The organism is Pseudomonas sp. HY7a-MNA-CIBAN-0227, assembly GCF_040310325.1.
Classification (GTDB): domain Bacteria; phylum Pseudomonadota; class Gammaproteobacteria; order Pseudomonadales; family Pseudomonadaceae; genus Aquipseudomonas.
In genome coordinates, this window is sequence record NZ_JBEOPT010000008.1 from 225,257 (window position 1) to 273,255 (window position 47,999).

47 protein-coding genes and 2 pseudogenes (1 of these 49 cut by a window edge) are annotated in these 47,999 nt (G+C 60.1%); 28 read left to right on the forward strand and 21 right to left on the reverse strand.

The window, feature by feature from the left end; all coding sequences use genetic code 11:
• Window positions 1–853, forward strand: a pseudogene (locus tag AAEZ06_RS15855) (MFS transporter); it begins 274 nt to the left of the window's first position.
• A gap of 87 nt (window positions 854–940) precedes the next feature.
• Here AAEZ06_RS15855 and AAEZ06_RS15860 read toward each other — a convergent pair.
• On the reverse strand, window positions 941–2,503 hold the full coding sequence (locus tag AAEZ06_RS15860) for a phospholipase D family protein (RefSeq protein ID WP_350615148.1): 1,563 nt from the start codon (window positions 2,501–2,503) through the stop codon (window positions 941–943).
• Window positions 2,504–2,565: 62 nt separating this feature from the next.
• Window positions 2,566–3,999: an aminotransferase-like domain-containing protein gene (locus AAEZ06_RS15865; RefSeq protein WP_149412577.1), complete on the reverse strand. Its 1,434-nt coding sequence runs from the start codon at window positions 3,997–3,999 to the stop codon at window positions 2,566–2,568.
• 166 nt (window positions 4,000–4,165) lie between these two features.
• Here AAEZ06_RS15865 and AAEZ06_RS15870 point away from each other — a divergent pair, with 166 nt between their 5' ends.
• The gene (locus AAEZ06_RS15870; protein ID WP_149412595.1) at window positions 4,166–4,411 is read left to right on the forward strand and encodes a DUF1127 domain-containing protein; all 246 of its coding nucleotides are present in this window, start codon (window positions 4,166–4,168) and stop codon (window positions 4,409–4,411) included.
• A gap of 3 nt (window positions 4,412–4,414) precedes the next feature.
• Here the strand turns inward: AAEZ06_RS15870 and AAEZ06_RS15875 are convergent, their stop codons facing one another.
• Window positions 4,415–5,707, reverse strand: a complete 1,293-nt coding sequence (locus AAEZ06_RS15875; RefSeq protein WP_350615150.1) for an NAD(P)/FAD-dependent oxidoreductase — start codon at window positions 5,705–5,707, stop codon at window positions 4,415–4,417.
• A 115-nt stretch (window positions 5,708–5,822) separates the two neighbouring features.
• On the opposite strand from AAEZ06_RS15875, the gene AAEZ06_RS15880 reads away from it, so the two are divergent.
• Window positions 5,823–6,176, forward strand: coding sequence for a YkgJ family cysteine cluster protein (locus AAEZ06_RS15880; protein WP_149412596.1), 354 nt, complete (start codon window positions 5,823–5,825; stop codon window positions 6,174–6,176).
• An 8-nt stretch (window positions 6,177–6,184) separates the two neighbouring features.
• Here the strand turns inward: AAEZ06_RS15880 and AAEZ06_RS15885 are convergent, their stop codons facing one another.
• Complete coding sequence (locus AAEZ06_RS15885) at window positions 6,185–6,673, reverse strand: Lrp/AsnC ligand binding domain-containing protein (RefSeq protein WP_003206849.1); 489 nt, start codon at window positions 6,671–6,673, stop codon at window positions 6,185–6,187.
• 156 nt (window positions 6,674–6,829) lie between these two features.
• On the opposite strand from AAEZ06_RS15885, the gene dadA reads away from it, so the two are divergent.
• The 6 genes from dadA (at window position 6,830) to AAEZ06_RS15915 (ending at window position 12,928) form a co-directional block, all read left to right on the forward strand.
• Window positions 6,830–8,134, forward strand: coding sequence for a D-amino acid dehydrogenase (gene dadA / locus AAEZ06_RS15890; RefSeq protein WP_149412579.1), 1,305 nt, complete (start codon window positions 6,830–6,832; stop codon window positions 8,132–8,134).
• Window positions 8,106–8,459, forward strand: coding sequence for a RidA family protein (locus AAEZ06_RS15895; protein WP_133100782.1), 354 nt, complete (start codon window positions 8,106–8,108; stop codon window positions 8,457–8,459). Before dadA ends, AAEZ06_RS15895 begins: the two co-directional genes overlap by 29 nt.
• 78 nt (window positions 8,460–8,537) lie before the next feature.
• Window positions 8,538–9,611 carry an alanine racemase gene (gene alr, locus AAEZ06_RS15900; RefSeq protein WP_350615153.1) on the forward strand — a complete coding sequence of 358 codons (1,074 nt, stop codon included), beginning with the start codon at window positions 8,538–8,540 and terminating at the stop codon, window positions 9,609–9,611.
• 115 nt (window positions 9,612–9,726) lie between these two features.
• A complete protein-coding gene (locus AAEZ06_RS15905) occupies window positions 9,727–10,275 on the forward strand; it encodes a cupin domain-containing protein (protein WP_017135864.1) in 549 nt (182 codons plus the stop codon).
• Window positions 10,276–10,456: 181 nt separating this feature from the next.
• The gene (locus tag AAEZ06_RS15910) at window positions 10,457–10,867 is read left to right on the forward strand and encodes a c-type cytochrome (protein ID WP_306108722.1); all 411 of its coding nucleotides are present in this window, start codon (window positions 10,457–10,459) and stop codon (window positions 10,865–10,867) included.
• Window positions 10,868–11,005: 138 nt separating this feature from the next.
• Window positions 11,006–12,928 (forward strand): acetyl-CoA hydrolase/transferase C-terminal domain-containing protein, encoded by a 1,923-nt coding sequence (locus AAEZ06_RS15915; protein ID WP_350615155.1) that lies wholly within the window; start codon window positions 11,006–11,008, stop codon window positions 12,926–12,928.
• 112 nt (window positions 12,929–13,040) lie between these two features.
• Here AAEZ06_RS15915 and AAEZ06_RS15920 read toward each other — a convergent pair whose 3' ends face one another.
• Both AAEZ06_RS15920 and rep read right to left on the reverse strand, forming a co-directional pair.
• Window positions 13,041–13,613: a xanthine phosphoribosyltransferase gene (locus tag AAEZ06_RS15920; protein WP_149412583.1), complete on the reverse strand. Its 573-nt coding sequence runs from the start codon at window positions 13,611–13,613 to the stop codon at window positions 13,041–13,043.
• 57 nt (window positions 13,614–13,670) lie between these two features.
• Window positions 13,671–15,680, reverse strand: a complete 2,010-nt coding sequence (gene rep / locus AAEZ06_RS15925; protein ID WP_350615157.1) for a DNA helicase Rep — start codon at window positions 15,678–15,680, stop codon at window positions 13,671–13,673.
• Between the two features lie 268 nt (window positions 15,681–15,948).
• Between rep and AAEZ06_RS15930 the strand changes: the two genes are divergently transcribed.
• Entirely contained in the window at window positions 15,949–17,622 is a 1,674-nt protein-coding gene (locus AAEZ06_RS15930) for a putative bifunctional diguanylate cyclase/phosphodiesterase (protein WP_350615158.1), read from the forward strand.
• On the opposite strand, the gene AAEZ06_RS15935 is transcribed toward AAEZ06_RS15930, so the two are convergent.
• Window positions 17,619–19,031, reverse strand: a complete 1,413-nt coding sequence (locus tag AAEZ06_RS15935; RefSeq protein WP_149412598.1) for a NorM family multidrug efflux MATE transporter — start codon at window positions 19,029–19,031, stop codon at window positions 17,619–17,621. The genes AAEZ06_RS15930 and AAEZ06_RS15935 overlap by 4 nt on opposite strands.
• Before the next feature lie 151 nt (window positions 19,032–19,182).
• Here AAEZ06_RS15935 and AAEZ06_RS15940 point away from each other — a divergent pair, with 151 nt between their 5' ends.
• Together AAEZ06_RS15940 and AAEZ06_RS15945 are read left to right on the forward strand one after the other, a co-directional pair.
• Window positions 19,183–20,103: a LysR substrate-binding domain-containing protein gene (locus AAEZ06_RS15940; RefSeq protein WP_350615159.1), complete on the forward strand. Its 921-nt coding sequence runs from the start codon at window positions 19,183–19,185 to the stop codon at window positions 20,101–20,103.
• Between the two features lie 190 nt (window positions 20,104–20,293).
• Complete coding sequence (locus AAEZ06_RS15945) at window positions 20,294–22,270, forward strand: methyl-accepting chemotaxis protein (protein WP_149412587.1); 1,977 nt, start codon at window positions 20,294–20,296, stop codon at window positions 22,268–22,270.
• A gap of 22 nt (window positions 22,271–22,292) precedes the next feature.
• Here the strand turns inward: AAEZ06_RS15945 and AAEZ06_RS15950 are convergent, their stop codons facing one another.
• Window positions 22,293–23,789 carry a YifB family Mg chelatase-like AAA ATPase gene (locus tag AAEZ06_RS15950; protein ID WP_149412588.1) on the reverse strand — a complete coding sequence of 499 codons (1,497 nt, stop codon included), beginning with the start codon at window positions 23,787–23,789 and terminating at the stop codon, window positions 22,293–22,295.
• A 211-nt stretch (window positions 23,790–24,000) separates the two neighbouring features.
• Window positions 24,001–24,261, reverse strand: a complete 261-nt coding sequence (locus AAEZ06_RS15955) for an accessory factor UbiK family protein (RefSeq protein ID WP_133100792.1) — start codon at window positions 24,259–24,261, stop codon at window positions 24,001–24,003.
• A 421-nt stretch (window positions 24,262–24,682) separates the two neighbouring features.
• Here AAEZ06_RS15955 and glnK point away from each other — a divergent pair, with 421 nt between their 5' ends.
• The 4 genes from glnK to sutA all read left to right on the forward strand — a co-directional run bounded on the left by glnK (window position 24,683) and on the right by sutA (window position 27,457).
• Window positions 24,683–25,021: a P-II family nitrogen regulator gene (gene glnK / locus AAEZ06_RS15960; protein WP_002555808.1), complete on the forward strand. Its 339-nt coding sequence runs from the start codon at window positions 24,683–24,685 to the stop codon at window positions 25,019–25,021.
• Between the two features lie 34 nt (window positions 25,022–25,055).
• On the forward strand, window positions 25,056–26,393 hold the full coding sequence (locus tag AAEZ06_RS15965) for an ammonium transporter (RefSeq protein ID WP_133100793.1): 1,338 nt from the start codon (window positions 25,056–25,058) through the stop codon (window positions 26,391–26,393).
• Window positions 26,394–26,604: 211 nt separating this feature from the next.
• Window positions 26,605–27,030: a secondary thiamine-phosphate synthase enzyme YjbQ gene (locus AAEZ06_RS15970; RefSeq protein ID WP_149412589.1), complete on the forward strand. Its 426-nt coding sequence runs from the start codon at window positions 26,605–26,607 to the stop codon at window positions 27,028–27,030.
• Between the two features lie 103 nt (window positions 27,031–27,133).
• Window positions 27,134–27,457 (forward strand): dormancy-specific transcriptional regulator SutA, encoded by a 324-nt coding sequence (sutA, locus tag AAEZ06_RS15975; protein WP_133100794.1) that lies wholly within the window; start codon window positions 27,134–27,136, stop codon window positions 27,455–27,457.
• An 83-nt stretch (window positions 27,458–27,540) separates the two neighbouring features.
• Here the strand turns inward: sutA and AAEZ06_RS15980 are convergent, their stop codons facing one another.
• The 6 genes from AAEZ06_RS15980 to lptM are packed head-to-tail and all read right to left on the reverse strand — an operon-like array spanning window position 27,541 to window position 32,130.
• Entirely contained in the window at window positions 27,541–28,239 is a 699-nt protein-coding gene (locus tag AAEZ06_RS15980; protein WP_149412590.1) for an HAD family hydrolase, read from the reverse strand.
• Window positions 28,236–29,135: a tyrosine recombinase XerC gene (gene xerC / locus AAEZ06_RS15985; protein ID WP_149493971.1), complete on the reverse strand. Its 900-nt coding sequence runs from the start codon at window positions 29,133–29,135 to the stop codon at window positions 28,236–28,238. Before xerC ends, AAEZ06_RS15980 begins: the two co-directional genes overlap by 4 nt.
• Window positions 29,136–29,137: 2 nt before the next feature.
• Window positions 29,138–29,863: a DUF484 family protein gene (locus AAEZ06_RS15990; RefSeq protein WP_149412348.1), complete on the reverse strand. Its 726-nt coding sequence runs from the start codon at window positions 29,861–29,863 to the stop codon at window positions 29,138–29,140.
• 13 nt (window positions 29,864–29,876) lie between these two features.
• A complete protein-coding gene (dapF, locus tag AAEZ06_RS15995; RefSeq protein WP_149412347.1) occupies window positions 29,877–30,707 on the reverse strand; it encodes a diaminopimelate epimerase in 831 nt (276 codons plus the stop codon).
• 4 nt (window positions 30,708–30,711) lie between these two features.
• The gene (gene lysA, locus AAEZ06_RS16000; protein ID WP_149412346.1) at window positions 30,712–31,959 is read right to left on the reverse strand and encodes a diaminopimelate decarboxylase; all 1,248 of its coding nucleotides are present in this window, start codon (window positions 31,957–31,959) and stop codon (window positions 30,712–30,714) included.
• A gap of 9 nt (window positions 31,960–31,968) precedes the next feature.
• Window positions 31,969–32,130, reverse strand: coding sequence for an LPS translocon maturation chaperone LptM (lptM, locus tag AAEZ06_RS16005; RefSeq protein WP_003208801.1), 162 nt, complete (start codon window positions 32,128–32,130; stop codon window positions 31,969–31,971).
• A gap of 239 nt (window positions 32,131–32,369) precedes the next feature.
• On the opposite strand from lptM, the gene cyaY reads away from it, so the two are divergent.
• From cyaY to rnk, 3 genes are all read left to right on the forward strand, one after another.
• Complete coding sequence (gene cyaY, locus AAEZ06_RS16010) at window positions 32,370–32,702, forward strand: iron donor protein CyaY (RefSeq protein ID WP_149412345.1); 333 nt, start codon at window positions 32,370–32,372, stop codon at window positions 32,700–32,702.
• Window positions 32,703–32,704: 2 nt separating this feature from the next.
• Entirely contained in the window at window positions 32,705–32,923 is a 219-nt protein-coding gene (locus tag AAEZ06_RS16015; protein ID WP_149412344.1) for a DUF1289 domain-containing protein, read from the forward strand.
• A gap of 142 nt (window positions 32,924–33,065) precedes the next feature.
• Window positions 33,066–33,476: a nucleoside diphosphate kinase regulator gene (gene rnk, locus AAEZ06_RS16020; protein ID WP_178114369.1), complete on the forward strand. Its 411-nt coding sequence runs from the start codon at window positions 33,066–33,068 to the stop codon at window positions 33,474–33,476.
• Here rnk and AAEZ06_RS16025 read toward each other — a convergent pair.
• The 3 genes from AAEZ06_RS16025 to AAEZ06_RS16035 all read right to left on the reverse strand — a co-directional run bounded on the left by AAEZ06_RS16025 (window position 33,473) and on the right by AAEZ06_RS16035 (window position 37,163).
• A complete protein-coding gene (locus AAEZ06_RS16025) occupies window positions 33,473–36,313 on the reverse strand; it encodes a class I adenylate cyclase (RefSeq protein ID WP_350615164.1) in 2,841 nt (946 codons plus the stop codon). The two genes, rnk and AAEZ06_RS16025, sit on opposite strands and share 4 nt — an antisense overlap.
• Before the next feature lie 167 nt (window positions 36,314–36,480).
• Window positions 36,481–36,729: a TIGR02647 family protein gene (locus AAEZ06_RS16030; protein WP_133100804.1), complete on the reverse strand. Its 249-nt coding sequence runs from the start codon at window positions 36,727–36,729 to the stop codon at window positions 36,481–36,483.
• A 149-nt stretch (window positions 36,730–36,878) separates the two neighbouring features.
• Window positions 36,879–37,163 (reverse strand): hypothetical protein, encoded by a 285-nt coding sequence (locus AAEZ06_RS16035; protein WP_003208814.1) that lies wholly within the window; start codon window positions 37,161–37,163, stop codon window positions 36,879–36,881.
• Window positions 37,164–37,288: 125 nt separating this feature from the next.
• Between AAEZ06_RS16035 and AAEZ06_RS16040 the strand changes: the two genes are divergently transcribed.
• Window positions 37,289–37,948, forward strand: a complete 660-nt coding sequence (locus AAEZ06_RS16040) for a glutathione S-transferase family protein (protein ID WP_149412342.1) — start codon at window positions 37,289–37,291, stop codon at window positions 37,946–37,948.
• 95 nt (window positions 37,949–38,043) lie between these two features.
• Here AAEZ06_RS16040 and argH read toward each other — a convergent pair whose 3' ends face one another.
• Window positions 38,044–39,438, reverse strand: coding sequence for an argininosuccinate lyase (argH, locus tag AAEZ06_RS16045; RefSeq protein WP_350615167.1), 1,395 nt, complete (start codon window positions 39,436–39,438; stop codon window positions 38,044–38,046).
• A 609-nt stretch (window positions 39,439–40,047) separates the two neighbouring features.
• Between argH and AAEZ06_RS16050 the strand changes: the two genes are divergently transcribed.
• Together AAEZ06_RS16050 and hemC are read left to right on the forward strand one after the other, a co-directional pair.
• Window positions 40,048–40,794, forward strand: coding sequence for a LytR/AlgR family response regulator transcription factor (locus AAEZ06_RS16050; protein ID WP_149412340.1), 747 nt, complete (start codon window positions 40,048–40,050; stop codon window positions 40,792–40,794).
• A 138-nt stretch (window positions 40,795–40,932) separates the two neighbouring features.
• The gene (hemC, locus tag AAEZ06_RS16055) at window positions 40,933–41,874 is read left to right on the forward strand and encodes a hydroxymethylbilane synthase (RefSeq protein ID WP_350615169.1); all 942 of its coding nucleotides are present in this window, start codon (window positions 40,933–40,935) and stop codon (window positions 41,872–41,874) included.
• On the opposite strand, the pseudogene AAEZ06_RS16060 reads toward hemC, so the two are convergent.
• Window positions 41,822–41,950 (reverse strand): annotated as a pseudogene (locus tag AAEZ06_RS16060) (hypothetical protein); the annotation flags it as partial. The gene hemC and the pseudogene AAEZ06_RS16060 overlap by 53 nt on opposite strands.
• On the opposite strand from AAEZ06_RS16060, the gene AAEZ06_RS16065 reads away from it, so the two are divergent.
• The 5 genes from AAEZ06_RS16065 (at window position 41,889) to rsd (ending at window position 46,440) form a co-directional block, all read left to right on the forward strand.
• Entirely contained in the window at window positions 41,889–42,638 is a 750-nt protein-coding gene (locus tag AAEZ06_RS16065; protein WP_350615184.1) for a uroporphyrinogen-III synthase, read from the forward strand. The pseudogene AAEZ06_RS16060 and the gene AAEZ06_RS16065 sit on opposite strands and share 62 nt — an antisense overlap.
• Before the next feature lie 17 nt (window positions 42,639–42,655).
• Entirely contained in the window at window positions 42,656–43,768 is a 1,113-nt protein-coding gene (locus AAEZ06_RS16070) for a uroporphyrinogen-III C-methyltransferase (RefSeq protein WP_149412337.1), read from the forward strand.
• A 5-nt stretch (window positions 43,769–43,773) separates the two neighbouring features.
• Window positions 43,774–45,015: a heme biosynthesis protein HemY gene (locus AAEZ06_RS16075; RefSeq protein WP_149412336.1), complete on the forward strand. Its 1,242-nt coding sequence runs from the start codon at window positions 43,774–43,776 to the stop codon at window positions 45,013–45,015.
• 236 nt (window positions 45,016–45,251) lie between these two features.
• On the forward strand, window positions 45,252–45,773 hold the full coding sequence (locus AAEZ06_RS16080; protein WP_149412335.1) for a disulfide bond formation protein B: 522 nt from the start codon (window positions 45,252–45,254) through the stop codon (window positions 45,771–45,773).
• A 208-nt stretch (window positions 45,774–45,981) separates the two neighbouring features.
• Window positions 45,982–46,440 carry a sigma D regulator gene (rsd, locus tag AAEZ06_RS16085; protein WP_149412334.1) on the forward strand — a complete coding sequence of 153 codons (459 nt, stop codon included), beginning with the start codon at window positions 45,982–45,984 and terminating at the stop codon, window positions 46,438–46,440.
• 55 nt (window positions 46,441–46,495) lie between these two features.
• On the opposite strand, the gene AAEZ06_RS16090 is transcribed toward rsd, so the two are convergent.
• Window positions 46,496–47,161: an FKBP-type peptidyl-prolyl cis-trans isomerase gene (locus tag AAEZ06_RS16090; protein ID WP_149412333.1), complete on the reverse strand. Its 666-nt coding sequence runs from the start codon at window positions 47,159–47,161 to the stop codon at window positions 46,496–46,498.
• Window positions 47,162–47,353: 192 nt separating this feature from the next.
• Here AAEZ06_RS16090 and AAEZ06_RS16095 point away from each other — a divergent pair.
• A partial coding sequence (locus AAEZ06_RS16095; protein ID WP_350615172.1) for an AlgP family protein occupies window positions 47,354–47,999 on the forward strand: 646 nt, incomplete at its 3' end.

A 47,999-nucleotide genomic window follows, 5' to 3' on the forward strand; every position in this document is an offset into this window, starting at 1 on the left:
ATCCGGTGTGGCTGGTGCTGCGCCTGATGATCGGGGTGATCCTGACCATTGTGTTCATCCTCGGCGAAAGTTGGATCAACCAACTGGTGGTGGAGCAATGGCGAGGGCGGCTGGTGGCGCTGTATGGCTGCAGCTATGCCCTGAGCCAGCTGTCGGGGCCGCTGTTGCTGGGCGCGCTGGGCACGGATAACGACATTGGCTTCTGGGTCGGCGTGGGCTTGCTGACCGTCTCACCGATAGTGCTTTTGGGTCGATCAGGGGCACCGACCGCCGAATCCCTCAGTGTGACCTTTGGCGACTTGCTGCGCTTCTGCCAGGGCTTGCCAGCAATTGCCTGGGCGGTGGCCTTGTTCGCTGCCTTCGAGGCGATGATTCTTACGCTGCTACCGGTGTATTGCCTGCAACAAGGTTTCACGGCCGAGATTGCCCTGGCCATGGTCAGTACGGTGGTAGTGGGCGATGCACTGCTGCAATTGCCGATTACCTGCCCCGGCGCACCCTGTTTATGGGTTGCGCACTGCTGTTGCTGGGGTCGAGCCTGGCGATTCCGCTGCTGCTGGATACATTGCTGATCTGGCCGGTGTGGGTGCTGTTTGGTGCCAGTGCCGGTGGCCTGTTCACCTTATCGTTGATCCTGATCGGCGAGCGCTACCGCGACGATGCGCTGGTGCGCGCCAATGCCCATATCGCGCAGTTGTGGGGGATCGGCTGCTTGATCGGGCCACTGGTGGCCGGCGCAGGCAGCCAGTGGGTTAGCGGGCATGCGCTGCCATTGCTGATGGCGGCGGGGGCGTTTGGGCTGCTGATTTTGCTGCTGCGCCAAGGCGCATTTGGCGCTACACAGTCCGTGTAGGAGCAAGCTTGCTCGCGATGGTCGTCAACGATAACGTTTGCTGCCTGAATGAACGCCGCGCTCTCGGGTTTTTCGCGAGCAAGCTCGCTACAACATGCGCTCCAGGCCAACAGTGGTGGCGAACCAGGCATTGAACCTGCGCCACCAGCTCCCCGGCTCACGGGGCAGCGTATGCAGCTGGCCGTTATCTTCCGTCACCCACACCACTTGCCCATCCTGCAGCTTGGCTTGATAACTCAAAGCCGGCGCCATGCCTTCCAGCGCCAGGTTGCGCACGTGTTCGGCCAGCTCCGGGCTGTCCACTAACACGCCGACTTCGGTGTTCCACAGCACTGAACGCGGGTCGAAGTTGAAGGAGCCGATAAACGATTTTTTCCGGTCAAAGATGATCGCCTTGCTGTGCAGGCTGGAATCCGAGCCCTGGAATGAACCGCTGCGCAACAGATGCGGGCCACTGCCGCCGCCTCCCGGTTGACGGCGCAGCTCGTACAGCTTCACTCCATGCTCCAGCAACGCCTTGCGGTAGGGCGCGTAGCCACCGTGCACCGCTGGCACGTCGGTGGCTTCCAGGGAGTTGGTCAGCAGGCTTACCGATACACCCGCGTCGGCCCGGCCGGTCAGGTACAGCAAGCCAGGTTGGCCGGGCACGAAGTAGGCTGAAATCATCATCAGTTCGTGGCTGACGCCTTCCATTTCCGGTGCCAGTTGCGTGGTCAGCAGCAGCCGTGGATCGGGATCGGCCTTAGCCAGGACTTTGCTCGGCGCATCCCATAAAGCCTGGTTCCACGCCCAGATCAGCTCGCGGCGCCAGATGTCCATGCGCGGCTGGGTTTTGTAGGCCATCAGGCGGCGATAGAGTGCGTGGTTTTGCTGGCGGGACTCGGCCAGGGATTCTTCCAGGCGCAAGCGGGCGGCGGCCAGGTCGCGCGAGGAAGGCGCAGTGGAGATGAATTCGTCAATCGGTTTGCTCAGGGCGCTGTTCCAGTACTGATCGAAGCTGTGGCCCAGTTGCTCGGCCACCGGCCCGACGCTGAGCATGTCGATATCGGTGAAGTTCAGGTTGGGTTCGGCATCGAAATACTCATCCCCCAAGTTGCGTCCACCGACGATGGCCACGCTGTTGTCCGCCAGCCACAGCTTGTTGTGCATGCGCCGGTGTTGCAGCGACAGGTTGAACAGCCGGCCCATGGCCCGAGTCACTCCGGTGCTGCGGCCCAGGTGCAGCGGGTTGAACAGGCGAATCTGGATCTGCGGGTGGGCGGCGAGGGTGGCGATGATCTCGTCCAGGCCATCGCTGGTGGTGTCATCCAGCAGGATACGCACCCGCACGCCACGGTCAGCGGCTTTGAGCAGTTCCTCCACCAGCATCCGCGTGCTGATGCCGTCATGAACGATGTAGTACTGCAGGTCGATGCTGGTCTGGGCGTTGCGGATCAGTTCGGCGCGGGCCATGAACGCTTCGCTGCTGTTGGGCAGCAGGCGAAATCCAGAGCGGCCCTGGTACGGCGCGGCCTGGGCCTGGATCGAGCGGCCGAAGGAGGAGTCCATCGCTGGCATGGCTTGGCTGGGTGTACGCGGCACATTCACGGTGGCGCAACCGGCCACGCCCAGGAATCCCAGCAGGAAAAGCGCTAAAAGCCGTTGGCTCATCAAGGGTGTGGGTTCCGAATCAGGGCGGTTATCGCCATATGACGGTAATTTTCCGCGAAAGGTCAGTCCAGGCCTTGCTCCGTTTCGGCCAGCAACTTGATGGCCGCCGCACCGACCTTGCGCACCGCCTCTTCAATCTGCGGCGTTGGCTTGGCAGCGTAGTTCATCCGCAGGCAGTTACGGTATTTGCCTGAGGCGGAAAAGATACTTCCCACAGCAATCTGCACGCCTTGGTCGATCAGCACCCGATTGAGCTTCAGGGTGTCGAACCCCTCCGGCAACTCCACCCACAACAGGAAGCTGCCTTGGGGGCGGCTGGCGCGGGTGCCGGTCGGGAAGTAGCGGCTGACCCAGTCGAGCATCAGGTCGCGATTACGTTGGTATTGAGTGCGCATCCGCCGCAAATGAGGTTCGAAATGCCCATTTTTGAGAAATTCGGCAATGGCGATCTGTGGTTGGGTGGCGGTGGAGCCGGTGCTGATGTATTTCATGTGCAGCACCCGTTCCAGATAACGGCCCGGCGCTACCCAGCCGATCCGCAGGCCCGGCGCCAAGGTTTTCGAGAAGGAACTGCACAGCAGGACGCGGCCATCGTCGTCGAAGGATTTGATGGTTCTCGGTCGCGGGTAGCTGTAGGCCAGTTCGCCATATACATCGTCCTCAATGATCGCCACGTCAAAGCGCTGGGCCAGTGTCAGCAGCGCCCGTTTGCGTGACTCCGGCATGATGTAGCCCAGCGGGTTGTTGCAGTTAGGCGTCAACTGTATGGCCTTGATCGGCCACTGCTCCAGCGCCAGCTCCAGGGCTTCGAGGCTGATGCCGGTCAACGGGTCGGTAGGGATTTCCAGGGCTTTCATGCCCGCGCCCTTGAGGGTCTGCATGGCACCGTGGAAGCTCGGCGAGTCAACTGCAACGATATCGCCCGGCTCGCAAGTGGCGCGGATGCTGGTGGACAGCGCCTCATGGCAGCCAGTGGTGATCACCAGGTCCTGGGCGCTCAGTTGGCAGCCAGAGTCCAGCAGCAAGCGGGCAATCTGCTCGCGCAGCTCCAGGTAGCCGTAGATGTTGTCGTAATACAGGCCGGGCATATCCTGTCGGCGGCTGACCTGCGCCAGGCTGCGCAGCAGAGGTTTCATGGTGGGTGACAGAACATCCGGCATGCCCCGGCCCATCTGTATGACGTCTTTGCGCGGGACGGCGCGGATCAGTTCCAGTACTTGGTCCCACTGAGATATTTCCACCGGGCGCTGGGCCGGGCGGCCCACCGCTGGCAATGCCGGTAGCTCTCGGCCCACGGGCACGAAGTAACCGGATTTAGGCTTTGGCATCGCCAGGCCGTTGTCTTCCAGCAGCCGATAGGCCTGCTGCACAGTGCTCAGGCTGACCCCGTGTTCGACACTCAAGGCCCGTACCGAGGGCAGCCGGTCGCCGGGGCGGTAGAAGCCCTGTTCGATGCGAGTGCCCAGCAGTTCGGCGAGGTTTACATAGAGGGTCATGGCGTTTGCTCCCGGTTAACCAGTACAGATGAAGCGAAAATACACGATTCAGTCAAAGATAGGCAGTATCTGTATGGATTTAATGCTGGCTGTTTGGATCTGTATTGGTTTCGACGCTCGACTCATCATGGTCACTCATGGCAACAGGTAGATGAGGGGCAGCAAAATGAACGGCTTGAGCGATGTACGGCTGGCGCTACACAGTCAGGAGCTGGCAGCAGGGCAGGAGCGGGCGACGGGCGTGTGCATCCGCCGCAATGCACCTTCCTTCCTCAGCCGCTGGGCCCTTTTCTGGCACCGTCGGCACACGCGCAAGGCACTGTTGGAGCTGACCGCGGAGCAGTTGCGCGATATCGGCTTGAGCCCCGGGCAGGCGCGACGGGAAGGATTGAAGCCGTTCTGGCGCGGGTAAGGGTTACACCAACTCTTTGAGCCGGTGCCAGAGCATTCCCAGCGCCAACAGCGGCGAGCGCAAATGCTTGCCGCCGGGGAAGGTCATGTGCGGCACCTTGGCAAACAGATCAAAGCCACCACTTTGCTGGCCGCTGATGGCTTCGGCCAACAGCTTGCCCGCCAGGTGGGTGGCGTTGAGCCCATGGCCGGCGTAGGCCTGGGCGTAATACACGTTAGGCTGATCAGCCAGCCGACTGATCTGCGGCAAACGGTTGGCGCCGATGCCGATCATGCCGCCCCATTGGTAATCGATTTTTACGCCAGCCAGTTGCGGGAACACTTGCAGCATCTTCGGCCGCATATAGGCACCGATGTCCTGGGGATCGCGGCCGGAATAGTGACAGGCACCGCCGAACAGTAGGCGCCGGTCCGCCGACAGCCGGAAGTAATCCACGGTTACCCGCTGGTCACACACCGCCATGTTCTGCGGCAGCAGGTCAGCGGCTTGCGCTTCGCTCAAGGGTTCGGTGGCGATGATGTAACTGCCGGCGGGCAGCACCTTGCCGCTCAGTTGCGCATTGAGGTCGTTCAGATAGGCATTGCAGCCCAGCACCAGGGTCTTGGCCCGCACGCAGCCTTGGGCGGTGTGGACTTTGACTTCCGGGCCATAGTCGATACGCACCACTTGCGATTGTTCGAACAGCTTCACCCCCAGTCGCTGGGCGACAGCAGCTTCGCCGAGGGCCAGGTTAAGCGGATGCAGATGCCCGGAGCCCATGTCGATCATCCCGCCGACATACCGGTCGGAACCCACCACGCTGCGCATCTCCCCGGCTTGCAGCAGACGCAGTTCATGGCGATAGCCCAGGCTGCGCAGTTCGTCGGCATCGGCGCTCAGGCCTTCCAGGTCGCGGGGTTTGTTGGCCAGGTCGCAGTAGCCCCAGGTCAGGTCGCAGTCGATCTGGAAACGCTCGACCCGCTGGCGCACGATCTCCACGGCTTCCAGGCCCATCAGCTTCATCTGCCGCACGCCGTCGGTGCCGATGACATTGGAAAACTGATCCAGGCCGTGACCAACGCCGCGAATCAACTGCCCGCCATTTCGACCGCTGGCGCCCCAGCCGATCTTGTGCGCTTCCAGCAGCACCACGCTCAAGCCTCGTTCGGCCAACTCCAGGGCGGTGTTGAGCCCGGAAAAACCGCCACCAACCACGCACACATCGGCCACCACTTCTCCTACAAGCACCGGATGATCGGGTTGCGGCAAGCTGCTGGCTGCATAGTAGGAAGCGGTGTGCCGGGCACTGGCTGTCATGGGAGGCATCCGTGTTTGGAAAATGTGACGCAGGATACAGCGGTCGGACGAAGCTGTCTCACCGAGGGTTTTTAAGGCAGAATCCATGCCTATTCGCCGTTCGGTACCTGTTTCGATGAGTTGCAACAGTCAGAAAATTCGCACGCTGCGTCAGCAAATCCCCTCGTTTGAGTGCGTCCCGGGTTGCCACGACTGCTGTGGGCCGGTGACCACCTCAACCGAGGAAATGTCCCGTCTGCCCCGTAAGACGGCTGCCGAACAGGATGCCGCGATGGACGAACTGAACTGCGTGCACCTGGGCCCCAATGGCTGCACCGTCTACGGCGAGCGGCCGCTGATCTGCCGACTGTTCGGTACTACGCCGACCCTGCCATGCCCCAATGGCCGCGGCCCGGTGGAGATGATCCATCCACGGGTGGAGAAGCAGATTCATGAGTACATGGCGACGACGCGGCAAGTGCTGGTTTAGTCCGCTCTTCAATCCGGGATGGGTAAATTCAAACTCTCCTTCACCTCTTCCATCACGATATAGCTCTTGGACTCCCGCACATGGGGCAGTTTGAGCAGGATGTCGCCCAGCAGTTTGCGGTACGAGGCCATCTCGGAAATCCGCGCCTTTACCAGGTAGTCGAAATCCCCCGACACCAGGTGGCACTCCAACACATGAGGCAGTTTCAGCACGGCTCGTCGGAATTCTTCGAAGGTATCGCCTGATTTGTAGTCGAGGCTGATCTCGACAAACACCAGCAGGCTACCCTTCAAGTGCTGGGGATTAAGCCGGGCGTTGTAGCCCATGATGATCCCTTCACGCTCCAGGCGCCGAACCCGCTCGGTGCAGGGCGTGGTCGACAGTCCGACCTTTTCTCCCAACTCGGTGAAGGAAATTCGCCCGTCAGCTTGCAGGATGCGCAGGATGTTGCGATCGATCTTGTCCAGCTCCCGTTTGGTCTGGGTGTTGGTACGCATAGGGGATGCGCCTCCGTGAAAAGGGTTTTTGCCGAGAATTCTCGCCAAATATAGGCAGTTATATAGTGAAATGCACTGGCGAATGCTTTTTATACTGCAAACATCTTTGTGCTGAACAATAAACGTCAGCGGTCAAGCCGCGATGAGGATATAAAAATGCGTGTTCTGGTCTTGGGTAGCGGTGTCATTGGTGTGGCCAGTGCCTACTATTTGGCGCGGGCCGGTTTCGAGGTGGTTGTGGTCGACCGTCAGCCGGCTGTTGCCATGGAGACCAGTTTCGCCAACGCCGGGCAGGTCTCACCTGGCTACGCCTCGCCGTGGGCCGCGCCGGGTGTGCCGCTCAAGGCCATCAAGTGGCTGCTGCAACGCCACGCGCCGCTGGCGATCAAGGCCACCGCCGATATCGATCAATACCTGTGGATGGCGCAGATGCTGCGTAACTGTACCGCCAACCGTTATGCGGTGAACAAGGAGCGCATGGTCCGCCTGTCTGAGTACAGCCGCGATTGCCTCGACGAATTGCGCACCGAAACCGGCATTGCCTACGAAGGTCGCCGCCTGGGTACCACGCAATTGTTCCGCACCCAGGCCCAGCTCGATGGCGCCGCCAAGGATATCGCCGTCTTGAAGGAGTCTGGCGTGCCTTTCGAGCTGCTGGACCGTGCCGGTATCGCTCGCGTCGAGCCCGCCCTGGCCGGCGTCACCGATATCCTGGCCGGCGCCCTGCGCTTGCCCAATGACCAGACCGGTGACTGCCAGATGTTCACCACCCGCCTGGCGGAAATGGCCATCCAGCTGGGCGTCGAGTTCCGCTTTGAACAAGATATTCAGCGCCTGGACCAGGCTGGTGATCGCATCAACGGCGTCTGGATCGACGGCAAGCTGGAAACCGCCGACCGCTACGTCCTGGCCCTGGGCAGTTACTCGCCGCAGTTGCTCAAGCCGCTGGGGATCAAGGCGCCGGTGTATCCGCTCAAGGGTTACTCCCTGACCGTGCCGATCACCAACCCGGCAATGTCCCCGACCTCGACCATTCTCGACGAAACCTACAAGGTGGCGATCACCCGTTTCGACAACCGCATCCGCGTCGGCGGCATGGCTGAAATCGCCGGTTTTGACCTGTCGCTGAACCCGCGTCGGCGTGAAACCCTGGAGATGATCGTCAACGACCTTTATCCTCAGGGCGGTGATTTGACCGAAGCCACATTCTGGACCGGCCTTCGTCCGACCACCCCGGACGGCACGCCGATTGTTGGCGGCACGCCGTTCAAAAACCTGTTCCTGAATACTGGCCACGGCACCCTCGGCTGGACCATGGCCTGTGGCTCTGGTCGTCTGCTGGCCGATTTGATGGCGAAGAAAACACCGCAAATCAGTGCCGAAGGCCTCGATATTTCCCGTTACGGCAACCACCACCAGGAGTCCGCAAAACATGTCAATCCAGCGCCAGCTCACCAATGAGCGCATGAGCCAGATCGTTGTCCACAGCGGTACGGTGTACCTGGCAGGGCAAGTCGGCGACAACATGAGTGCCGGGATTGAACAGCAGACCCGTGAAACCCTCGCCAACATCGAGCGTTTGCTGGATCTGGCCGGTACCGACAAAAGCAAGCTGCTGTCGGTGACGATCTACCTGAAAGACATTGACGCCGATTTCGCCGGCATGAACGCGGTGTGGGACAAGTGGCTGCCAAAAGGTGTTGCCCCGGCCCGTGCGACGGTTGAGTCGAAGCTCTGCGAACCGGAAATTCTGGTTGAGCTGTCGGTCGTGGCCGCTTTGCCTTAAACCTTGATCCCTTTCCCGGTGCCGACGCTGTCAGTTGGTGCCGATTTTCTTCCCCAAGCCGCCTAGAAGCCTGCCGCCATGCGTCCTGCCCGTGCCCTGATCGACCTTCAAGCCCTGCGCCACAACTACCAACTGGCTCGCGAAATCAGTGGGGCCAAGGCCCTCGCCGTGATCAAGGCTGATGCCTACGGGCATGGCGCCGTGCGCTGTGCCCAGGCGTTGGAGGGGCAAGCCGATGGCTTTGCCGTCGCCTGCATCGAGGAAGCGCTGGAGCTGCGGGCCGCCGGCATTCGTGCGCCGGTGTTGCTGCTGGAAGGTTTTTTCGAAGCCGATGAACTGCCGCTGATCATCGAGCATGATTTCTGGTGCGTAGTGCATTCGTTGTGGCAGTTGGAGGCGATTGAGCAAGCGACCTTGAGCAAACCGCTCACGGTCTGGCTGAAGCTGGACTCGGGCATGCACCGGGTTGGCCTGCATCCCAAGGACTATCACGACGCTTACCAGCGTCTGTTGGCCAGCGGCAAAGTGGCGAAGATCGTGTTGATGAGCCATTTCGCCCGTGCAGACGAGCTGGACAGCACGAGCAGCGAAGAGCAGGTCGCTGTATTCACGGCGGCTAGCCAAGGCTTGTCGGCCCAGGTCAGCCTGCGCAACTCGCCATCGCTGATGGGCTGGCCGAACGTTTCCAGCGATTGGGTTCGCCCAGGCCTCATGCTGTATGGCGCCACGCCATTTGGTGAAGACCAGGCGATCGATGCGCGTTTGCAGCCAGTCATGACTCTGGAATCGAAAGTCATTTGTGTACGCGAACTGCCGGCCGGAGAACCGGTGGGCTATGGTGCCAGGTTCGTGACTCAGAAGCCGATGCGCATCGGCGTGGTTGCCATGGGCTATGCAGACGGTTATCCACGCCACGCTCCGACCGGCACACCCGTGCTGGTCGCTGGCCAGCGCAGCCAATTGCTCGGTCGCGTGTCGATGGACATGCTGTGTGTCGACCTGACCGATGTCGCTGAAGCCGGTCTGGGTTCCACCGTCGAGTTATGGGGCAAAAACATTCTCGCCAGTGAGGTTGCTGCTGCTGCTGACACCATCCCGTATCAGATTTTTTGCAACCTGCGTCGAGTGCCACGGCTCTATTGCGGCGTTTAGCCGTCGGCGACGAACTGAGGGCGCCAGGATTTAGGCCCAAGTGTTGTAAATACTGAACGCTGTCGCCATGATAACGCTCAATTACAATAACGCCTGAATCTAGGAGGCTCCAGCATTGGACGTCGGCGAACGACTGCAATCCATCCGTAAGCTGAAAGGTCTTTCCCAGCGAGAGCTTGCCAAGCGCGCGGGCGTCACCAACAGCACTATTTCGATGATCGAGAAAAACAGTGTCAGCCCTTCCATCAGCTCCTTGCGAAAGGTGCTGGGCGGCATTCCCATGTCCATGGTCGAGTTCTTTTCCGAGGAGATCCTCCAGGAAAAACCGACCCAGATCGTCTATAAAGCCAATGAGCTGATCGACATCTCCGATGGCGCGGTGACAATGAAACTGGTGGGCCGAGCGCATCCAAGCCGGGCCATTGCGTTTCTCAACGAGATTTACCCGCCAGGCGCCGACACCGGCGAGGAAATGCTCACCCACGAGGGCGAGGAAACCGGAATCCTGGTAGAAGGACGCCTGGAACTGGTGGTCGGTCTTGAAACTTTTGTGCTCGAAGCCGGCGACAGCTACTACTTTGAAAGCACCAAGCCACACCGTTTTCGTAATCCGTTCGATGTGCCGGCGCGACTAATCAGCGCAGCCACACCCGCGAACTTTTAAGAAAAGAGGCATCCTGCCTGTATTGCAGCGATACCCGAAGCAGTATTCCGTCGTGATGAATCTCCCCTTCGACAATAGGGTTGTTTCAGTGAGGCGGGCTAACCGTTATACTTTCGCCGCCTGCGAAACCGTGGCCGCAGGCGTGAATAGCCACCATGAGGGTGAACGCGTGAACCTAATTATGAAAATGCTGGCCGCACCAGCAGCCGTACTGGCTCTTTGGGCTGTCAGCGCTCAAGCTGCGACCAATGATGATATTGCCAAGCGTCTTGAACCCGTCGGGAAGGTCTGTGTTCAGGGCGAAGAATGCAAGGGGATGGAAGTTGCTGTGGCTGCGGGCGGCGGCGGAGCAAAAACGCCGGCGGATATCGTTGCCAAGCATTGTAATGCTTGCCACGGCACCGGCCTGTTGGGCGCGCCGAAAGTCGGTGATAAAGCTGCCTGGAAAGAGCGCGCCGACCATCAGGGCGGCCTTGATGGCATCCTGGCCAAAGCCATCACCGGCATCAACGCAATGCCACCTAAAGGGACATGCTCCGATTGCTCGGATGACGACCTCAAGGGTGCAATCAAGGAGATGTCCGGTTTGTAAAAAACCGATCTTCGTCAAAAAAGCCGCTTGCGAGCGGCTTTTTTGTGAGCGCGATTTGCCTTTCGAGGCTGTTCTTTACGGCAAAGACCCGGCAAGCTCGGCCCAACCCCAATTCATGGAATGTTCGGGAGAAGTCCGATGGTGCAGTTGTGTTCAATCGAGCAAGCGGTGGATGACGTACTGGCGCGGTTGCCGGCGCATATTCACATGGGTATGCCCTTGGGCCTGGGCAAACCCAATCTGTTTGCCAATGCGCTGTACCGTCGCATCGCCAAGCTGCCCGATCGCGCACTGACGATCTACACCGCCCTGAGCCTGGGCCGCCCGACCTTGGGTGACGGTTTGCAAAAGCGCTTCCTCGAACCCTTTATCGAGCGAGTCTTCGGTGATTATCCCGAGCTGGACTTCCTCGCCGACCTGCACAAGGACAGCCTGCCGGCCAACATCCATGTGCAACAGTTCTTCCTGCAGCCCGGCAGCCTGCTCCACAGCGCTTCGGCCCAGCAGGACTATGTCAGCAGCAACTACAGCCATGCCGCCCGCGACATCAACGCCGCTGGCTTGAACCTGGTGGCGCAACTGGTGGCCAGCAGCAGCGAACACCCGGACCGCTTGAGCCTGAGCTGCAACCCCGACATCACCCTCGACCTGCTGCCGATGATCGCCAAGCGGCGCGCGGCCGGGGAAACCATCCTGGTGGTCGGCCAGGTCCACAACGACTTGCCCTACATGCCCGGCGATGCAGAGCTGGGCATGGATCAGTTCGATCTCCTGATCGACGAGAAGGACAGCACCACGCTGTTTTCCACCCCGAACATGCCGGTGGGGTTCCAGGATCACTTTATCGGCCTGCACGCCAGCACCCTGGTGCGTGACGGCGGCACCTTGCAGATCGGCATCGGCTCCATGGGCGATGCGCTGACCGCCGCACTGTTGGCGCGCCAGGCGGATAACGAGTCCTATCGGCTGTTGCTCACCGACCTGGACGTATACCAATGGGCGCCGCTGATCAGTCGCGAAGGTGGGGTCGAGCCGTTTGCTCGGGGCCTCTACGGTTGCAGCGAAATGTTTGTCAATGGCTTGCTGGTACTGGCCGATGCGGGCATCGTCCGGCGCAAGGTCTATCCGGACGTTGCGACTCAGGAGCAGGCCAATGCCGGCACCCTGGATGAGGCGGCGCAGCCAGATGGTATTTCGGTGCACGGCGGCTTCTTCTTGGGGCCGCGCAGTTTTTATGAGCGGTTGCGGGACTTGCCCCAGAGCAAGCGCCTGGAATTCAACATGACCCGCATTAGCTACATCAACGAGCTGTACGGGCAGGAACAACTCAAGCGTTTGCAGCGCCTGGATGCGCGGTTTATCAACAGCGCATTTACCGTGACCCTGATGGGCGCGGGTGTGGCAGACCAATTGGAAGATGGCCGTGTGCTCAGCGGTGTGGGCGGGCAATACAACTTTGTCGCTCAAGGCCATGCGCTGGAGGGCGCGCGCTCGATCCTGATCCTGCGTAGCTGGCGTGAATCGGCAGGTGAGGTCAGCTCCAACATCGTCTGGGAATATGGCCATTGCACTATTCCCCGGCACTTGCGGGACATTGTCATCACCGAATATGGCATCGCCGACTTGCGCGGGCAGACTGACGCCAAGGTGATTGAGGCGCTGCTGAATATCACCGACTCGCGGTTCCAGGTCGACCTGATCGAACGGGCGCAAAAAGCGGGCAAGTTGTCCAAGGATTTCCAACTGGCCCCGCGCTTTGCCGACAATACGCCAGAGCGTTTGCAGGCAGTCCAGGCCCGGCATGCGCGGTTATTTCCGGAATATCCGCTGGGCAGTGATTTCACTGATGAGGAGCGGGATTTGCTGCGGGCGTTGAACTGGCTCAAGAGCAAATTCAAACTGACGGAGATTCTGGAGCTGGGCAAGGCGGCGCTGGATGCACCGGAGCCGAAGGCGTTCCCCCTGCATCTGGAGCGGATGGGGTTGGCCAAGCCGGAGGGGTTGAAAGAGGACTTGTATCAGCGACTGCTGTTGGCAGGGCTTCAGGCGACGTCACTGTAGGAGCGAGCTTGCTCGCGAAGAACGTTAACGATAACGCTGGCATTCTGGATGAGCGCGTTGTCTGGACGTTTTTCGCGAGCAAGCTCGCTCCTACAGTATGTGGGGGCGTCGATTATTCGATGAAGGTTACGACGCCACCCGCCAACGACTGCACCCGAGCCAGCGATTCAACCCGGTAACCCTGCGCATCCAGTTCCGCACGGCCACCCTGGAACGACTTCTCGATCACGATCCCCAAGCCGGCCACGGTCGCGCCGGCCTGTTTGATGATTGAGATCAGCGCTTGGGACGCCTTACCGTTGGCCAGGAAGTCATCGATGATCAGCACGCGGTCGCTGCTGGTCAGGTGGCGCGGCGAGATCGCCACGGTGCTTTCCACCTTCTTGGTGAAGGAGTACACCGTCGCCGACAGCAGGTTTTCGGTGAGCGTCAGGGACTGCTGCTTGCGGGCGAAGATCACCGGCACGCCCAGGTTCAGGCCTGTCATGATCGCTGGGGCAATGCCCGACGCTTCGATGGTGACGATCTTGGTGATGCCCGAATCCTTGAACCGTGCGGCGAATTCGTCGCCGATCAGCTTCATCAGGGCCGGGTCGATCTGGTGGTTCAAAAAGGCGTCGACCTTGAGTACGTGATCGGAAAGCACGATGCCTTCTTCGCGAATTTTCTTGTGCAGTGCTTCCACGAAAGCTTCCTCAACTGGCGTCTTGTACGCCGAAAGTAGATTAAAAAGTAGTCAATTCTAGCGCTTTAACATTGCGCGTATATCCGCCAGAGCGGTGTTGCCGCGAACGGCTTTGACTTCGGTCGGTGTGTCGTCGTTGCCTTCCCAGGCCAGATCGTCCGGAGGCAGCTCATCAAGGAAGCGGCTAGGGGCGCAATCGATAATTTCGCCGTACTGCTTGCGCTTGGCGGCAAAGGTAAAGGCTAGGGTCTGACGGGCGCGGGTAATACCCACGTAGGCCAGGCGCCGTTCTTCTTCGATAGTGTCGGCTTCGATGCTGGAGCGGTGGGGGAGGATCTCCTCTTCCATGCCCATGATGAACACGTAGGGGAATTCCAGTCCCTTGGACGCATGCAAGGTCATCATCTGCACGCCTTCGGCGCCGTCTTCCTCTTCCTGCTGACGTTCGAGCATGTCTCGCAGGACCAGCTTGCCGATGGCGTCCTCGACGGTCATTTCGCCGTCTTCGTCTTTTTCCAGGGTGTTTTTCAGCGCTTCAATCAAAAACCAGACGTTGCCCATACGGTAGTCCGCGGCCTTGTCGCTGGAGCTGTTGGTGCGCAGCCAGTTCTCATAGTCGATGTCCATGACCATGCTGCGCAGGGCGCTGATCGGGTCTTCGCCGGAACACTGCTCACGGACCTTGTCCATAAAGCGCTTGAAGCGCGACAGGCGATCGGTGAAACGGGTGTCCAGATGCTCGCCCAGACCGATTTCGTCGGTGGCGGCGTACATCGATATCTTGCGTTCGGTGGCGTAGTTGCCGAGCTTTTCCAGGGTGGTCGCGCCGATTTCCCGGCGTGGGACGTTGATCACCCGCAGGAAGGCGTTGTCGTCATCCGGGTTTACGATCAGCCGGAAGTAGGCCATCAGGTCTTTGACTTCCTGGCGTCCGAAAAAGCTGTTGCCGCCGGACAGGCGATAAGGGATCTGGTGGTGCTGCAGCTTCAGCTCGATCAGCTTGGCCTGGTAGTTGCCGCGATACAGGATGGCAAAGTCGCTGTACGGCCGGTCGGTGCGCAGGTGCAAGGTCAGCAATTCAACGGCCACGCGCTCGGCTTCGGCGTCTTCGTTGCGGCAGCGGATCACGCGGATTTCGTCGCCGTGGCCCATCTCGCTCCACAGTTGTTTTTCAAACTCGTGGGGGTTGTTGGAGATCAGCACGTTGGCGCAGCGCAGGATGCGGCTGGTGGAACGGTAGTTCTGCTCCAGCATCACCACTTTAAGGGACGGATAGTCGTCCTTGAGCAGCATCAGGTTTTCCGGGCGTGCGCCGCGCCAGGCGTAGATCGACTGGTCATCGTCGCCCACCACGGTGAATTGGTTGCGGATGCCGATCAGCAGCTTCACCAGCAGGTACTGGCTGGCGTTGGTGTCCTGATATTCATCCACCAGCAGGTAACGGACTTTGTTCTGCCATTTTTCGAGAATGTCAGCGTGTTCCTGGAACAGTTTCACCGGCATCAGGATCAGGTCGTCGAAGTCCACTGCGTTGAACGCCTTGAGCGTGCGCTGGTAGTGGGTGTAGACGATGGCAGCGGTCTGTTCCTTGGGGTTGCGTGCGTTTTCAAGGGCTTCGGGCGGCAGGATCAGGTCGTTTTTCCACGAGCCGATCATGTTCTTGATCTCGTCGACGCCGTCGTCGCCCGCGTATTCCTTCTGCATGATGTCGGTCATCAGGGCTTTGACGTCGGTCTCGTCGAAGATCGAGAAGCCCGGCTTGTAGCCCAGCCGCAGATGCTCCTTGCGGATGATGTTCAGCCCCAGGTTGTGGAAGGTACACACAGTGAGGCCGCGGCCTTCGCCACCCTTGAGCAGGGTGCCGACACGCTCTTTCATTTCTCGCGCCGCCTTGTTGGTAAAGGTCATGGCGACGATGTACTGGGCGCGGATGCCGCAGTTCTGGATCAGGTGCGCGATCTTGCGGGTGATCACGCTGGTCTTGCCGGAGCCCGCGCCGGCGAGCACCAATAGAGGGCCGCCGACGTAGTTCACGGCTTCTTGCTGCCGGGGATTGAGTCGGGACATACAGAGTTCAGGGAGTCATTGATCAAAAGGGCAGGTATTTTAACAGGCTGGCGAGATTCTGCTGCCTCTGAACGACAGTGTGACGTACCACTCGATCTAAATTTGCCGGTTTTGTTACTTTGCCGCAGGATGTGCGGGGTATTAGAGTCTATTGTTTGATCTAGAGCCGCACTGCACTGTATTTGATAACCAATATCATTGGTCATTATCAGGCGGCACGTCATAATGCCCGCCGCCAACGAAATTTTGCAGAGTCTAGGGAGCTAGCTTGTCTACGCCTGTCGAACCCTTGCGTTTGCTGCTACTGGCCGATGAGCCAGCGTGGGCAGCGTTGTTGCGCGAGTGCCTGGCGCCGATGGGCGATGGGGCTGTGCTGATCAGCGCGCCAAATTGGGAGTCTGTGAGCAGTCTGTTCGATGACGACCGCACGGCGGTGTTGTTGACCACTCCCAGCCTTCAACCCGGGCCCGGCCGTTGCAGCCTGCCCTGCGTGTTGTTGTTGGAACAGGAGCCGCTGGTAGCGCCGTTGGGCGTCAGCGACTGGTTGGTCCGCACGGCATTGGATATCGATACATTGCGCCGGTGCCTGCGCCATGTCCGCGAGCGCGGCTTGCTGGAAAACACCTTGCAGCGCCTGGCCGAACAGGACCCGCTGACCGGCATCGCCAATCGCCAGGGCTTCCAGACCCTGCTGACCGCACGCCTGGCTGAAAACGAAGGACGTGGCCTGGCCCTCGGGCACCTGGACCTGGACAACTTTCGTCACGCCAACGACGCCCTCGGCCACCAGGCCGGCGACCGCCTGATTCTGCAAGTGGTCTCGCGGCTCAAGAGCCAGCTGGAGGCCGGGGATCAACTGGCGCGCCTGGGCAGTGACGAATTCGCCCTGCTGATCGACACTCGCCGGGCGCCCCAACGCGCCGAGTGGATGGCCGAGCGCATCACCGAAGCCATGGCCGAACCCTATTGGGTGGATGGCGAAAGCCTGCTGATCGGTTGCAGCCTGGGGGTAGCCCACGCTCGCGCTAAGGCTGGCGCCGACCCGCTGATGTGGCATGCCCATATCGCCATGCAACAAGCCAAAAGCACCCAGGGCTGCACCTTCCATATTTTCAACGAGCGCATCAACCGCAACGCCCGCAGCCTCGCCGACCTGGAAAGCGAACTGCGCCGGGCGCTGCGCCGTGATGAGCTGGAGTTGCATTACCAGCCACGGTTGGACCTGGACGACGGGCATATCGTCGGCCTGGAGGCCTTGGTGCGCTGGCGCCATGGCGAGCGCGGCCTGTTGCCGCCCAGTGAGTTCGTGCCCCTGGCCGAGCAGAGTGGCTTGATTGTGCCGCTGGGTTACTGGGTGATTTCCCGGGCCTTGCGTGACATGCAGGATCTGCGCGAACGCGGGATTGCGCCGCTGCACATGGCGGTCAACCTGTCGTTCCGTCAGTTCCAGGACAGCCAATTGTTGTCGACCCTTAGCCGGCTGATTGCCGAGCGGGGGGTGGACGCGCAGTGGCTGGAATTCGAACTGACGGAAACCGCCGTGATGCGTCGCAGCGATCTGGTCAAGCAGACCATGGACGCTCTCGGCCGCCTGGGGGTGCGTTTTTCCCTGGATGACTTTGGCACCGGGTTCTCATCGTTCGTGCACCTCAACAGCCTGCCGATTACCTTGCTGAAAATCGACAAGAGCTTTGTAGGCGGCATGGAAGAGCGCGAAGAAAACCGCAAGCTGGTCCACGCCATGATCAACCTGGCCCACAACCTCAACCTGGAAGTGGTCGCTGAAGGTGTGGAAACGCCCGAGCAGTTGGCGTTGTTGAGGTTGTTTGGCTGTGATCAAGCCCAGGGCTATCTGATCAGCAAGCCGTTGCCGCTGGCGCAGTTGGTGGAATATCTGACGTTTGGCAGCAGTCAGCAGGCATTGTTGGGAGACGTGATCTAGTCCGGCTGCGCTGCCTGAAATTCATTGTGAGCTTCATGCACCGCTCCTTCCCGGCGAATCATCCGCTTCATCTTCGCTTCAAACGCCCACGTCAGGCTTACCGCTGCGCACGCCAGGCCGAGAGCCAAGCCCCACCAGACGCCGGTCGGCCCCCAGCCGAGCGTGAAGGCCATCAACCAGGCGGCTGGTGCGCCGATAAGCCAGTAGCAACCCAGCCCCACCAGGAACGTGGTCTTGGCGTCCTTGAGCCCGCGAATACAGCCCATGGCGATGGTCTGTACGCCATCGAACAGCTCAAACCAGGCAGCGACAGCCAACAGGCTGACCGCCAGGCTGATGACATCGCGAAACGCCGGGTCATTGTGGTCGAGGAACAGGCCGATCAACTGGTTCGACAGCAGCCAGAACATCACCGCAAACCCGAGCATCGCCACCGCTCCGAAGACAATCCCGACCCTCCCGGCCAGACGTGCATCCAGCAATTGCCCGGCGCCATAGTGCTGGCCGATGCGCATGGTGATCGCGTAGGACAACCCCGCCGGGACCATGAACGCCACCGAGACGATTTGCAGGGCGATCTGGTGCGCCGCCAATTGCGTGCTGCCCATGGTGCCCATGCACAGCGCTGCGAATGCAAACAAGCCGACTTCCACCGCATAGGTGCCACCAATTGGCAGGCCCAGGCGCCACAGTTCTCGCAGGTACTGAAGGTTGGGACGCAACAGGCCCTCCCACAGCGGATAAGCATCGTAGGCTCGGTTGATTTTGATGTACCAAATCAGTGCCAGGGCCATGCAGTTGGCGACTACGGCGGTCACCAGGCCAATGCCCACCAGGCCCAGCTTAGGCAGGCCGAACATGCCTTCGATCAAGGCATGGTTGAGCAGATAGTTGATCACCGTACCGCCCAGGCTGATCACCATGACTGGCGTCGCCTTGCCGATGGCACTGGTAAAGCCGCGCAGGGCCATGAAGGTCAGGTAGCCGGGCAGGGCGAACGGCAGAATCATCAGGAACTGCCCGGCCGAGTGCACGTTGGTTTGCGTCTGGCCGAACATCAGCAGCACCGGCTTGAGGTTCCACAGCAGCAAGCCGGCCACCAGCGCCATCAGCCACGCCAGCCAGAGCCCGGCCTGGGTCAGCCGGGTGGCGCCTTCAATGTCGCCCGCGCCCTGGCGGATGGCGACCAGCGTGCCGACGGCGGCGATCACGCCGATGCAGAAGATCGATACAAACGAATAGCTCGCCGCGCCCAAGCCACCGCCAGCCAGGGCTTCGGGGCTCAGTCGAGCCATCATCAGGGTGTCAGTCAGCACCATCAGCATGTGCGCCAACTGTGAGGCAATCAACGGCCCTGCCAGCCGCAGAATGGCCCAGAGTTCGGTACGTGCCGGATGCTGCATGATCATCACGCTCAAAAAGTCGGAGTAGGGGGGAGGGTTGATTCTCGGCGCTCTCAGCACTTTGCACAAAGGGATAAATGCGATGGTTTGCATGATTAAAACTCATGCCTGAGCGATTCTGGTAGGGTTTCGAGATTGCGCTGTCGGAGCTGTCCCTATGTCTCGTCGTCTTCCTCCGCTTTATGCCTTGCGGGCATTTGAAGCCGCGTCGCGATACAACTCCTTCACCCGTGCGGCAGAGGAGTTGTCCATTACCCAAAGTGCGGTTAGCAGGCACATTCGCACCCTGGAAGAGCATTTCGCCTGCCGCCTGTTCCAGCGTAGCGGTCGCACCTTGCAGCTCACCGAAGCGGCGCGATTGCTGCTGCCCGGTGTGCGCGAGGGCTTTGCCGCCCTGGAGCGCGCCTGTCATACCCTGAACGCCGAAGATGACATCCTGCGCATGAAGGCACCGTCCACCCTGACCATGCGCTGGTTGCTGGCGCGGCTCAGTCGTTTCCGGCATTTGCAGCCAGGCAATGAAGTGCAATTGACCAGCGCCTGGATGAGCATCGATGAAGTGGACTTCAATCAGGAGCCCTTCGACTGCGCTGTACTGCTGAGCAATGGCCACTTTCCACCAGACTGGGAGGCCTGTTACCTGTTTCCCGAACTGCTGATCCCGGTGGGTGCGCCCAACCTGCTCAGCGACGGGCCCTGGGACGCTGCGCGCCTGGCCACTGCCGAACTGCTGCACCCGACGCCAGACCGTCGGGATTGGCGCAACTGGTTGGCGCGTATGGGGCTGTCGTCCCAGGTATCGCTCAAGGGTGGGCAAGTGTTCGATACCCTGGAACTGGGCATGATCGCCGCGGCCCGAGGTTATGGGGTGTCGATGGGCGATTTGCTGATGGTGGCCGAAGACGTGGCCCAAGGCCGGTTGAGCCTGCCGTGGCCGACCGCTGTGGCCAGTGGGGAAAATTACTACCTGGTTTGGCCGAAAACCCGTCCCGGTGGTGAGCGCTTGCGCAGGCTCTCGGACTTCCTTCAGGGCGAGGTCAGGGCGATGGAGTTGCCTCAGGTCGAACGGCTCGACTGACTCGGTGTAGTGTCCCAAAGCAATGCGTTTGAGTGGCGCCTCTGTGAATCACTCAAGTATTGATCAGCCCCGCCGAAGTAGGTGTGACGGAGCCGTCATTTTTTAGCGGCTCAGCGTGCCCCCCCTATTAGAAAATTTGCCGAGCTGCGCTATGAGATCAGGATGATCCGGGCCTCGGCCAGGAGCTGTCATGTCTCAACCACGCGCCCGGATTGCCTCCCAGCTGGGGTTTGCCTTAGCGGTGATATTGGCTGTCGTCATCAGCGGCAGTACTGTCTTTGCCCTGCGTTCCCTGGACTCCGCCAACCTCGATACCCGGGAAGAACACCTGGCCAGCGAGGCGCGGTTGCTCGCTGACCAGCTCAATACCTTCCACGGCACCTTGCGCGAGAGCACCCAGCGTTTGAGCGGGCTGTTCGAAAAACGCTTCGGCGCCGGCTTGAGTGTGCGTGCAGACCAGCTGGTGACAGTGGCCGGCGTGCAGACGCCGAGCCTGTACCTCGGTACTGAGATGCTCAACAACAACTTCGACGAAGTCGACGAGTTCAAGCAGATGTCCGGCGGCGTGGCCACGGTGTTTGTGCGCAGCGGCGATGACTTCATCCGGGTCAGTACTTCCCTGACCAAGCAGGATGGCAATCGCGCCATCGGTACGGTGCTGGATCGCCAGGGCCCGGCCTATTCGCGCCTGCTGGCCGGGCAGAGTTACATCGGCCGAGCGGTGTTGTTCGAACGCTCCTACATGACTCAATACAGTCCAGTGCGTGATACGGCCGGTAAGGTCATCGCCGTATTGTTTATCGGTTTCGACTACACCGATGCGCAGAACACCCAATTCGACAACCTCAAGCGTTTCCGTATTGGCCAGACCGGCTCCCTGGCGTTGCTGGACGAACAGCAGCGTTGGTTGGTGCCGCCGGCCGGCGTGCAAGCATTGGATCAAGCGGTTCCGGTGATGCTCGATCTGGCCAAGAAACCGGGTAAGGGCCATTTCTGGAGCGACAAGAACGAAGACTTCTACAGCGTTTCGGTGCCGTTCGACGGTGGCCCGTGGTCGGTGGTGGCGAGCATGCCGAAAGCCGAAATTCGCGCAGTGACCTGGTCGGTGGGCATTCGCCTGGTGATCGGCAGCGTGCTGGCGATGTTGCTGGCGGTGGGCGCGACGGTCTGGCTGCTGCGCAGCAAATTGGCGCCGCTTGGGGACCTGGTGCGCCAGGCCGAAGCCTTGGGTGCCGGGGATTTGAGTGCGCGCTTGAATGTCTCCAGCCACGACGAAATCGGTCAGTTGGCCCGCAGCTTCAATCAGATGGGCGAAGCGCTGTCGAACATGGTGTCCCATATCCGCAAGGCTGCCGAAGAGGTCAACAGCCGCGCTCAGGCGCTGTCCGGTCTGTCCGGTGGTGCCTATGAAGGCATGGAGCAGCAGTCCGGCGAGATCACCAGCATGGCCGGCGCAGTGGAAGAATTCAGCGCCACGTCGCTGAACATCGCCGACAATATGGGCAGTACCGAACGCCTGGCCCAGGAAAACGCCCAGCAAACACGGATCGGCCGTACCTCGATGCAAGAGGCGTCGTCGTCCCTGGAACATATCGCCACCGCACTGAACAGCACGGCGACGGTGATCAACACCTTGGGGCAGCGCTCCCAGGAAATCGGCGGAATTGTTGGGGTGATCACCTCGATTGCCGAACAGACCAACCTGCTGGCCCTCAACGCCGCCATCGAAGCAGCCCGGGCCGGCGAGCAGGGTCGTGGCTTTGCGGTGGTGGCCGATGAAGTGCGCAACCTGGCGTCGCGCACCCGTCAGGCCACCGACGAGATTTCCGGGATGATCCAGAGTATCCAGCAGGAAACCGGCAACGCCATCAGCACCATGGAGCAAGGCAACGTGTTGATGCAGGAAGGCCTGTCACGCAATGCCGATGTGGCTTTGGCTCTGGCGCGGATCGACGAACAAAGCCGCTCGGCCGGCCAGCAATTTGCCGCGATCACTACCGCAACCCAGGAACAGAGCAGCACTGCCACATTGCTCAGCAGTAACTTGCAAAGCATCGCCCTGGCCAACAGTGAGCAGCGGGAAGTGGTGTCGAACCTGGCGATTACCGCCAAGGAACTGGAGACGTTGGCGGCGGGTTTGCGCCATGAGGTTGACCGATTCAGGTGAGCATCAAAACTGTGGCGAGGGATTAGCTGATCGCTGCTGGCCGATACTGCAACGCTTCTGCCAAATGGTGGCGGCCGATCGCTTCCATCTGCTCCAGATCCGCCAAGGTGCGGGCGACCTTCAACAATCGATGCGCCGCCCGCAGCGACAAAGTCAGCCGCTCGCAGGCGGTCTCCAGCCAGCCTTCATCGACTTTCGCCAGCGCGCAATGCTCTCGTAGCCCCGGCAAGTCGAGAAAGGCGTTGGCACAACCCTGGCGCTGCTGCTGGCGGTCGCGGGCCTCGGCGACACGTACCGAAGCGCTGGCCGTGTCGTCTCCGGCTTGTGTGGCCGGGTTCAGCGCGGTGCTTTCCCGCGCAACGGTCACGTGCAGGTCAATGCGGTCCAGCAACGGCCCGGAGAGTTTGTTGCGATAGCGCTGGATTTTTTCCGGCGAACAACGACAGCGCCCGCTTGGCTCACCCAGATAGCCACATGGGCATGGGTTCATCGCGGCCACTAGCTGAAAGCGCGCCGGGAAACTCACCCGGTCGCGGGCGCGGGAGATGACGATATGGCCCGACTCCAGTGGCTCGCGCAGTACCTCCAGCACCTTGCGATCAAACTCCGGCAACTCGTCGAGAAACAGCACGCCGTGATGGGCGAGAGTGATTTCTCCAGGCTGCGGTTTTGAGCCGCCGCCTACCAGTGCTGGCCCTGAAGCCGAATGGTGGGGCTGGCGAAATGGTCGGTGCGGCCAATGGCTCAGCGGTGCCAGGCTGACCACTGACTGAATCGCCGCCACCTCCAGCGCTTCCTGCTCGCTCAAGGGAGGCAGCAATCCTGGCAGGCGACTGGCGAGCAAGGTTTTGCCGGTGCCTGGCGGCCCGCTGAACAGCAGATTATGGGCGCCTGCCGCGGCAATCAATAACGCTCGTTTGGCCGCCAACTGGCCCTGGACTTCACTCAGGTCGGGGTAGGGCTTGTTCAGGTACATCAGGCCACTGGAAGCGAAGGGATCAATCGGCACATGCCCATTCAGGTGCGCCACCACTTGCAGCAGGTGATCTACCGCAATCACCTTCAAGCCGGAGGCAAGGCACGCCTCTTCGGCATTGGCCCGAGGCACTATCAAGGTGCGCCCGGCCTTGCGTGCTGCGAGCGCCGCTGGCAACACACCCTTTACCGCGCGTACTTCGCCGGACAGCGCCAGTTCGCCGAGGCACTCCACGTCATCGAGCATCAGCGCTGGCACCTGCACGCTGGCGGCGAGAATCCCCAGGGCAATCGCCAAATCAAAACGTCCGCCGTCCTTGGGCAGGTCGGCGGGCGCGAGGTTGAGGGTGATACGGCGGGCGGGATATTGCAGGGCAGAGTTGAGAATGGCGCTGCGCACTCGGTCCTTGCTTTCCTTGACCGCCGTTTCCGGCAAACCCACTAGCGTAAGCGACGGCAAACCATTGGCCATATGCACCTCGACGGTGACGGCGGGGGCTTCGACGCCAATCTGGGCGCGGCTGTGGACGATGGCGAGGGACATGCTCGTTCCTTGAAATGGGATGGCCGCTTCCTGCGGGTTTTCCAAGAGTAGACGAGGTGGGGAAGAGTGAGGCGGGGAGGTTTTACAGAGCGTGACCAAACTGTAGGAGCGAGCTTGCTCGCGAAAATAGTCAACGATAACGCGGGCATTCTGAATGAACGCGGCGCTCTCGGGCTCTTCGCGAGCAAGCTCGCTCCTACAAGGGCAGGCGTTATTCGGTGGGTGGATTCAACCGCGCTTCCAGCTCTGCAACCTTGGCTTCAAGGCTTTCCAGCCGTGCCCGAGTGCGGGCCAATACGACCATCTGGCTATCAAACTCTTCCCGGCTGACCAGGTCCAGCTTGCTGAAGCCACTCTGCAACAAAGCCTTGAATTGGCTTTCGATTTCGTTGCGAGGCAGCGGGGTTTCGCCGCTGAACAGGCGGGAGGCGTGGCCGCTCAGGGCGTCGAGGAGGTCTTTGGGAGCGAGCATGGGAAACATTCCGGAAAACTGTTGGCAGGCAGTGTATCACGCAGCGTCTACAGTCTTTTCCTCGCGGCGCGGCGCACGCTTTTCGTGCGTGGGGTCGGGCAGCTGCGCACTGTTTTCGTGCGTATCCACGCCGCCGTAGGCCCCCGCAAGTGGGCACGAGTGAGCAAAGGATTGATTTCAGTGATTTTTACGGAGCTGGCAAGGTTTCTGCTTAGACCATCATGACCCATGCACTGATGCAGTCGCTGTGACGAATGCAGTGCGCCGACGGAGCGGGGTACAGGTTTCGTCACCAGTGGTTAGCTCGCGTCGCAATGGCACTTGTCAGGGCGACGAAGCGTTACAAAGCCAGGCACTGCGCTTAGACTTGAGACGGGTTTGTTTTCCTGGGGCAAGTCCACCAATTCGGGAGAGAGTTTTCATGAAGCTAGTCACTGCCATCATCAAGCCGTTCAAGTTGGACGATGTACGCGAGTCGTTGTCCGAGATCGGCGTGCAGGGCATTACCGTTACTGAGGTCAAAGGCTTCGGTCGGCAGAAGGGTCACACGGAGCTGTATCGCGGCGCGGAATACGTGGTCGATTTCCTACCGAAGGTGAAGATTGATGTCGCCATTGACGACAAGGATCTTGATCGGGTTATCGAGGCGATAACCAAGGCCGCCAACACCGGCAAGATCGGTGACGGCAAAATCTTCGTGGTCAATCTGGAACAGGCTATTCGCATCCGTACCGGCGAAACCGATACCGACGCAATCTAAGCCGCCAAACCCCAACGCCCCAGGAGAAAACAATATGACTCTGCGTAAATTCGCAGGGCTAGGAGCCCTGTTGTCCATCGTAATGCCCAGCCTGGCTATGGCGGCAGACGAAGTGGCGGCTCCAGTCCTCAACTCCGGCGACACCGCCTGGATGCTGACCGCTACCGCATTGGTGCTGTTCATGACCATCCCCGGTCTGGCGCTGTTCTACGGCGGTATGGTCCGCTCCAAAAACATTCTTTCCGTGATGATGCAGTGCTTCGCCATTACCGGCATGATCAGCATTCTGTGGGTCGTCTACGGCTACAGCATTGCGTTCGACACTACCGGGATGGAGCAGGGCGTCGTCAACTTCAACTCGTTCTTCGGCGGCATGGGCAAGGCGTTCCTGGCGGGTGTCACTCCGGCCAGCATCACCGGGCCTGCGGCGCTGTTCCCTGAGGCGGTGTTCATCACCTTCCAGATGACCTTCGCCATCATCACTCCGGCACTGATCGTCGGTGCGTTCGCTGAGCGCATGAAGTTCTCCGCGATGCTGATCTTCATGGCCATCTGGTTCACCCTGGTCTATGCGCCGATTGCGCACATGGTCTGGAGCGGCAACGGTGGCCTGTTGTGGGATTGGGGCGTACTGGACTTCGCTGGCGGCACCGTGGTGCACATCAACGCCGGTGTTGCTGGCCTGGTGGCGTGCATCGTGCTCGGCAAGCGTAAAGGCTACCCGACCACGCCGATGGCTCCGCACAATCTGGGTTACACCCTGATCGGCGCGGCGATGCTGTGGATTGGCTGGTTCGGCTTCAACGCAGGTTCCGCTGCTGCTGCCAACGGCACTGCCGGCATGGCGATGCTGGTGACCCAGATCGCTACCGCTGCTGCGGCGCTGGGCTGGATGTTCGCCGAGTGGATCACCCACGGCAAGCCAAGTGCCCTGGGTATTGCTTCGGGTGTGGTTGCCGGTTTGGTCGCCATTACGCCAGCCGCTGGCACCGTGGGCCCGATGGGCGCCCTGGTGATTGGTCTGGTTGCCGGTGTGATCTGCTTCCTCTGCGCTACCAGCCTCAAGCGCAAGCTGGGCTACGACGACTCCCTGGACGCCTTCGGTGTTCACGGGATCGGCGGTATCGTCGGTGCGATCCTCACCGGTGTGTTCGCAGCCCCGGCCCTGGGCGGCTTCGGCACTGTGACTGATGTTGCGGCACAGGTCTGGATTCAGGCCAAGGGTGTCGGTTTCACGGTGATCTACACCGGTATCGTGACCTTCGTCATCCTCAAGGTGCTGGACAAGGTCATGGGCCTGCGGGTTACCGAAGAGGAAGAGGCGGTCGGCCTCGATCTGGCGGAACACAACGAACGTGGCTACAACTTGTAAGTACGCTTAAAAAAGATGCCCGGCTTGCCGGGCATTTTTTTGTCTGGGGTTTGTCTGCGGTAAAGGGTTGTGAGCATTTTTGTGCTGACTTTGTGATTGGATCCACAGGGTGCTTTTCACTGTGCGAATGTCTTACATGCATGTAGGCGTATTCGGCACTTTGTTTTTTCCCTGAGCGCGCTAGAATGCGCGCCGATGTGCGCAGAACTGTATGTGGCTACAGACCCTGATTATCCTGCGGGCCAAGCCCCGGGGCTTTCATTTGGTGACGGACGAGTTGCTCGTTGGTTTGCCTGAATTGAAGGCCAGCCGGGTGGGCTTGTTACATTTGTGGCTGCAGCACACCTCGGCCTCGTTGACCGTCAACGAGAATGCCGACCCGGCGGTTCGCCGTGACTTCGAACGTTTTTTCAACACGCTGGTACCACAAGGTAGAGCGGTGTATGAACATGACGACGAAGGCCCGGATGATCTGCCGACGTACTTCAAGGGCAGACCGCTGGGCTGTCAGTTGAGTTTGCCGGTCAAGGCCGGCCACTTGGCGATGGGGACCTGGCAAGGTGTTTATCTGGGCGAGCACCGCGATCATGGTGGTGCTCGTAAAGTCCTCGCCACCTTGCACGGTGATGGGGCATAAGCCGCTGGTTATCCGGCGGATGTTGATTTTTTTCCAGCCACCGTCGACAGACGGCGAAGCTGGGCTATAACTAATCTGCTTTTCGCAAGTCATGAGGTAGAACATGAGCGACGATGATCTGGAAAACGACGACCTCGAAGTAGGTGACGACGAAGCCGAAGAAGGTCTGGAAGCGGCTGCGTCAGACGTTGCTGACGACGACGGCGGCGAAGACGCACCGGCCCCGGCTGCCAAGGGCAAGGCCAAGGCTGCTGTTTCGGTTGACGAACTGCCAAGCGTTGAAGCCAAGAACAAAGAGCGCGATGCGCTGGCCCGAGCGATGGATGAATTCCTCGCCAAAGGCGGCAAAGTGCAGGAAGTCGAGGCCAACGTGGTGGCTGATCCACCGAAGAAGCCTGATAACAAGTACGGCAGCCGGCCTATCTAAGGTCAGTTACTTGCTTGCTGAAAAAGCCCGCCGTCGCTGCGGGCTTTTTCATGGCTGACACAAAGAGCCTTTCATCACGCAAGTTATGCGTTCCAGCGGGCGAGCAAATCGGGCAGTTCAGTCAGGCTGCGAATCTCTGCATCTGGCAATTGCTCGGCTTCCCAGGCTTTACCCGCTGGGTTGAACCAGATAGCGCGAAGCCCCGCCTGCTGGGCGCCGGCAATGTCATCGCCGGGGTGGTCACCAATATGTACGGCGGCGCTCGCATCTACACCACCGCGCTGTAACGCCTCCTGAAACAGCCGTGCGTCCGGCTTGGCGATGCCGATATCCTCGGCACGCAGGGCAAACTTAAAGTAATCCGCCAGACCGACGCGTTGCACATCGGCGTTGCCGTTGGTGATCACTCCCAGCATGTACTGGCGGCCCAGGGCCTGCAGCATGGGCTCTGCTTCGGGGAATATCGTGAGTTGGTGCCGGGCGTGGATGAACGCTTCGAAACACGCATCCGCCAATTCCGTCGCCTCAGGCTGTGGATAACCTGCCTCTTCAAAGGCATGCAGCAGGACACGGTGACGCAACACACTGATACGGTATTTCAGCTCGGGATAGCGCTGCAGCACCTGTTGGCGCAGGCCGGCGAACTTTTCCAGGGGCAATTCGCCCACCAATGACGCATGAGTGGCGAGCCACTCGCGCATCGATGCCTCGGCGCTGATGATGACGGGCACGTTATCCCAGAGCGTGTCGTCCAGGTCGAAGGTGATCAGCTTGATGCTCATGAGTCGCCGCCTTTAATGCGTTTGGCCCGTGGATGGGCGCTGTCGTACACCGTCGCCAGGTGCTGGAAGTCCAGGTGGGTGTAGATCTGGGTGGTCTTGATGTCGGAGTGGCCGAGCAGTTCCTGCACCGCGCGCAAGTCTTGTGAAGACTCCAGCATATGGCTGGCAAACGAGTGCCGGAGCATGTGCGGGTGCAGGTTTTGCCCCAGCTCGCGCTCGCCGGCGGCCTTGACCCGCAACTGGATCGCCCGTGGCCCGAGGCGCCGCCCTTGCTGACTGACAAACACCGCGTCATCCGCCGGATTACTCAGGGCTCGCAGCCCCAGCCACAGCTGCAAGGCTTCCCGGGCTTTCTTGCCGACCGGCAGCACGCGGGTCTTGCTGCCCTTGCCGAGCACTTGTACCAAGCCATCCGCGAGGTCCAACTGATCGAGGTTGAGGCCGGTCAACTCCGACAGGCGCAGGCCCGAGGAGTAGAACAGCTCAAGGATCGCCTGGTCGCGACGGGCGAGGAAGTCATCCTCTACCGCGCCATCGAGCAGTTGCAAGGTACGGTCGGCATCGAGGGTCTTGGGCAGGCGCCGTTCGCCCTTAGGCGGCGCGAGACCGTTGGCCGGGTCGTGGTCGCAGAGGCCTTCGCGGTTCAGGTAGTGATAAAGGCCACGCACCGCCGACAGCAAGCGCGCTAGGCTACGAGAGGATTGGCCTTGCTGGTGGAGGCGGGCGATCAGGCTACGCAAGCTCTGGATGTCCAGGACCTTCCAACTGCTGATCTGTTGTTTCTCGCAGAATGCCAGGACCTTGTTCAGGTCCCGTCGGTAGGCTTCAAGCGTATGGGGAGACACCTGGCGCTCGCTGCGCAGATGAGCGCAGTAGGCGTCCAGTTGTCGTTCCATGGCTAGCGCACCGCGCGCAGGGCGGTGGTGAAGCGCGGCAGGACGCGGCCCAACACTTCGGCGATGTAGCTCAAGAACAGCGTACCCACCGAACTCTTGTAGTGCTGTGGGTCACGGCTGGCGATGGCCAGTACACCGTGCAGGCCTTGATGGCTGAGGGCGACCACGGCCGTGGAACCGATCTGCTTGCGCTGTTCTTCACCAAACAGGAAGTCCAGCTCATGCTCGCGCAGAGTGCCACTGATGGTTTTACCTTCCGACAGCAGGCCACCAATGGCGGTTTGCGCATCGCTGCCGCTGACCCAGCGGCCCACCGGCATCGGGTTGTCGCTGAACAGGATCAGGCTGACAAAAGGTACCTGGAAGTCCTGGCGCAGGCTGTCTTCGACGGCAATGACCGCGTCTTCCAGGCTGGCGGCGTCCATCAGGGTCAGGACCAGCCGACGGGTCTTGTCGAACAGGCGGTCGTTGTCGCGGGCCACGTCCATCAGTTGCGAGAGCCGATGGCGCATTTCGATATTGCGCTCGCGCAGGATCTTCATCTGCCGCTCCACCAGCGACACGGTATCGCCGCGTTGGTGGGGAATGCGCAGGGCCGGCAGCAGCTCTTCATGCTCGACGAAGAAGTCCGGGTTAGCCTCCAGGTAAGCGGCGACGGCCGCTGCCTCCAGACTTTCATCAGGGGTTGGTTCGGACTCTTGAACGGGTACCTGGGGCTTATCGGTCATTGGATTGGCTCACTCATAGACGGACTTGTCCTTCGTATACACGCATGGCCGGACCGGTCATCTTCACCGGCTGGCCTGGGCCTGCCCATTCGATGGACAGGCGTCCGCCGGGCAGGTCGATCAATAGTGGCGAATCCATCCACCCCTGGCTGATCGCGGCCACGGCAGCGGCGCAAGCACCGGTGCCGCAGGCCTGGGTTTCCCCGGCACCGCGCTCCCAGACGCGTAATTGCGCGCGGGAGCGGTCGATGACCTGCAGGAAACCGACGTTTACCCGTGCCGGAAAGCGCGGGTGATGTTCTATCTTCGGCCCCAGCTCATGGACAGGCGCGCTGTTGATGTCGTTGACCCGCAGTACCGCATGGGGGTTGCCCATGGACACGGCGGCCAGTTCTACGCTCTCGCCGTCGACATCGACGCAATAGCTCAGGGCCTGTTCGGCAGCCTGGAACGGAATATCCGCCGGAACCAGCCGAGGCGCGCCCATGTCGACGCTGATCTGGCCGTCGCTGCGAATATCCAGCTCGATAATGCCGCTTTTAGTCTCGACGCGAATCTGCCGCTTGGCGGTCAGGCGCTTGTCCAGGACAAAACGGGCGAAACAACGTGCGCCGTTGCCACACTGTTCTACTTCGCAACCGTCGGAGTTGAAGATCCGGTAACGGAAATCCACGTCCGGATTACTCGGCGCCTCGACGAGCAGCAACTGGTCGAAACCGACACCGGTGTGCCGGTCGCCCCATTGCTTGGCATGCTTGGGCAGGATGTGCGCGTGCTGGCTGACCAGGTCGAGGACCATGAAGTCATTGCCCAGGCCGTGCATCTTGGTAAAACGCAGCAGCATGGCCTTACTCCGGCAGCAGGCTTTCGCCAGCAAACAACTCGGCTACTGTCTCGCGGCGGCGCACTTCAAACGCGTGATCACCGTCCACCAACACTTCGGCTGTACGCCCGCGGGTGTTGTAGTTGGAGCTCATGACAAATCCGTAGGCACCGGCCGAATGCACGGCCAGCAAATCGCCTTCTTCCAGGGCCAACTGACGTCCCTTGGCCAGGAAGTCGCCGGTTTCGCAGATCGGGCCGACGATGTCATAGGTGCGGCCTGCACCATCGCGTGGGCGAACCGCAGTGACATTCATCCAGGCCTGGTACAGCGCGGGGCGGATCAGGTCGTTCATCGCCGCATCGACGATGGCGAAGTCCTTGTGTTCGGTGTGCTTGAGGTACTCGATCTGGGTCAGCAGTACGCCGGCATTGGCGACGATATAACGGCCCGGCTCGAACATCAGTGTCAGGTCGCGGCCTTCGGTGCGCTCACGCACGGCCCTGATGTAGTCGGCCACCAGCGGCGGCTCTTCATCGCGATAACGCACGCCGACACCGCCACCGAGGTCGATGTGGTGCAGGTAAATGCCGCACTCGCCGAGGCGGTCGATCAGCGCCAGCAGGCGGTCGAGGGCATCGAGGAAGGGAGGCAGGCTGGTCAGTTGCGAGCCAATGTGGCAGTCGACACCGAGTATTTCCAAGTTCGGCAGTTGGGCGGCGCGGATGTACACATCCTCGGCGTCAGCAATGGCGATGCCGAACTTGTTTTCTTTAAGGCCGGTAGAAATGTACGGGTGAGTACCTGCATCAACATCCGGGTTGACCCGCAGTGAGATAGGCGCGCGAACGTTCATCTCGGCGGCAACTACTTGCAGGCGCTCCAGCTCGTCGGTGGATTCGACGTTGAAGCAATGCACGCCCACTTCCAGGGCGCGGCGCATGTCTTCACGTGACTTGCCGACGCCAGAGAACACGATCTTGTCAGCCTTGCCGCCAGCCGCCAGCACGCGCTCCAGCTCGCCTCGGGACACGATGTCAAAACCGGCGCCCAGGCGCGCCAGGACATTGAGCACGGCCAGGTTGGAGTTGGCCTTGACCGCGTAGCACACCAGGTGTGGTGTACCGTCCAGCGCATCGGCGAAGGTACGGTATTGTGCTTCGATGTGGGCACGAGAATAAACGTAGGTCGGAGTGCCAAAGCGCTCGGCAATTGCAGACAGCGCCACGCCTTCCGCGAACAGCTCGCCGTCCCGGTAGTTAAAAGCGTCCATGGTGTTCCCTTAGTAGGTGTCGTGCTTGTGCGCTTTGGTTTGCGACGATTGCGCCTGTTCATTCGGGTCTTTGCTGTCATCGGGCAGATACAGCGGGCCTTTTTGACCACAGGCACTAACGAGGCAAGCGACCGCGACGAGCGCAGCAAGGGAAGAGATCAGGCGCTTCATGGCGAAATCCTTGAATATGCATTAATTGCGCCCGAGTATACCGACCACCCGCCAGCTTGCCTATGCGCCGGGACACCCGTCCGGCGGGGCTTTGCCGAGTTTGTCGGGAAGTGGCCTACCTCAAGCGAGGATATTTCATGCAGCTCTCGGTAATGAAATTGGTATCCTTTGCAATCGTCGGGGCTCGCCCGTATCGTGCGGCGCTTGAGCGTGAGTAGACACTTTTCGAGGTTCCCACAATGAGTTTGACCGAAGCCCGCTTTCACGATCTGGTGGATGCCACCCAGCAAGCGCTGGAAGATATTTTCGACGAGAGTGGCCTGGACGTGGATCTGGAGAACTCGGCGGGGGTACTGACCGCCAAGTTCGAGAACGGTAGCCAGTTGATCTTCAGTCGCCAGGAGCCTCTGCGTCAGCTATGGCTGGCTGCGCGCTCCGGTGGTTTTCACTTTGACTACGATGAAGAGGAAAAGCGCTGGGCACATGACACCAGCGATGAGCTGCTCAGCGAAATGCTCGCGCGCATCACCCTGGAACAAGCCGGCGTCGAGCTGGACTTCGACGAGATCTGATCGTGACACAGCCTGTTTCGGTTCGCCCGCCCAAGCCGCTGTTCAGCAATGCCAGCCCGGCGGTGCCGTCACCTTGTATCAGTTTATGTCGGCTAGATGAGCAGAAAGTCTGCCTCGGCTGCTTCCGGCATGTGGAAGACATCCGTGAGTGGCGCTCTGCTGACGATCAGCGCCGACGGGTAATCGTTGCCCAGGCCGAGCAGCGCAAGGCTGGCGCCTGACCCTCAGGTCAGCCTGTCTTGTTTATTTATTGTGCTGTGGTAGTGTCCGGATACACCTCAACTCATCGAGGTCCGTGAGAACCCCGCCTTTTCCTGGCGGGGTTTTGCTTTTTTGTGCAGAAAAAAGGAGTCTGCCTGAATCATGACCGCACCTTCCATCATCCTCACCCGTCTTGACGTGCAGCGTCTTGAGCAACTGATCGACCGTGTAGGCGAAGCTTCGCCGGGCGTCGAGGCCCTGCAACATGAACTCGACCGCGCCGAAGAAGTGGTTGGCCACGATGAAGTGCCTGCCGGTGTTGTCACCATGAACTCCAGCGTGCATTGCCGTGAGCAAGGCAGTGGCAAGGACTATCACCTGACCCTGGTGTACCCCAAGGACGCGAATGCCGACGAAGGCAAAATCTCGATCCTGGCTCCGGTCGGCAGCGCCTTGCTGGGCTTGCAAGTCGGTCAGCACATCGATTGGCCCGCACCGGGAGGCAAGACCCTCAAGCTTGAATTGCTCAGTGTCGAAGTTCAGCCCAAAGACGGCGGCGCCTTTTCTCTCTAAATCTGGCCCAGTGCCTCGTTGAGCGCCTGTTCCAACTCGGCCTTGTAGCGCAGGTACAGATTGCTCGGGCTTTGAACATCACCGAGCAGGCCGGACAGGTCCAGATCGGTGATGTAGCAGCGGTAACGCTCGGTCTCCCGGCGTTGCCCGATGATTTCCTGGGCGACCACGGCAAACAGTTGGTCGCCAAATTCCAGCTCGGAAAACTCCCGTTGATTGCAGTACAAGGTGATGCCGACCTGGCCGGGTGCGGCCTTGCCGATAATCGCCTGCACGTCGTAGAACGGCTTGTTGGCCGGGGTTTGCGGCGCCGGGCGAGGCTCGGCCCTGCGTGCGCGGCCGCTGCCCGAAGGTGATAGCTGGTAATACAGCGTCTGCACCGCGCCCAGCGGTTGCTGGGGGTCCAGCGGTGACAGCGCGTCACGGCGATAGATGACCGATTGCAGGAATCGCTGCAAGGGCACCAACAGGCTTTGCTCGTCGTGAAACGGCAGGCGTTGCTGCCAGAGCGCGTTGAATTCGTCGAGCACGTACAGCTCAGCGAAGGTGTCGTTGATCCGGTAGAACACCTGGACACAGTCCGGCAGGCCCATGGGCAGCAGCAGCGCCAGGTCGTGGTCTTCCAAGGCCATAGCGTCCAGGTGCAGCGGGCTGTAGCTGGCCAATTCCTCGCTAAGGTAGTCGACCAGCGCCTGCTGGCTAGCCAGTGACACATGGTTGGCCTGGCCTGGCGCCAACTCCATCACGTGATAGTGCTGTTGCACCTGAATCAGGTAGCGATGGTTGAGCTGGCCGAGCAGCAGGTTTTGCGCGGTGTCGAAAATCTCTTCCACCCGCTGGGCAATGAATTGCGCGCGGTTGTGACAGAAGCAGCGCACCCGCAGCCGCGGCAGATGATTGCTCGGCAGTTGGTTGAGGTAGTCGCGCAGGCAATCGAGTAGGGCGTGGGGGCCGTCGTAGCGGCTGACCATCACCTCGCTCCAGCTGTTGAGCGTGACCTGGTCCAGGGTCAGCACCAGGTTTTCCCGCACTCCTGCGTAGCTCAGGGAGTCGGTGCGCTCGGTGGTCATCAGGATATTCAGGTCGCGGTGATGCTTGAGCGGATCGACGCCGACATTGACCAGCAACAGCACTTCATCGGGTATCGCCGTACGTAGCAGTTGATCCTCATCAACGCTGACCAGAGGCAGAGTTATGGTCTGCTGCAGGCTGCCCAGTAGGTTGAATAGTTCGAACTCGGTCAGGTCGCTGGTGCCTGGATGTAGCGCCAGGCGGGTGCGGCTGTCGATCACTCCGTTGCGGTGGCACCAGGTGAGCATTTCCAGCAGGTCACGGCTGCGCTTGATTGGCGCAAAGTGTTCCCACTCCAGAGCCGTCAGGTTGCCGTTGTACAGGCCCCAATGGTGCTGGCCCGGTTCTTTGCGGTTGGGCGACTGCACCAGCGTCAGGGTGTCTTCGGCCAAGTCGGGGGCAATGCCAGGGTTGATGAACTCGACCTTGCCGGCCTTGCGCTCGAAGGCGGCATACAGGCGCCGGCCGAGCACATTGAGGTCGCGTTTGTTGATCAGGCTGACGGTCTGTTCGGTGCGGGCGAACTGGGTCAGGAAGCGATAGCTGTAATTGAGCTCGTTGACCAGGGCCCGGCGTTCGGACGCAACCTGGCGGACTTTCCACTGGCTGCGGCTATCGAGCAAGGCCAGTTGCCGTTGATCCCAGCCCCATTCGTTGGCCAGCCGCTCCAGCAGCAATCGTTGCCAGCCAGAGGTACGCTGCCTGCTGCTGAGTTTGCGGTTGACCTTCAGGTACAGGCTGCGTCGCACCAGTTCCAGGCGCTCCGGTTCGTTGCGGTCCTGGAGGTATTCCTCGATGCGGCGATAGACCACGATGTACGGATCCAACTCATCCAGATCGACCTGGTTGGCGAACACCGCACGTTTGAAGCGAAGGCTCAGGCATTGCACCTTGGGGTGTTCGCTGGCGTAGACCTCGGTCAACAGCAGCTTGAGCACCGATTTGTAGGGTGACTCAATGCCCTTGAACAGTTGCCACAGGCCTGCGCCGATAAACTCACCAGGCGGGATGTGCGCCAGGTGGCCGAGGTCGAGGGTTTCATCGGCGCGTATAAAGCGTTTTGAGATCAGCGCGTGAGTGAATTGGGCATAGCGGGTTTCTTCGTAGACCGGCACCAGCCACCAGATGGGCGTACGTCCGGCCAGCCAGATGGCGGTGCGGTAGAACTCGTCCAGCAACAGATAGTGCTGGGTCGTACCGCAATCGTCGGAACTGAGCTGGGTGTCGCGCTCACCCTGGACAAAGCGGTTCGGTTCGATCAGGAAGAAGTGAGCTTCGGCGCCCATGGTCAAGGCCCAGGCTTCCAGCAACTGGCATTTCTTGCGCAGCTCGGTCAGCTCGCTCTCGCTTAAATCAGCGGCGTGGCAGACCCAAACGTCCATATCACTCTGATCTGCCTGAGCCAGGGTGCCGAGGCTGCCCATCAGAAACAGACCATGAATAGGGAGCGGAGGGTTGCCGTGACGGGGCTTGTAGGAAAAAGAGCGGGTCAGGCGCAGGGCTTCGGCCAATGCCTGGTCGTCAGGTTCGAAGTTCGACAGCCCGGCCGGCGTGCTGCCCGAGACATAGCCGGGCAACAGTGGGTGATTGACGTGAAAAAACAGCGGCAGCAGGGTCAGTACGCTTTGCTGGCGCGGCGTCAAACCTTCCATGGCCCTGGTCATGCGCCCATCATTGAGGGTCAGAAATCGTGTGCGCAACTGGGCCAGCACCTTGCGGTCGATGCCTTCGTCCAGGTTGGGGCGGATTTCGTGGGTGCGGGTCATGTCGAACTCGGTGGCTCGCAGGGCCCGGCGTGGGCAGCCGTGTAGGAGTTTACAGACAGAAGCGTAGGAGGTTTAAGGGGAATTTGTTTTTGGCGTCAGAATTTTATCCCGGGCACAGAAGTGCCCGCGGAATCCGTCAGAAGGGATTCCGTGGGCGATACGATGTGTCAGGCTGCTTCTGTGGCGGTGGTCAGTATGGTCAGAAGGCTTTGGGCATGTTGAGCCGCGTCCCGGCCGAGGCTAGTCAGATAGCCGCCGTCTGGCTGGTCGATCAGGTCTTTTTCAAACAGTCGCCGGGCAGCAGCGATAGCAGCAGGTGCTGCAGTTTGATGAACTTTCAGACCTTCTTGGGAGCTGTCCAGGTTGAAGAGTGCAAGGATTTCCAGTTCGGCAACCAACTCAGGGGTATACGACATAAGGACTCCAGACTTTCTAGGAATTTTTAGGCGTTAGCAGTCCATAAGGTGAACGTACTTTGCCGAGCTGTCCAGTCAGAAGTCGTGAGGTATTGATATGGGACAAGATTGTGGCCAGCAAGAGTTTGCTGGCCAGGAAGATGTTCTGCTTACTGCTTCTCTGGCGGCAACTCTGGCAGCGCGCGCAAGGCAGTTTCATACCATTCGGTATTGAAGGCGCGGTCTTCTTCGAGCAAGGCGTCGATTTCGATGGCGAGTACATGGGCCATCATTTGCAAGATGTCTTCGCGCTCGTAGCCCACCAGGGTCAGCTTGTTGAATGTGGCTTTGGCTGCAGGCGGGTTGTCGCTTTCGATCTGGTTTTCGATCGCTTCAATTAAGGTGGTCTCGGCGAACTCTTCTTCGTCGTTGTCGATATCGGTTGGCTCGCTCATGGCAGGCTCCTGAAGGAAAGGGCGCCAGTCTACCCCCATTCAGGGAGGTGATGCTGCTGGTCAGATCAGGCATGACGTTCTATAACCAACGCAGCCAACCCCCTGCATGGCCTGGAGGCTTTGTGATGCTCAAGCTTTACGGATTTTCGGTCAGCAACTACTACAATATGGTCAAACTGGCGCTCCTGGAAAAAGGATTGCCCTTTGAAGAAGTGCCTTTCTACGCCGGGCAAACCGCGCAAGCCATAAGGGTAAGCCCTAGGGGCAAGGTGCCGGTGCTGGGTGTCGAGCAAGGGTTTATTAACGAAACCAGCGTCATCCTCGAATACATCGAACAGACCCAGGGTGGGCCTTCGCTGCTGCCCAGCGACCCGTTCCAGCGTGCTCAGGTGCTGGCGTTGTGCCGGGAAATCGAGTTGTACATCGAGCTGCCGGCTCGTGCCTGCTTTGCCGAAGCCTTCTTTGGCATGCCGGTAGCGGAGGCGATCAAGGAAAAATCCAAGGCAGAGTTGTTGCTGGGGATCGCAGCGTTGGGGCGGCACGCAAAGTTCGCGCCCTATGTGGCGGGCGATAGTTTCAGCATTGCGGACTTGTACTTCATGTACAGCGTGAACCTCGCCTGCGCGGTGGGCGAGAAGCTGTTTGGCCTGGACTTGTTGGCTGAGTTGCCCACGGCCAAGGCGTTGCTGGAGCGTTTGCACGCATTGCCCAATGCCCAGCGGGTGGCGGCGGACAGGGAAGCGGCAATGCCGGCTTTCATGGCGATGATTGCTGCCAAGAAGTAGCGGATCAGTCTGTTGAGTAACTTTGTGGTGAGCGGGCTGTTGTGGCGAGGGGACAAGCCCCCTCGCCACAACTAGCTTATTGCCACAGTTTCGGGTTAGCGGCTGGCGAGCAATGCTTGACCGCGTACCACCGCTGCCTTCACCTGCGCCGGTGCAGTGCCGCCGATATGGTTACGGGCATTCACCGAACCTTCCAGGGTCAATACTGCAAACACGTCCTGCTCGATCTGGTCACTGAACCGGCGCAGCTCTTCCAGGCTCATTTCCGCCAGGTCCTTGCTGTTTTCCACGCCGTATTTCACGGCATGGCCAACGATTTCGTGGCAATCGCGAAACGGCAGGCCACGGCGTACCAGGTAGTCCGCCAGGTCAGTGGCGGTGGAGAAACCGCGCAGCGCCGCTTCACGCATGATGGCGTGCTTGGGCTTGATCGCCGGGATCATGTCGGCAAAGGCCCGCAGTGAGTCGCGCAAGGTGTCGGCGGCGTCGAACAGCGGTTCCTTGTCTTCCTGGTTGTCCTTGTTGTAGGCCAACGGCTGGCCTTTCATCAGGGTCAACAGGCCCATCAGCGCGCCGAATACACGGCCGCTCTTGCCACGCACCAGTTCCGGAACGTCAGGGTTTTTCTTTTGCGGCATGATCGAACTGCCGGTGCAGAAGCGATCTGGCAGGTCGATGAACTGAAATTGCGCGCTGGTCCACAGCACCAGTTCTTCGGAGAAACGCGACAGGTGCATCATCGCGATGCTGGCCGCGGCGCAGAATTCGATGGCGAAGTCACGGTCTGACACGCCGTCCAGGGAGTTGCCGCCGACAGCGTCGAAACCCAGCAGTTGTGCAGTGTATTCGCGGTCGATCGGGTAGGTGGTGCCGGCCAGCGCGGCACTGCCCAGGGGCATGCGGTTGGCGCGCTTGCGGCAGTCCACCAGGCGCTCGTAATCGCGGCTGAGCATTTCGAACCAGGCCAGCAAGTGGTGACCGAATGTCACAGGCTGCGCGGTCTGCAAGTGGGTGAAACCGGGCATGATGGTGTCGGACTCACGCACGGCCTGCTCCAGCAGGCCTTTTTGCAGGCGGGTGATTTCAGCGAGAATCAGGTCGATCTCGTCCCGCAGCCACAGGCGAATATCGGTGGCCACCTGGTCGTTACGGCTGCGACCGGTGTGCAGTTTCTTGCCGGTCACACCGATGCGGTCGGTGAGGCGGGCCTCGATATTCATGTGCACGTCTTCCAGGTCGACGCGCCAGTCAAAGGTGCCGGCTTCGATTTCACCACGGATGATGTTCAGGCCATCGATGATGCTGTCGCGCTCGGCGTCGGTCAGCACGCCGACCTTGGCCAGCATGGTGGCGTGGGCGATGGAGCCCATGATGTCGTGGCGGTAGAGGCGCTGGTCGAACGTGACGGAGGCGGTGAAGCGCGCGACGAAGGCGTCGACGGGTTCACTGAAGCGGCCGCCCCAGGACTGGTTGGTCTTGTCGGTGCTCATGGATTCGCTCGTGATCTGCTGAAAGAGGGCATGAAGTGTTCCGCCGATAATAACAGGGTTGCCCTAGAGGCGTTGATGCAGCGCGGCGGCATTTTTATTTGCGAGGAGGATGGCTAAGTGCCTTGCCCCCGGCCTCGTCCGGGAAGAGACTGGAGACAGGATTGAATCAAGGGTTTAAAGCCGCCCGCGCCTTGAGGTAAACAAAGGGTGTTTATTGAGACGATATTTGACGATTGAGTAATATCGTCTCTGCGAACGTCTACAGTTGGACTGTGAAGAAGTAAGTATTCGTATCCGTGGCGCTCAGGGCCCGGGGCGTCGCTTATGCGTTGATTTGATCCATCTTGCACCAATGACGGTCGGCGGGGTCGAAGTTCAGGCTATCCATAATGAGAGGGGGGTGTTCGTATTGTGTATCAGCAAACCCTACGACGATGCCCAAAGGCAGCAGGCTTTGGGCGCGATTGAACAGGACCGGGTAAATATTGGTGCCGCTCTTGGGGCACTTTTTGCCGCTCCCGCTAGTCTTAGCGTGGATCGCCGTGACGGAAGTCACCGCACCTGTCTACGCTATCCTTGTGCGAGACTCACGCAGGAATCCAGCGCAATATGAATGTCCTGATCGTTGATGACGAACCCCAAGCCCGCGAGCGACTGAGCCGTATGGTCAGTGAGATCGAGGGATACAGTGTCCTTGAGCCGAGCGCCTCCAACGGCGACGAGGCATTGGTCTTGATCGACAGCCTGAAACCGGATGTCGTCTTGCTTGATATCCGCATGCCGGGCCTTGATGGCCTGCAGGTTGCGGCCCGCTTGAGCGAGCGCGAGTCAGCGCCCAATGTGGTGTTTTGTGCGGCCGAGGATGAGTTTCCCCTTGAGGCCCTACAAACCAGCGAGGTGAGCTTCCTGGCCAAGCCGGTGCGCGCCGAAGACCTGCTCAAGGCCTTGAAAAAAGCCGAGCGCCCCAATCGCGTCCAACTCGCCGCCCTGACCCAGCCCGCAGCGCAAAGCGGCAACGGGCCACGCAGCCATATCAGTGCACGGACCCGCAAGGGCATAGAGCTGATCCCCCTTGACCAGGTGGTCTACTTCATCGCCGATCATAAGTACGTGACTTTGCGTCACGAGGCCGGGGAAGTGCTGCTCGATGAGCCGCTCAAGGCCCTGGAAGACGAGTTTGGTGAGCGCTTCGTGCGTATCCATCGCAATGCGCTGGTGGCCCGCGAACGCATCGAACGCCTGCAACGCACGCCGCTGGGACACTTTCAGTTATTTCTGAAGGGGCTTAACGGCGACGCCTTGATCGTCAGCCGGCGCCACGTCGCAGGTGTGCGCAAGATGATGCAGCAGCTTTAACCCGAGGGTTGCGGCGACCTTCACATCCTCTATCCCGGTGCGTTGAGGTCAGGGTGGCCCCGCACCTGCTGATTCAAATCAAGGCGAATCTGCCTGAGCTGTTATTATCTGCCGTATCTATTCAGTACGGATTGATCCATGTCCTCTCGCGAAATCCGCATCGCCACCCGTAAAAGCGCCCTGGCCTTGTGGCAGGCCGAATACGTCAAAGCACGCCTTGAGCAGGCCTATCCCGACCTGAAGGTATCCCTGGTGCCCATGGTCAGTCGCGGCGATAAGCTGCTTGACTCGCCGCTGTCGAAAATCGGCGGCAAGGGGCTGTTCGTCAAGGAGTTGGAAACCGCTCTGCTGGAGAACGAGGCCGACATCGCCGTGCACTCGATGAAAGACGTGCCGATGGACTTCCCCGAAGGCCTGGGCCTGTTCTGCATCTGCGAGCGCGAAGATCCTCGCGACGCTTTTGTTTCCAATACCTACGCCTCCCTTGATGAATTGCCACTGGGCAGCATCGTCGGCACCTCTAGCCTGCGCCGCCAGGCCCAGTTGCTGACCCGCCGGCCAGACCTGCAAATCCGCTTCCTGCGTGGCAACGTCAACACCCGCCTGGCCAAGCTGGATGCTGGTGAATATGACGCAATCATCCTGGCCGCCGCCGGCCTGATTCGCTTGGGCTTCGAAGACCGCATCACCTCGGCCATCAGCGTTGAGGACAGCTTGCCAGCCGGTGGGCAGGGCGCCGTGGGCATTGAATGCCGCACGGCTGACAGCGAAATTCACGCGCTGCTCAAGCCCCTGGATCACCGCGATACCGAGATCCGGGTGACTGCAGAGCGTGCCCTGAACAAGCACCTTAACGGTGGCTGCCAAGTGCCGATTGCCTGCTACGCCGTTCTGGAAGGTGAAAACCTCTGGCTGCGAGGCCTGGTGGGTGATCCGAGTGGCGGCTTGCTGCTGACCGCCGAGATTCGCGGGCCGCAAAGTGAGGCTGCCAGCCTGGGGGTAAAAGTGGCCGAGGAACTGCTGGAAAAAGGTGCCGGCGCCATTCTGCAAGCAGTCTATGGCGAGGTCGGTCCGCAGTGACAGCTTGGCGTGTGCTGCTGACCCGGCCGGCAGATGAGTCTGTCGCCCTCGCTGCAACACTGTCCGAGCAGGGGATCTTCAGCAGCAGCTTGCCCTTGCTGGAAATCGAAGGCCTACCCGCCACGGCCGAACAGCAAACAGCTTTTCGCAACCTTGACCGCTATTGTGCGGTGATCGTTGTCAGCAAGCCGGCTGCTCGGTTCGCACTGGGATTGCTGGCCCAATACGGGCCACGGATACCGGCTCAACCCTGGTTCAGCGTCGGTGCCGCGACGGCGCAAGTATTGGCCGGCCATGGCCTGGACGTCAGCTACCCCGAGAGCGGCGATGACAGCGAGGCCTTGCTTGAATTGCCCAGGTTGCGCGAGGCTATTGCAGGGCCCGATCCGCGCGTGTTGATCCTGCGGGGCGAGGGTGGGCGCGAGCTACTGGCTGAGCGTTTGCGTGACCAAGGTGCTAGTGTCGATTATCTGGAGTTGTATCGCCGTTTCCTTGCGGCTTACGACACTGGCGTGCTGACGCAACGCATCGACGCGGAACGCTTGAACGGCCTGGTGGTCAGCAGTGGGCAGGGTTTTTTACATCTGCAAGCTCTGGCGGGCGCCGACTGGCCGCGCGTTGCACAGATGCCGTTGTTCGTGCCCAGCCCGCGCGTCGCCGAAATGGCCCGTGCCGCTGGTGCAGAAAAAGTTGTGGATTGTCGCGGTGCGAGTGCCGCGGCTTTGCTAGTGGCGCTACGGAGCCAACCCGTTCCCACTCTCTAAACGCAAAGGATGGATACGTGAGCGAAACAGCCTTGCCTAAAGATGAAGCCCAGCCCGCGCTTGATGCGCCTGTTGAGACCCCAGTCACTGCGCCCCGCCGTGGTAACGGCCTGGCGATCCTGGCCTTGTTGCTTGGTGCCGCAGGCGTTGCGGCCGGTGGCTGGGGGATCTGGCAGGTCCGGGCCCTGCAAGCGAGCAGCCAGCAACAGCTGGGCCAGGTGCAAACCCTGGATGAACAATCCCAAGGCCTTAAGCAGAGCCAGCAGCAGTTGGCCGCACGCTTGGCGCAGTTGCCGGGAGCTGATGAGCTGGAAGAGCGTCGCCGTCTGGTAGCGCAACTGCAAGGTGATCAGCAGCGCTTGAGCCAGCGACTGGAAACCGTGCTGGGCGCGAGCCGCAAGGACTGGCGCCTGGCCGAGGCCGAGCATCTGTTGCGTCTGGCCAGCCTGCGGCTGTCCGCCTTGCAAGATATCAACAGTGCCCAGGCGCTGGTCCAGGGCGCTGATGAAATCCTTCGTGAGCAGAGCGATCCGGGTTCCTATGCTGCCCGTGAGCAGTTGGCCAAGAGCCTGGCGGCCCTGCGCAGCGTCGAGCAGCCGGATCGCACCGGGCTCTATCTGCAACTGGCGGCCCTGCGTGACCAAGTAGTGCAACTGGCCGCCACTTCTCCGGAATATCAGCTTCAGGACGCCCCCCCAGGACGCCCAACCACCGATGATGAAAGCCGTTGGAGTCAATGGTGGGAGCAGATATCCCGCTATTTTCGTATCGACTTCAACCCGGATGACAACATTCGTCCACTGCTTGCCGGCCAAGGCCTGAACCAGGTTCGCCTGGCCCTTAGCCTGGCGCTGGAGCAGGCGCAATGGGCTGCCTTGAATGGCGAGCCGGCGGTCTACACCCGTTCGTTGGGCGAGGCCCGAAGCGTCTTGCAGGACAACTTCAATCAGAACAACCCGCAAAGCCAGGCAATGCTGGCACGCCTTGCCGAGCTTGAGCCCAAAGCTGTTTCGGTGGTGACGCCGGACTTGGCCGCGAGCCTGTCTGCGGTGCAGGCTTACCTTGAACGTCGTCATCTGTCTGCCGATGAAGCCAAGGCTTCCGCTGGCACGCCGGCGACCCAGGAGTAAAGCCGATGAAGCGTTTCTACGTGATCCTGGTGCTTGCGATTGCAGTTGCCCTGGCGCTGGCTGTGGGCATTTCGAAACACACCGGTTATGTGCTGATTACTTATCCCCACGTGCTGCATTACGAGTCTGGGCTGTGGTCGACGTTAGTGGCGGTGTTCGTCATCGGTTTGGCGATCTATTTGATCAGGGTGCTCCTGAGCCTGATGACCACCTCCGGTGGGGTGGTCAACCCGTGGTCGCGGCGTAACCGCAGTCGTCGGGTTCAGATCGCTATCGAGCAGGGGCAGATGGACTTGGCAGAAGGGCGCTGGGCCAGCGCCGAACGTCATTTGCACCGTGCCGCTGAGGCCGAACGCCAACCTCTGCTTTACTACCTCGGCGCCGCGCGGGCGGCCAATGAGCAGGGTCGCTACGAAGAGTCGGATGGCTTGCTGGAGCGTGCGCTTGAGCGTCAGCCCCAGGCCGAGCTGGCGGTGGCCTTGAGTCACGCGCAATTGCAGGTGGACCGTGGCGATACCGAAGCTGCCCTGGTGACTCTGCAGGCCATGCATGAACGCCATCCCCATAATGCTCAGGTGTTGCGTCAGTTGCAGCGGCTTTACCAGCAGCGTGGTGAATGGTCGTCGGTGATTCGGTTGTTGCCGCAGTTGCGCAAGGACAAGGTGTTGCCGTCGGCTGAACTGGCAGACCTGGAGCGTCGGGCATGGGGCGAGAACCTGACCCTGGCAGCCCAGCGCGAAGAACAAGGCGAGGCAGGTCTGCAATCCCTCGAACGTGCCTGGCAGCAGCTGACCTCGGCGCAGCGCCAGGAACCGCAACTGGTGCTGGCCTATGCCGAGCAACTGCGCCAGCTGGGCGCGGATGCGAAGGCCGAAGAGGTGCTGCGTGGGACGCTCAAACGCGCCTATGACAGCCATCTGATCAGGCTTTATGGTTTGTTGCGCGGCGGTGATCCGGCGCGGCAATTGAAGTTTGCTGAAGGCTGGCTCAAGGACCATCCAGGAGATGCCAGCTTGTTACTGACCCTGGGTCGCCTGTGCTTGCAAAACAGCCTGTGGGGCAAGGCTCGGGACTATCTGGAAAGCTGTTTGCAGGTTCAGCGCAATCCCGAGGCCTGCGCCGAATTGGCACGGCTGTTAGCGCAGTTGGGCGACACCGAGCGCAGCAACCAATTATTTCAGGAAGGCCTGGGCCTGTTGGACAATCGCCTGCTGGCGTCACCGCTACCGGTGCCCGCGCGGGTTTGAAGTAGGAAGTAGCGCAGGGTTGGCTCAGAATTGTCTGGTGGCCAACCCTCAATACCGCCTGATAGGTGCGAATAAAACGGCTTGCAGGTAAATACCTACGCAGGCTTACGTTTAATCACCCTGATGCTGATGGGATATCCCTACGTTCTCGCGGAATCGTCTGCTCCAGCGCGTATTGAAAGGGGTAAGGCCTTTCCTCTACCGTAACTACCTATCTCTTGCGTTGCGGATAAACAATGTCTTTGGCCCCCTCACGCTCCTTGTTCTTCCTGGCGTTTTTGGCTGGTGCGCTGACCTTGGGCGCGTCCTTTTACCTGGAATACGAGGCTCTTTTGCGCCCTTGTTTCTTGTGCATGGTCCAACGAATTTCGCTGGCAGCTTTCACGCTGATCAACCTTGTGGCCGCGACTCATGGCCCCAAGCGCTCCGGCATCTATCTGTATTGGTTGGCGAGCATGGGGTGTGCATTGCTGGGCGCCATCACGGCGGTGCGTCAGGTGCTGTTGCAAAACACCCCTCCAGAGCAATTGCCCAACTGCTGGCCCAGCCTGCAATACATGATTGAAAACCTGTCGCTCTGGCAGGCGCTGAGGCTGACATTCAAGGGCACCGTCGATTGCGTGGAAATCAACTGGACGCTGTTCGACTTGAGCATTGCGGAGTGGAGCCTGTTGTTCTTCGTCGCGATGCTGATCCTGGGTAGTACGCAGTTTTTCCGGTTGGTATTCAGTCTGCGTCTAAGGATGGCGCAGCACTGATTGAGCACCACAGGTCTGTAGGCGGGATTAAACACTTGTATGAACTTTCTCTCCTGCGTACCTTGAAGCCATAGTCCTGCGGGCATAATCTGGCCCGCACGCGTTATTGAAACAGTTTGTTCGATGCGGCTTTGTCCGGTTGCCGCTTTAATCTTGAAGTGTTGCGCGGGCAAAGGACGGCACCGCCCATAAGGGAAGAGAGATCATCATGCTGGAAAGTTGTCAGAATGCTCAGGAACGTTGGGGTGGTGTGCACAAACTGATCGATGGTTGGTTGAAGGCGCGTCACGAACTGGTTCGAGCCTATGATGCTCTCGGTGCCAAGCCCGAAGCGCTAGCTGAGAATCGCAAGCTTTTGCAGGAGTTTTGTGGTGTCTTGGTGGATTACGTGTCAGCTGGCCACTTCGGTGTTTATGAGCAGTTGACCAAGGAAGCAGAAGCTTTCGACGATCAGCGAGGTCTTGACTTGGCTGAGACGATTTACCCACGCATCGACGTCATCACCGAAAAGCTCCTGGCCTTCAACGATCTTTGCGACAAGGGCGAGTGCGTTGCGGCGAAATTCAAAGAGTTGGGCGGTCTGCTCCATGAGCGCTTTGAGCTGGAAGATTGCCTGATCGAGGTGCTGCACAACGCCCACAAGGAAGAGCCGGTAACACAGGCTTGATAGGTCGCTGCAGGATCAAAAAGCGGTGCGCATTGCGCACCGTTTTTCGTTGAGTTCAGGCACTTGTGCCGAGCAGCTCAATTTCGAATACCAGCGGCGTGTAGGGTGCGATCAACTCGCCTGCACCGTCAGTGCCATAGGCTTGCGCCGATGGGATCACCAGGCGCCATTTCGCCCCGACCGGCATCTGTTGCAACGCGTTGCGCCAGCCAGTGATCACACTGTCCAGGCGAAACCATTGGGGCTGTGCGCTCTGATCGAAGATCGTCCCATCGGGCAGCCGCCCCACATACTTCACTTGAACTCGATCGTTGGGCCCCGGTTTTTTTCCGGCGCCGGGGGTCAGTTCGGTTAGCAAGATCCCGTCTGCCAATTCGCGCACACCGGTTTTGGTTTTTTCCGTGGTTAAAAAACGCTGTTCGGCGGCGAGTGCTTTTTCGCTTTGCGGAACTTGCGCCTCTGCTGTGCTCTGGGTTTCATGCTGAGCCAGGATCTGTTCAATGCGCGCGTCATCCAGAGCCAGAGGCTTGCCTTGATAGGCCTGCTTGAGCCCGTCGATCAAGGCCTGGATTTGCAGGTTGGGGACTTCCTGACGCAAGCGTTCACCCAGGCTGGCTCCTAGGCTGTAGGCGAGATCATGGCTGTCGTTAGACGGGGCTTGGTCATTTGCCTGGGCTGCGTAAATCGACAAACTCAACACTAAAAAAAGGTAACGCGACATGGGTGTTCTCCAGCCGAAAGTGCGTTGGATTATGCCAGTGTGAGTGCCCAAAAAGTGGAGCGGCTTTTTGTTATATCGATAAGAATTTTGAAGCTGTGCAACGCAAGGCATTCGATACTGTCAACATGCCCTAGCGGCGGCAAGAGCAGAGAGCTAGTATGAGCCGCACCCACGTCAGCCAGGAGGTAAACCATGTCGGCCAAACAGAAGCCTGTAAATACCCCATTGCACTTGCTCCAACAGCTATCGAGCAGCCTGCTCGAACATTTGGAAAGTGCGTGTTCCCAAGCCTTGGCTGATGCTGAGAAGTTGCTCGCCAAGTTGGAAAAACAACGCGGCAAGGCTCAGGAAAAACTGCACAAATCCCGCACTAAACTGCAAGACGCCGCAACCGCCGGCAAAGCCAAGGCACAAGCCAAAGCCAAGGGCGCAGTCAAAGAACTTGAGGACTTGCTCGACGCCCTCAAGGGTCGTCAGTCCGAAACCCGCACCTACATTCTACAACTCAAGCGCGATGCTCAAGAGAGCCTGAAATTGGCTCAGGGTATTGGTCGTGTGAAAGAAGCCGTCGGTAAGGTCTTGGGCTCCCGCGCACCGGCCAAACCGGCTGCGGCGAGCGCATCGAAAAAACCTGCGAGCAAAGCAGTTGCTGCCAAGGCGCCTGCAAAAGCTGTAGCCAAGCCTGCGGTTAAAGCACCAGCTAAAACTGCTGCCAAACCGGCTGCTAAAACCGCTGCTGCGAAACCAGCCGCCAAGCCAGCTGCTAAAACCGCTGCTGCAAAACCGGCCGCCAAGCCAGTTGCTAAAACCGCTGCTGCGAAACCAGCCGCCAAGCCAG

Coding starts and splice junctions, on each gene's coding strand:
- AAEZ06_RS15860 (WP_350615148.1), bottom strand. CDS start 2,503: ATGAGCCAACGGCTTTTAGCGCTTTTCCTGCTGGGATTCCTGGGCGTG.
- AAEZ06_RS15865 (WP_149412577.1), bottom strand. CDS start 3,999: ATGACCCTCTATGTAAACCTCGCCGAACTGCTGGGCACTCGCATCGAA.
- AAEZ06_RS15870 (WP_149412595.1), top strand. CDS start 4,166: ATGAACGGCTTGAGCGATGTACGGCTGGCGCTACACAGTCAGGAGCTG.
- AAEZ06_RS15875 (WP_350615150.1), bottom strand. CDS start 5,707: ATGACAGCCAGTGCCCGGCACACCGCTTCCTACTATGCAGCCAGCAGC.
- AAEZ06_RS15880 (WP_149412596.1), top strand. CDS start 5,823: ATGAGTTGCAACAGTCAGAAAATTCGCACGCTGCGTCAGCAAATCCCC.
- AAEZ06_RS15885 (WP_003206849.1), bottom strand. CDS start 6,673: ATGCGTACCAACACCCAGACCAAACGGGAGCTGGACAAGATCGATCGC.
- dadA (WP_149412579.1), top strand. CDS start 6,830: ATGCGTGTTCTGGTCTTGGGTAGCGGTGTCATTGGTGTGGCCAGTGCC.
- AAEZ06_RS15895 (WP_133100782.1), top strand. CDS start 8,106: ATGTCAATCCAGCGCCAGCTCACCAATGAGCGCATGAGCCAGATCGTT.
- alr (WP_350615153.1), top strand. CDS start 8,538: ATGCGTCCTGCCCGTGCCCTGATCGACCTTCAAGCCCTGCGCCACAAC.
- AAEZ06_RS15910 (WP_306108722.1), top strand. CDS start 10,457: ATGAAAATGCTGGCCGCACCAGCAGCCGTACTGGCTCTTTGGGCTGTC.
- AAEZ06_RS15915 (WP_350615155.1), top strand. CDS start 11,006: ATGGTGCAGTTGTGTTCAATCGAGCAAGCGGTGGATGACGTACTGGCG.
- rep (WP_350615157.1), bottom strand. CDS start 15,680: ATGTCCCGACTCAATCCCCGGCAGCAAGAAGCCGTGAACTACGTCGGC.
- AAEZ06_RS15935 (WP_149412598.1), bottom strand. CDS start 19,031: ATGATCATGCAGCATCCGGCACGTACCGAACTCTGGGCCATTCTGCGG.
- AAEZ06_RS15940 (WP_350615159.1), top strand. CDS start 19,183: ATGTCTCGTCGTCTTCCTCCGCTTTATGCCTTGCGGGCATTTGAAGCC.
- AAEZ06_RS15945 (WP_149412587.1), top strand. CDS start 20,294: ATGTCTCAACCACGCGCCCGGATTGCCTCCCAGCTGGGGTTTGCCTTA.
- AAEZ06_RS15950 (WP_149412588.1), bottom strand. CDS start 23,789: ATGTCCCTCGCCATCGTCCACAGCCGCGCCCAGATTGGCGTCGAAGCC.
- AAEZ06_RS15955 (WP_133100792.1), bottom strand. CDS start 24,261: ATGCTCGCTCCCAAAGACCTCCTCGACGCCCTGAGCGGCCACGCCTCC.
- glnK (WP_002555808.1), top strand. CDS start 24,683: ATGAAGCTAGTCACTGCCATCATCAAGCCGTTCAAGTTGGACGATGTA.
- AAEZ06_RS15965 (WP_133100793.1), top strand. CDS start 25,056: ATGACTCTGCGTAAATTCGCAGGGCTAGGAGCCCTGTTGTCCATCGTA.
- AAEZ06_RS15970 (WP_149412589.1), top strand. CDS start 26,605: ATGTGGCTACAGACCCTGATTATCCTGCGGGCCAAGCCCCGGGGCTTT.
- sutA (WP_133100794.1), top strand. CDS start 27,134: ATGAGCGACGATGATCTGGAAAACGACGACCTCGAAGTAGGTGACGAC.
- AAEZ06_RS15980 (WP_149412590.1), bottom strand. CDS start 28,239: ATGAGCATCAAGCTGATCACCTTCGACCTGGACGACACGCTCTGGGAT.
- xerC (WP_149493971.1), bottom strand. CDS start 29,135: ATGGAACGACAACTGGACGCCTACTGCGCTCATCTGCGCAGCGAGCGC.
- AAEZ06_RS15990 (WP_149412348.1), bottom strand. CDS start 29,863: ATGACCGATAAGCCCCAGGTACCCGTTCAAGAGTCCGAACCAACCCCT.
- dapF (WP_149412347.1), bottom strand. CDS start 30,707: ATGCTGCTGCGTTTTACCAAGATGCACGGCCTGGGCAATGACTTCATG.
- lysA (WP_149412346.1), bottom strand. CDS start 31,959: ATGGACGCTTTTAACTACCGGGACGGCGAGCTGTTCGCGGAAGGCGTG.
- lptM (WP_003208801.1), bottom strand. CDS start 32,130: ATGAAGCGCCTGATCTCTTCCCTTGCTGCGCTCGTCGCGGTCGCTTGC.
- cyaY (WP_149412345.1), top strand. CDS start 32,370: ATGAGTTTGACCGAAGCCCGCTTTCACGATCTGGTGGATGCCACCCAG.
- rnk (WP_178114369.1), top strand. CDS start 33,066: ATGACCGCACCTTCCATCATCCTCACCCGTCTTGACGTGCAGCGTCTT.
- AAEZ06_RS16025 (WP_350615164.1), bottom strand. CDS start 36,313: ATGACCCGCACCCACGAAATCCGCCCCAACCTGGACGAAGGCATCGAC.
- AAEZ06_RS16030 (WP_133100804.1), bottom strand. CDS start 36,729: ATGTCGTATACCCCTGAGTTGGTTGCCGAACTGGAAATCCTTGCACTC.
- AAEZ06_RS16035 (WP_003208814.1), bottom strand. CDS start 37,163: ATGAGCGAGCCAACCGATATCGACAACGACGAAGAAGAGTTCGCCGAG.
- AAEZ06_RS16040 (WP_149412342.1), top strand. CDS start 37,289: ATGCTCAAGCTTTACGGATTTTCGGTCAGCAACTACTACAATATGGTC.
- argH (WP_350615167.1), bottom strand. CDS start 39,438: ATGAGCACCGACAAGACCAACCAGTCCTGGGGCGGCCGCTTCAGTGAA.
- AAEZ06_RS16050 (WP_149412340.1), top strand. CDS start 40,048: ATGAATGTCCTGATCGTTGATGACGAACCCCAAGCCCGCGAGCGACTG.
- hemC (WP_350615169.1), top strand. CDS start 40,933: ATGTCCTCTCGCGAAATCCGCATCGCCACCCGTAAAAGCGCCCTGGCC.
- AAEZ06_RS16075 (WP_149412336.1), top strand. CDS start 43,774: ATGAAGCGTTTCTACGTGATCCTGGTGCTTGCGATTGCAGTTGCCCTG.
- AAEZ06_RS16080 (WP_149412335.1), top strand. CDS start 45,252: ATGTCTTTGGCCCCCTCACGCTCCTTGTTCTTCCTGGCGTTTTTGGCT.
- rsd (WP_149412334.1), top strand. CDS start 45,982: ATGCTGGAAAGTTGTCAGAATGCTCAGGAACGTTGGGGTGGTGTGCAC.
- AAEZ06_RS16090 (WP_149412333.1), bottom strand. CDS start 47,161: ATGTCGCGTTACCTTTTTTTAGTGTTGAGTTTGTCGATTTACGCAGCC.